General features: G+C 65.8%; 46 protein-coding genes, 2 tRNA genes and 4 pseudogenes. 21 read left to right on the top strand and 31 right to left on the bottom strand.

From position 1 onward, the window contains the following. Positions 1-37: 37 nt before the first annotated feature. The 5 genes from ACP7AB_RS07305 to ACP7AB_RS07285 form a co-directional block, all read right to left on the bottom strand. Entirely contained in the window at positions 38-973 is a 936-nt protein-coding gene (locus tag ACP7AB_RS07305; protein ID WP_425989695.1) for a glycosyltransferase family 2 protein, read from the bottom strand. After that, positions 973-1908, bottom strand: coding sequence for a glycosyltransferase family 2 protein (locus ACP7AB_RS07300; RefSeq protein WP_425989697.1), 936 nt, complete (start codon positions 1906-1908; stop codon positions 973-975). Before ACP7AB_RS07300 ends, ACP7AB_RS07305 begins: the two co-directional genes overlap by 1 nt. After that, positions 1905-3353 carry a polysaccharide biosynthesis C-terminal domain-containing protein gene (locus tag ACP7AB_RS07295; protein ID WP_425989698.1) on the bottom strand — a complete coding sequence of 483 codons (1449 nt, stop codon included), beginning with the start codon at positions 3351-3353 and terminating at the stop codon, positions 1905-1907. Before ACP7AB_RS07295 ends, ACP7AB_RS07300 begins: the two co-directional genes overlap by 4 nt. Then, entirely contained in the window at positions 3353-4927 is a 1575-nt protein-coding gene (locus ACP7AB_RS07290; protein ID WP_425989700.1) for an exopolysaccharide biosynthesis polyprenyl glycosylphosphotransferase, read from the bottom strand. The genes ACP7AB_RS07295 and ACP7AB_RS07290 overlap by 1 nt, the downstream gene beginning before the upstream one ends. A gap of 82 nt (positions 4928-5009) precedes the next feature. Beyond that, complete coding sequence (locus ACP7AB_RS07285; protein WP_425989702.1) at positions 5010-6128, bottom strand: CapA family protein; 1119 nt, start codon at positions 6126-6128, stop codon at positions 5010-5012. Between the two features lie 179 nt (positions 6129-6307). Between ACP7AB_RS07285 and ACP7AB_RS07280 the strand changes: the two genes are divergently transcribed. From ACP7AB_RS07280 to ACP7AB_RS07265, 4 genes are read left to right on the top strand one after another with little or no spacing between them, the layout of a single operon-like run. After that, a complete protein-coding gene (locus ACP7AB_RS07280) occupies positions 6308-9184 on the top strand; it encodes a TonB-dependent receptor (RefSeq protein ID WP_425989704.1) in 2877 nt (958 codons plus the stop codon). A 15-nt stretch (positions 9185-9199) separates the two neighbouring features. Next, entirely contained in the window at positions 9200-10783 is a 1584-nt protein-coding gene (locus tag ACP7AB_RS07275) for an AbgT family transporter (protein ID WP_425989706.1), read from the top strand. Beyond that, positions 10780-12639: a CocE/NonD family hydrolase gene (locus ACP7AB_RS07270; RefSeq protein WP_425989708.1), complete on the top strand. Its 1860-nt coding sequence runs from the start codon at positions 10780-10782 to the stop codon at positions 12637-12639. Before ACP7AB_RS07275 ends, ACP7AB_RS07270 begins: the two co-directional genes overlap by 4 nt. A gap of 9 nt (positions 12640-12648) precedes the next feature. Further along, a complete protein-coding gene (locus ACP7AB_RS07265; protein ID WP_425989709.1) occupies positions 12649-13572 on the top strand; it encodes a LysR substrate-binding domain-containing protein in 924 nt (307 codons plus the stop codon). 456 nt (positions 13573-14028) lie between these two features. On the opposite strand, the pseudogene ACP7AB_RS07260 reads toward ACP7AB_RS07265, so the two are convergent. The 7 genes and pseudogenes from ACP7AB_RS07260 to ACP7AB_RS07230 form a co-directional block, all read right to left on the bottom strand. Then, positions 14029-14158, bottom strand: a pseudogene (locus tag ACP7AB_RS07260) (FAD-dependent oxidoreductase); the annotation flags it as partial. Between the two features lie 10 nt (positions 14159-14168). Next, positions 14169-14798, bottom strand: a complete 630-nt coding sequence (maiA, locus tag ACP7AB_RS07255) for a maleylacetoacetate isomerase (RefSeq protein WP_425989711.1) — start codon at positions 14796-14798, stop codon at positions 14169-14171. A gap of 10 nt (positions 14799-14808) precedes the next feature. Next, positions 14809-15501 (bottom strand): fumarylacetoacetate hydrolase family protein, encoded by a 693-nt coding sequence (locus ACP7AB_RS07250; RefSeq protein WP_425989713.1) that lies wholly within the window; start codon positions 15499-15501, stop codon positions 14809-14811. Beyond that, a complete protein-coding gene (locus ACP7AB_RS07245; protein WP_425989715.1) occupies positions 15498-15833 on the bottom strand; it encodes a hypothetical protein in 336 nt (111 codons plus the stop codon). Before ACP7AB_RS07245 ends, ACP7AB_RS07250 begins: the two co-directional genes overlap by 4 nt. A gap of 120 nt (positions 15834-15953) precedes the next feature. After that, positions 15954-16553: a cupin domain-containing protein gene (locus ACP7AB_RS07240; RefSeq protein ID WP_425989716.1), complete on the bottom strand. Its 600-nt coding sequence runs from the start codon at positions 16551-16553 to the stop codon at positions 15954-15956. Positions 16554-16567: 14 nt separating this feature from the next. Further along, positions 16568-17725, bottom strand: a complete 1158-nt coding sequence (locus tag ACP7AB_RS07235) for an aromatic ring-hydroxylating dioxygenase subunit alpha (protein WP_425989718.1) — start codon at positions 17723-17725, stop codon at positions 16568-16570. Positions 17726-18047: 322 nt separating this feature from the next. Next, on the bottom strand, positions 18048-18881 hold the full coding sequence (locus ACP7AB_RS07230) for a flagellin (RefSeq protein ID WP_425989780.1): 834 nt from the start codon (positions 18879-18881) through the stop codon (positions 18048-18050). A gap of 364 nt (positions 18882-19245) precedes the next feature. Between ACP7AB_RS07230 and ACP7AB_RS07225 the strand changes: the two genes are divergently transcribed. Next, complete coding sequence (locus ACP7AB_RS07225) at positions 19246-20661, top strand: serine hydrolase domain-containing protein (RefSeq protein ID WP_425989720.1); 1416 nt, start codon at positions 19246-19248, stop codon at positions 20659-20661. 222 nt (positions 20662-20883) lie between these two features. Here ACP7AB_RS07225 and ACP7AB_RS07220 read toward each other — a convergent pair. After that, positions 20884-20975: transfer RNA gene (locus ACP7AB_RS07220), tRNA-Ser, on the bottom strand. A gap of 165 nt (positions 20976-21140) precedes the next feature. Here ACP7AB_RS07220 and ACP7AB_RS07215 point away from each other — a divergent pair. The 3 genes from ACP7AB_RS07215 (at position 21141) to egtB (ending at position 25024) form a co-directional block, all read left to right on the top strand. Next, a complete protein-coding gene (locus ACP7AB_RS07215; RefSeq protein WP_303694948.1) occupies positions 21141-21446 on the top strand; it encodes an SCP2 sterol-binding domain-containing protein in 306 nt (101 codons plus the stop codon). Positions 21447-21527: 81 nt separating this feature from the next. Then, positions 21528-22742 carry an acyl-CoA dehydrogenase family protein gene (locus tag ACP7AB_RS07210; RefSeq protein WP_425989722.1) on the top strand — a complete coding sequence of 405 codons (1215 nt, stop codon included), beginning with the start codon at positions 21528-21530 and terminating at the stop codon, positions 22740-22742. 125 nt (positions 22743-22867) lie between these two features. Further along, on the top strand, positions 22868-25024 hold the full coding sequence (gene egtB, locus ACP7AB_RS07205) for an ergothioneine biosynthesis protein EgtB (protein WP_425989724.1): 2157 nt from the start codon (positions 22868-22870) through the stop codon (positions 25022-25024). A gap of 337 nt (positions 25025-25361) precedes the next feature. Here the strand turns inward: egtB and ACP7AB_RS07200 are convergent, their stop codons facing one another. Both ACP7AB_RS07200 and ACP7AB_RS07195 read right to left on the bottom strand, forming a co-directional pair. After that, positions 25362-25598 (bottom strand): general stress protein, encoded by a 237-nt coding sequence (locus ACP7AB_RS07200; protein WP_425989726.1) that lies wholly within the window; start codon positions 25596-25598, stop codon positions 25362-25364. Positions 25599-25695: 97 nt separating this feature from the next. Further along, positions 25696-25842 (bottom strand): hypothetical protein, encoded by a 147-nt coding sequence (locus tag ACP7AB_RS07195; protein WP_425989728.1) that lies wholly within the window; start codon positions 25840-25842, stop codon positions 25696-25698. Positions 25843-25940: 98 nt separating this feature from the next. Here ACP7AB_RS07195 and ACP7AB_RS07190 point away from each other — a divergent pair, with 98 nt between their 5' ends. Continuing rightward, complete coding sequence (locus tag ACP7AB_RS07190) at positions 25941-26234, top strand: hypothetical protein (RefSeq protein ID WP_425989730.1); 294 nt, start codon at positions 25941-25943, stop codon at positions 26232-26234. A gap of 4 nt (positions 26235-26238) precedes the next feature. Here the strand turns inward: ACP7AB_RS07190 and ACP7AB_RS07185 are convergent, their stop codons facing one another. Next, a complete protein-coding gene (locus ACP7AB_RS07185) occupies positions 26239-26952 on the bottom strand; it encodes an MBL fold metallo-hydrolase (RefSeq protein WP_425989731.1) in 714 nt (237 codons plus the stop codon). Positions 26953-27131: 179 nt separating this feature from the next. On the opposite strand from ACP7AB_RS07185, the gene tig reads away from it, so the two are divergent. From tig to ACP7AB_RS07165, 4 genes are all read left to right on the top strand, one after another. Further along, positions 27132-28475 (top strand): trigger factor, encoded by a 1344-nt coding sequence (gene tig, locus ACP7AB_RS07180; protein ID WP_425989733.1) that lies wholly within the window; start codon positions 27132-27134, stop codon positions 28473-28475. Positions 28476-28537: 62 nt separating this feature from the next. After that, a complete protein-coding gene (locus tag ACP7AB_RS07175) occupies positions 28538-29464 on the top strand; it encodes a hypothetical protein (RefSeq protein WP_425989735.1) in 927 nt (308 codons plus the stop codon). Between the two features lie 149 nt (positions 29465-29613). Continuing rightward, positions 29614-30255 (top strand): ATP-dependent Clp protease proteolytic subunit, encoded by a 642-nt coding sequence (locus ACP7AB_RS07170; RefSeq protein ID WP_303694957.1) that lies wholly within the window; start codon positions 29614-29616, stop codon positions 30253-30255. A 74-nt stretch (positions 30256-30329) separates the two neighbouring features. Further along, a complete protein-coding gene (locus ACP7AB_RS07165) occupies positions 30330-30650 on the top strand; it encodes a hypothetical protein (RefSeq protein ID WP_303694958.1) in 321 nt (106 codons plus the stop codon). Here the strand turns inward: ACP7AB_RS07165 and ACP7AB_RS07160 are convergent. Next, the gene (locus ACP7AB_RS07160; RefSeq protein ID WP_425989737.1) at positions 30647-31303 is read right to left on the bottom strand and encodes an HAD-IB family hydrolase; all 657 of its coding nucleotides are present in this window, start codon (positions 31301-31303) and stop codon (positions 30647-30649) included. The two genes, ACP7AB_RS07165 and ACP7AB_RS07160, sit on opposite strands and share 4 nt — an antisense overlap. Before the next feature lie 186 nt (positions 31304-31489). Here ACP7AB_RS07160 and clpX point away from each other — a divergent pair, with 186 nt between their 5' ends. The 4 genes from clpX to ACP7AB_RS07140 all read left to right on the top strand — a co-directional run bounded on the left by clpX (position 31490) and on the right by ACP7AB_RS07140 (position 36098). Beyond that, a complete protein-coding gene (clpX, locus tag ACP7AB_RS07155) occupies positions 31490-32755 on the top strand; it encodes an ATP-dependent Clp protease ATP-binding subunit ClpX (RefSeq protein WP_425989739.1) in 1266 nt (421 codons plus the stop codon). Between the two features lie 141 nt (positions 32756-32896). After that, positions 32897-33235: a hypothetical protein gene (locus ACP7AB_RS07150; RefSeq protein WP_425989741.1), complete on the top strand. Its 339-nt coding sequence runs from the start codon at positions 32897-32899 to the stop codon at positions 33233-33235. A 288-nt stretch (positions 33236-33523) separates the two neighbouring features. After that, entirely contained in the window at positions 33524-35926 is a 2403-nt protein-coding gene (gene lon / locus ACP7AB_RS07145; RefSeq protein WP_425989743.1) for an endopeptidase La, read from the top strand. Positions 35927-36021: 95 nt separating this feature from the next. Then, a tRNA-Val gene (locus ACP7AB_RS07140) sits at positions 36022-36098 on the top strand. A gap of 808 nt (positions 36099-36906) precedes the next feature. On the opposite strand, the pseudogene ACP7AB_RS07135 reads toward ACP7AB_RS07140, so the two are convergent. From ACP7AB_RS07135 to ACP7AB_RS07115, 5 genes and pseudogenes are all read right to left on the bottom strand, one after another. Next, positions 36907-37110, bottom strand: a pseudogene (locus ACP7AB_RS07135) (IS6 family transposase); the annotation flags it as partial. 90 nt (positions 37111-37200) lie between these two features. Beyond that, positions 37201-37503, bottom strand: coding sequence for a HigA family addiction module antitoxin (locus tag ACP7AB_RS07130; protein ID WP_295525774.1), 303 nt, complete (start codon positions 37501-37503; stop codon positions 37201-37203). Continuing rightward, on the bottom strand, positions 37503-37787 hold the full coding sequence (locus tag ACP7AB_RS07125; RefSeq protein ID WP_425989745.1) for a type II toxin-antitoxin system RelE/ParE family toxin: 285 nt from the start codon (positions 37785-37787) through the stop codon (positions 37503-37505). The genes ACP7AB_RS07130 and ACP7AB_RS07125 overlap by 1 nt, the downstream gene beginning before the upstream one ends. 297 nt (positions 37788-38084) lie before the next feature. Continuing rightward, entirely contained in the window at positions 38085-39596 is a 1512-nt protein-coding gene (locus tag ACP7AB_RS07120) for a PH domain-containing protein (RefSeq protein ID WP_425989747.1), read from the bottom strand. Then, on the bottom strand, positions 39593-40075 hold the full coding sequence (locus ACP7AB_RS07115; protein ID WP_425989749.1) for a PH domain-containing protein: 483 nt from the start codon (positions 40073-40075) through the stop codon (positions 39593-39595). Before ACP7AB_RS07115 ends, ACP7AB_RS07120 begins: the two co-directional genes overlap by 4 nt. Before the next feature lie 340 nt (positions 40076-40415). Here ACP7AB_RS07115 and ACP7AB_RS07110 point away from each other — a divergent pair. The 4 genes and pseudogenes from ACP7AB_RS07110 to ACP7AB_RS07095 all read left to right on the top strand — a co-directional run bounded on the left by ACP7AB_RS07110 (position 40416) and on the right by ACP7AB_RS07095 (position 45230). Then, positions 40416-41361, top strand: a pseudogene (locus ACP7AB_RS07110) (IS630 family transposase). Between the two features lie 191 nt (positions 41362-41552). Beyond that, entirely contained in the window at positions 41553-42596 is a 1044-nt protein-coding gene (locus ACP7AB_RS07105; protein ID WP_425989751.1) for an extracellular solute-binding protein, read from the top strand. Between the two features lie 59 nt (positions 42597-42655). Then, entirely contained in the window at positions 42656-44218 is a 1563-nt protein-coding gene (locus tag ACP7AB_RS07100) for an ABC transporter permease (RefSeq protein ID WP_425989753.1), read from the top strand. Further along, the gene (locus ACP7AB_RS07095; RefSeq protein WP_425989755.1) at positions 44205-45230 is read left to right on the top strand and encodes an ABC transporter ATP-binding protein; all 1026 of its coding nucleotides are present in this window, start codon (positions 44205-44207) and stop codon (positions 45228-45230) included. The genes ACP7AB_RS07100 and ACP7AB_RS07095 overlap by 14 nt, the downstream gene beginning before the upstream one ends. A gap of 154 nt (positions 45231-45384) precedes the next feature. Here ACP7AB_RS07095 and ACP7AB_RS07090 read toward each other — a convergent pair whose 3' ends face one another. The 9 genes and pseudogenes from ACP7AB_RS07090 to ACP7AB_RS07050 form a co-directional block, all read right to left on the bottom strand. Beyond that, positions 45385-46632: a DUF3363 domain-containing protein gene (locus ACP7AB_RS07090; protein ID WP_425989756.1), complete on the bottom strand. Its 1248-nt coding sequence runs from the start codon at positions 46630-46632 to the stop codon at positions 45385-45387. 328 nt (positions 46633-46960) lie between these two features. Then, positions 46961-47908: a DUF2493 domain-containing protein gene (locus ACP7AB_RS07085; RefSeq protein ID WP_425989758.1), complete on the bottom strand. Its 948-nt coding sequence runs from the start codon at positions 47906-47908 to the stop codon at positions 46961-46963. Positions 47909-48318: 410 nt separating this feature from the next. Further along, the gene (locus ACP7AB_RS07080; protein ID WP_425989760.1) at positions 48319-48735 is read right to left on the bottom strand and encodes a single-stranded DNA-binding protein; all 417 of its coding nucleotides are present in this window, start codon (positions 48733-48735) and stop codon (positions 48319-48321) included. A gap of 37 nt (positions 48736-48772) precedes the next feature. Continuing rightward, complete coding sequence (locus tag ACP7AB_RS07075) at positions 48773-49138, bottom strand: single-stranded DNA-binding protein (protein ID WP_425989762.1); 366 nt, start codon at positions 49136-49138, stop codon at positions 48773-48775. 135 nt (positions 49139-49273) lie between these two features. Beyond that, positions 49274-50554, bottom strand: a pseudogene (locus tag ACP7AB_RS07070) (strawberry notch C-terminal domain-containing protein); the annotation flags it as partial. A 266-nt stretch (positions 50555-50820) separates the two neighbouring features. Further along, positions 50821-52542 carry a response regulator gene (locus ACP7AB_RS07065; RefSeq protein WP_425989782.1) on the bottom strand — a complete coding sequence of 574 codons (1722 nt, stop codon included), beginning with the start codon at positions 52540-52542 and terminating at the stop codon, positions 50821-50823. Positions 52543-52547: 5 nt separating this feature from the next. Beyond that, positions 52548-53123: a chemotaxis protein CheB gene (locus ACP7AB_RS07060; RefSeq protein WP_425989764.1), complete on the bottom strand. Its 576-nt coding sequence runs from the start codon at positions 53121-53123 to the stop codon at positions 52548-52550. Further along, positions 53120-53944, bottom strand: coding sequence for a CheR family methyltransferase (locus ACP7AB_RS07055; RefSeq protein WP_425989766.1), 825 nt, complete (start codon positions 53942-53944; stop codon positions 53120-53122). Before ACP7AB_RS07055 ends, ACP7AB_RS07060 begins: the two co-directional genes overlap by 4 nt. 5 nt (positions 53945-53949) lie before the next feature. Further along, positions 53950-57360 (bottom strand): response regulator, encoded by a 3411-nt coding sequence (locus ACP7AB_RS07050; RefSeq protein WP_425989767.1) that lies wholly within the window; start codon positions 57358-57360, stop codon positions 53950-53952. Positions 57361-57671 lie beyond the last annotated feature (311 nt).

Genomic DNA, 57671 nt, shown 5'->3' with positions numbered 1-57671 from the left:
AGGGCGCGAAGCGAACCCGAGGATGACGGAGGGTGGGCTAGGCGGTGTTGGTGGCGTTCAGGCGGGCCAGTTCGCGCGCGCCATAGAAGCGAGGCTCCAAGCCTTTCATCCAGAAGATCTTTCCGAGGCCGCGCGCGGCCTTGTCCATCATGCGGGCGCGTGAGGGATGGGCGATGACGGTCAGGGCGATGGCGGCGAGACCCCAGACGAGGGCCTGTGCGGCACCGACGACCATCCAGCGGACGACGCCGGGCCAGTTGTTTGCCTTGGCGGCAGTCTGGCTGGGGCCCTGGCCGTAGGCGAAGGCGCGCGCCAGGGCGTAACGCAGGGTGGCGCGGTGGGGCGGGGCGAACTCGTCGACCCAGGCGTCCGCGGCCCAGCCGAACGTGCCGCCGCGCGCCTGTAACGCCGCGAACAGGGCGTCGTCCTCGCCGCCGGACTGATCCGCCGCGACGTCGAAGGGGGCGGGCCCGGGCAGGGCCGTGGCCCGGATCATCAGGGAGTTGCCGCAGCCCCAGGGCTTGTCGATCCGTTGGGTCCGGGCGGGGCCTTCGCGGCCGAAGAAGGCCTCCAGATAAGGTCTGGCCCAGCCGGCAGCTTCGGGCACGCGACCGGCGATGGGGCCGAAGACGACGTCGGCCTTCGTCTGCTCCAGGGCGGCGAGGAGGGCGGCGAGCCAGGTCGGGGAGGCGGCCTCGTCGTCGTCGAGGAAGGCGATCCGGGGGGCGTCGGTCATCGACAGGCCGGCGTTGCGGGCCGTGGCGACGCCGGGGCGGGGCTCGTGGCGGTAGATCAGGGGGCAGGGGCTGACGGCGGCCAGGCGGGTGACTGTGGCCGCCGCCGTCCCGGAGGGGTCGTTGTCGACGACGACGATGGAGGTCATCGGCGCCGTCTGGGCGAACAGGGAGCGCAGCGCCCGCTCGAGGCTCTCCGGGCGGCGCATGGTCGGCACGATGACCGACACGGGCTGCATCACACGGCCTCGGCGTAGAGGGCGGCGCGATAGAGACGCAGCGAGAAGGCGCGGGCCTTTGTGGGCATCCAGGTGGTGGTGGCGGCGCGCTTGATCCAGGGACGAATGGCGCCGATGGCGGGGATCTTCTTCAGCAGGCGGGCGGCCTTGTAGCTGGGATAGGTTCCGACGATGTCGGGATGGCGGGCGACGACGCGGGCGAAATTGCTGGCGGACTGTTCGTATTTCCCGGCCAAGGCCTCGACCGTGTCCAGACCCATATGGGTGGCCGGATTGTCGACGTGGACGACGGTGAAGCGCCGCGAGACGCGCATGGCCCACTCGACATCCTCCCAGCCCCAGCCGGAGAACGCGGCGTCGAAGGTCTCGGCCTCGAAGACGTCGCGGCGGACCAGCAGGTTGGAGGTGAAGACGTATTTCTCCGGCGTGCGGGCGCGCTCCTGGTAGGGGACGCAGTCGCTCTTGGCGGCCATGGAGCGATGGACCTGGAAGCGGGAGTCGGTCGGGGCCTGCAGCAGGGAGAAGCCGCCGAAGGCCACGGCCGGGTCCTCGCGCGCGACCAGCTCGGCCCAGGTCCACAGGAAACGGCGATGGTCGGGGCGCATGTCGCTGTCGAGGAACAGGAGCGAGCCCGCGCGCGCCGCTGTGGCCAGACGGTTGCGGCCCTTGGAGCGGCCTTCGTTCTTCGTCAGCGTGATCAGGCGGGCGGGGAGGGCCATCGCCCTGATGCGAGTCTGCAGGCTGGCGGTCAGGTCCGGGTCGTTGGTGCCGTCGTCCATGACGATGATCTCGACGGCGCGGTCGACGGCGCCGGCCTCCTCGTCGAGCAGTTGGAGCAGTTCGGACGGGTCGTCGCGCAGGAAGGGGATCAGGACCGAGACGGCCGGCTTCGCACCCCGGCGTCGGGCATTGTCGGTGATGACGGGACGGCTCATGCGGTCGCTCTCCGGGACAGGCGGCCGCCGATCAGGCGGGAGGCGAGGTCGCGGACCCCGGCGGCGTTCAGGACCATGACGACGACGCCGTAGACGATCGCGCCGACCCCGGCCTTGAGGATCAGTTCAGCGACGCCGCCGAGGGCCGGCAGGGGCAGGACGGCGGCGGCCATGGCGGCGGAGGCGATGCCGCAGCGAACGAGGGTGTCCCAGGGGATGGGCATCTGGACGATGCTGCGACCCATGCCGATCGAGGCGAGGAGGCCGATGGCGAAGCTGGTCGTCGTGGCGATGGCGGCGCCCATAACGCCCATCACCGGCACCAGGATCAGGTTGAGGATCACGTTCGAGCCTGCCGGGATGCACAGGGTCAGCAGGAGCCTGTCGGTGCGGCGGCCCAGAACGAAGGACTGGCTGAGGTAGTAGGCCGTCGAGCCGGACAGCAGGGCCGACAGGGCGATCCACGGGGTGACCGAGGCGGCGACGGAGCGCAGGTCCTCGCCGATCATGAAGTCGGCGAGCGGGCGCGCGACGAGCGCCACGCCGACGGCGGCAGGCAGGCCGATCAGGATGAAGGTCGAGGCCTGTTCACGGGCGGCCTTCATGAAGGCGTCGCGGCTGCCGCGCTCCCACGCCATGATCAGGGCGGGCGTGCCGGCCGCGCCCAGCCAGATGAACAGGACGTCGAGGGTGCGGTTCGCGAGACTGTAGCCCGCGTGATAGGCGCCGACCGCCGCCGGACCCATGTAGATTTCGAGCAGGAACCGGTCAGTCGAGGCCATGATCAGCGACAGCCCCAGGCCGGCCGCGATCGGATAGCCGTAGCGGGCGTAGGAGCCGAGCCGGTCGCGGTAAAGGATTCCGCCCCGCGCCCGTTTCAGCTCGCCCGGCAGGACGAAGGGCAGGACCAGCAGGGGGCCGACGGCAAGGCCGATCAGGGGTGAGGCGGCGCCGACGCCGTGGAAGGCGCAGAAGGCCCCGATGGCGAAGCCTCCGAGGGTGACGGCGATGTCCATCCCGGCCGATCTGGTCACCTCGCCCGAGGCGCGGAACCGCTCCTGCGCGAGCTTGGCGAAACATCGGATGGGGATGCCGACGAGACCGGCGGCGATGGCCAGCTTCAGCCCCGGACCGATGGGGACGGCCCACAGGATCAGCCCCGCGACCGGCAGGGCGGCGAGTGTGACGACAGCGGCGGTGCGGTACAGCGTCAGGAAATGGTCGGCCAGGGACTGGCCTTCCTCGGCCGCCCAGAAGCGCGCCATGGCGGCTTCCAGCCAGCTGAAGGTCCCGACGTGAATCAGGGTCATGACCGAGAAGGCGATGGCGTAACGGCCGAAATCCTCGGCCGACAGCAGGCGGGTGAAGACGACGATGGCCCCGAACCCGACCAGGCCCTGGATGATGTTGGCGGGCAGATAGCCCCATACGCCGCGCCAGAACATCAGCGCACCGCCGCGCGATCGCCGAGCAGGACGGGGATGGTGACGAGCATGATCCAGAGGTCGAGCCACAGGGACTGGCGCTCGATGTATTCGATGTCGAACTGGACCCGGCGGCGGACGTCCTGGGCGGAGTGCAGGGGCCCACGCGAGCCCTTGATGGCGGCCCAGCCGGTCATGCCGGGCTTCATGCGGTGGCGATGGGCGTATTCGGCGACGAGGCGGGCGCTCTCGACTGCGCCGGTCTTCATGCCGATGGCGTGAGGACGGGGGCCGACCAGAGACATCTCGCCCTTCAGGACGTTGAAGATCTGGGGAAGCTCGTCAAGGCTGGTGGAGCGGATGAAGCGGCCGATGCGGGTGACGCGGTCGTCATCGGTGGTCACCTGACGGCTGGCGGTGGCGTCGGCGGCGTCCTGGCGCATAGAGCGGAATTTCCAGACCACGATCTCCTCGTGGATGAAGCCGTGGCGGCGCTGGCGGAAGAAGATCGGGCCGGGGCTGTCGAGGCGGATGGCCAAGGCGGTCAGGGCCATGACGGGGGCCAGCAGGATGAGGGCGACCGTGCCGATGATGATGTCCTGGATCCGCTTGTTGAAGGCGCGGCGGTCGTCGTCCACCCGGCCGTCGAGCGAGGCCAGGGGCGCGCTGGCCAGACGGTCGAGGGCGGCGCTGCGTTCGCCGGCGTCGGCCGGGTCGACCAGCAACCTGACCTCGTTGGGCAGGGCCGACAGGCGGGCGGTCAGTTCGCGGACGCGCTTCTCGGCCCTGGGGTCGATGGCGAGGACAATCTTGTCGACATAGGGCGTCATCCGGTGGGTCATCAGCGCCTCGGCGTCGCCCAGGACGGGCACGCCGACCACGGTGTCCGGCGAGCGGGCCAGACGGTCGTCGAACACGCCCAGCACATTGATGTCGCGGCGCTTGAGCGCCTCCTTGATCAGGGTCTCGGCGTGGCGGGTGGCGCCGACCAGGACGATGTTCGGCGTCAGGGCGCCCTTGGCCCGCCAGCCGGCGACGAGGTCGCTCCAGCCCATGTGCAGGACATAGAGGCTGACGGTGATCAGGGCGGTCCAGATGATGTAGACGGCCAGGGTCGCCCCGCCTGCGAGGATGGCGTCCAGCAGAATGGCGGCGAGGCCGCCGAGCAGCGCGAGGCCGGCGACGGCGGCCAGATGCAGGGGCGTCTTCTGCCCGCGCGCGAAACGGTAGAGGCCCAGCGACCGCATCAGGCCGAGGACGATGGTCGCGCCGACCGCCAGCGGCACGGCGGCGGACAGGGGCGCGGCGAGAAGGCCGGCCGGCGTCATGGCCCAGAGGATGGCGACGGTGATGATCGAGACCGCGGCCACGTCGGCGCTGCGGAACCAGTGGACGGCGAGGCGCGAGGCGTGCCGCTGGCGCGCGTTCAGCCAGACCTCGGGTCGGAAGGGGCCGCGTCGCGCGGCGCCGTCCGCCTGGCGGCCGGCCACGGACTGCGCCGCCAGGGCCTGCAATCCTGACGCGTCGAGCCGCGCGTCGGTCTCGCCGGCGTCGGCAAGCGCCGATGCACGGCCAATGTCGATGGCGCTGGTCATGGCCGCCATCCTGCACAGGGGCCGTGGATGTCGCGTTAACGCGGCGGCGCGCGACCTACCGGTCGTGAGGGAGTGATGTCCGTCAGGCCGTCCTGAGCGTCCCGCGCGTTCCGCGACGCTCCAGATGTCCGCCGATCGCCGCCGACTGCACCGCCAGCCGCGCCAGGATGTCGGCCGCTTCCCTATCGCCGGCCAGGGTGGGGAAACCCCGGGTGGCCTGATCCTCGGGGCCGCCCAGGCCGACTTCGTTGAGGACCAGGGGCGTCAGCTCCACGCGGACGGGCCGGTCGCCGTCGATCGTGATCGAGGCGATCACCCCCTGCCACGCCGGCGGCGGGTAGGCGCCCTGCGGCTTCTCGGTCTGGAAGATGAAGTTGCCGAGGCCGAACAGGAGAGGGCGGCCCCGCCAGGCGGCCATGCCCTGGAGAACGGGTGAGCCGTGGCCGACGAAGACGCTTGCGCCAGCATCGATGCAGCGTCTGGCGAAAGCCTGTTGCCAGGCCGGGACCTGGCTGTTGTCCGGCTCCCAGTCGTGGTTGTGGTGGCAGGCGATCACGGCGTCGGAGGCGGCGGCGGCCTGCCGGATGGCCGCCAAAATCCGCGCCTCGTCCTCGGCGAGCGGGGCGCCCGTCGCATCGCGCCGCAACTCGTTGACGCCCGGATGGTCAAGGGCGGCCGCGCCGCCGGGGCGGACCTTGCCGGTAGCGAAGCCGATCGCCGAGACCTTGCCGGCCGAGGTTTCGAGGGTGGCGGGAGCTGAGGCTCGCGCCAGGTCGGCGCCGCTCCCCGTCGTGCGCAGGCCCGCCGCTTCGATGGCGTCCAACGTGTCCAGAATGCCGCCGCTGCCCAGGTCGAAGGCATGGTTGTTGGCTGTCGTCAGCAGACCGACCCCGGCGCCTTTCAGGGTCTCCAGGATCTCTGGTCCCGAGGCATGCAGCGTCAGCAGTTCCCGCGTCGGCGCCCCGGCGCGCGGGCCACGAATGACCGTCTCCAGATTGGTGAAGACGGCGTCGGCTCCCCCGAGCGCGCGGACCACGCCGGCCCGTCCGGGCCATTCTGCGGGCGTCGGCGCATGTTCGATCAGGGCCTGACCCAGAAGGTCGATACGCAGGCCGCCGGCGCCGGGCGTCGCCGCGCCACACCCCGACAGCGTCGCCATCGCTCCTATGCCCCAGACGAGTTGCCGCCGATCCATCGCCATGTACGCCTCCGCACCGGATCATACGTTTCAAGGACTGCAGACCGATAGGTCATGCGCCGGGCGCATGACGTGATACGAAATCGCCATATTGTTGCAGACGTGGCGGGCCCGCTGCGACTGTTGCCCCCAGGGGGCCGATCCACGATCGAGGAACGGCAAGGACAACGGGAACCATGATTATGGCGACGACGACTTCCATCCGGACACTGTGCCTGACCGGCTCGGCGCTGGCGGCGCTGACACTCGGCCTGCTCGCATCACCGGCCGCGGCGCAGACGCCGGTCGCACCTCAGGACGACACGTCCTCGGTCGATGAGATCATCGTGACGGGCTCGCGCATCCAGCGACGCGACGCCGACTCGGTCGGGCCGCTGCTGACGCTGACCGCCGAGGACATCAAGAACTCCGGCGCCGTGTCGGTCGGCGACCTGCTGCAGCGTCTGCCGTCCGCGGGCGTCAGCCTGAACAGCAACGGGACGCAAGGGACCTCCTACGGAGCCTCCTCCATCAACCTGCGCTACCTAGGCGGGGCCGAGGGCAGCGGCAACCGGGTGCTGGTGCTGGTGGACGGTCATCGCTGGGTCGATGGCGTGGGCCAGCGCGGCTTCCGTGACTTCGTCGATCTGAACACCATTCCGCTGGGGATGATCGACGGCATCGAAGTGCTGAAGGACGGCGCCTCGGCCATCTACGGCGCCGACGCGATCGCCGGGGTGGTCAATATCCGCACCATCCGCGACTTCGACGGCCTTCGCCTGAACACCCGCGCGGGGATCACGTCAGAGGGTGATGGCGAGCAGTATTCGGCCGTCGCCAACTGGGGCCGCCGGTTCGAGAACAGTTCGGTGGTGCTCTCGGCCAGCTATGCGCGCGAGGACGAGATCCTGACGTCGGACCGCGACCTGACCACCCTCAGCCTGGTGCCGCTGATTGCCCCGGGCACCAGCCCGCGCGGCCTGTTCATCCTGCCGGGCCTGTCGAACAACGCCTATTTCGGAACCGCGACGGGATTCGCCACTTCGGGAACGCCCGCGACCCAGATCGCCCTCGGCAACTACGGCGCGGGCAGCCTGGCGGACAACAGTTTCCGGACCGCGACCCTGCCGGAGGACTTCTACAACACCCAGGCCCAGGGCATCTATTCGGCGGGACCCAGCGAGCGCTACGGCCTGTACGGTCGCTTCCGCGCCGACCTTTCGGACAATGTCTCGGCCCACATCGAGGGTCTCTACAACCGGCGTCAGTCGAACCAGATGTTCTCGCCGGTGCTGCTGGATATCGGCGGCACGTCCGGGACCATCCGGGGCTATTCCCTGGCCAACAACCATCCGTTCAACCCGTTCGGCACGGCCAACGGCGTGCCGACGGCCAATGCGCTGGCCTTCGCTGCGACCTCGGCCTGGCGGGTGCGCAAGGTGATGACCGACCTCGGCAATCGCGACAACATCCAGGACGTCGAGACCTGGCGCATCGGCGCCGGGGCCGAGGGTACGTTCAACGGCTTCGGTCGCGAATGGTCCTGGGACCTGAACGGCAGCTGGTCGCGAAACGAGATCCAGTCCTCGGCCCTGAACGGCGTCAACTACGAGCGGCTGTTCCGGGGGCTGGGCGATCCGGCCAACTGTCTGGCCTCGGCCGGGTGCGTGCCGATCAACCTGTTCGGCCCCATGACGGCCGATATGGCCAACTCCATCCGCTTCACCACGCGGGAGTCCAACTCGACCGAGCTGTTCGACGTGACCTACAATATCACGGGCGAACTGTTCCAGTTGCCGGCCGGGCCGCTGTCGGTGGCGGCGGGCTACGAATATCGCCAGAACAAGGCGACCGACACGCCGGACGCCTATGCCAACTCGACGCCCGTATTCCTGTCGAACATCTATACGACCACGACGGCCCAGACGCGCGTGCCGACGGTCGGCGAATACAGTCTGCACGAAGGCTATCTGGAGGTCGCCATTCCGCTGCTGGCCGACATGCCGATGGCGCACAGCCTCGATCTGAGCCTGGCGGCCCGTTATTCGAACTACGACACCGTGGGTGACGCCACGACGATCAAGGCGGGCGTGGGCTGGAGGCCGGTGGAGCCGTTGTTGATCCGCGGCACCTATTCCCAGGGCTTCCGGGCCCCGTCGATTCTTGAGCTGTTCCAGGGCGGGCGCGAAGTCAGCATCCAGGCGATCGACCCCTGCAACGGCGGCGCCGCGGCCCGTCCGACCCTGCCGGGCTGCGCCGGCATCCCGGCCAACTACAACCAGGCGAACTTCAACCTGAACGGCCTGATCCCGGGGACCACGTCCGGCAACCGCCAGCTGGAGCCGGAAACGGCTGACACCTTCAGCGCCGGCTTCGCCTTCCAGCCCGACGCCATCCCCGGCCTGACGCTGACCGCCGACTGGTATGACATCAAGATCAAGGACGCGATCGCCTCCCAGGCTGCGGCCCAGATCCTGGGCCTGTGTGCGGCGCGCGGGGGCGCCTTCTGCGATCTGGTGGCCCGTGACCCGGTGACCGGTGCGGTGACCCGACTGACCCAGGGGTCGCAGAACCTCTCCGAGATTCGCACCTCGGGCATCGATGCGACGATCCGCTACGAGTTCGACACCGGCATCGGCCGTTTCGCAGCGGTCCTCGACACCTCGTATCTGGATGAATTCACTACCGTCAGCCCCGACCCGACCGGCGGTCCCGACATCCTCGACGAACGCGCCGGGAAAGGCGACCGGGCGCGCTCGACCTATCCGCACTGGAAGGGACAGAGTTCGCTGCGCTGGAGCGACGGCGCCTGGAGCGCCCTCTGGCGTGGCCGCTACATCGGTGAGAGCACCGACATCGTGAACACGGTCAAGGACGCGACGACCGACGCCATCTTCTACAACGATCTGGAGGGCAGCTACGCCTTCAACATGTTCGATGCGACGGTCTCGGTCGGGGTGAACAACCTGTTCGACGAACAACCGCCCGCTTCCTATGCAAACGCGCCGATCAACTACGACATCTACACCTATGACGCCCGGGGTCGCAGCGCCTACATTCGTCTCGGGCTCCAGTTCTAGAACCCAGGTTCCGGCATGACCGACATGAATGGCCCATCCCCGACGGCGCGTCGGGGATGGCTGGACCGGGTCGAGCGGCTGGGCAACGCCTTGCCCGACCCGGTCTTCATCCTGGCGGGATGTATCGGGGTGCTGGTCATCGTGTCCGTCTTCGCGGCGGGTTCGGGCTGGAGCGCGGTCAATCCGGTGACCGGCGACCGGCTGGCCACCCAGAGCCTGCTGTCGTCGGAGAACGTCGCCAGACTCTTCGTCGACATGCCCGAGACGCTGACGCGGTTCCCGCCCCTGGGTCTGGTGCTGGTGGTCATGCTGGGTGCGGCAGTGGCCGAGCGGTCGGGCCTGTTCGCGGCGCTGCTGGGCGGAGGCGTGCGCCATCTGCCGACGCGCTTCCTGAGTCCGGCAGTCTTCATCATCGGCCTGTTCTCGCACCATGCGGCCGACGCGGCCTATGTGGTTCTGATCCCCCTGACGGCGCTGGTGTTCGCGCGGGCGGGACGGCATCCGCTGGCGGGCGTGGCGATCGCCTATGCCGGAATTTCAGGCGCTTTCGCCGGCAACATCATCCCCGGGCAGTTCGACCTGCTGATGCTCGGCATCACGGCGCCGGCCGCGCAGCTGATCGACCCGAGCTATGGCGTCAATCCGCTGGGGAACTGGTGGTTTACCCTGGCCATCGGCGTTCTGTTCACCCCCATCGCCTGGTTCGTGACGGACCGGATCATCGAGCCGCGCCTCGGCAAATGGTCGGGTCAGCTGCCGGAAGGCGTCGCCGAGGCCGATGACATGGGCGTGCTCGATGCGCGGCAGCGGAAGGGCCTGATGCTGGCCGGTCTGGTTGCCTTGGCGGTCGTGGGTCTGTTCGCCGCCCTGACCCTGTGGCCCGGAGCGCCGCTGATCGATGCCGAGGCGGTCGGACCCCGGCGACTGGCGCCCTTCTACGGAGCCCTGGTGGCGGCCTTCATGATGCTGTTCCTCGGCTGCGGCTGGGCCTATGGCGCGGCCGCGGGGACCATTGCCAGCCACCGCACCCTCGTCCGGATGATGGGGGAGGGGATGCGCGACATCGCCCCCTATATCGTGCTGGCCTTCTTCGCCGCCCACTTCGTCGCCATGTTCTCCTGGTCGAACCTGGGGCCGGTGCTGGCGGTCCGGGGGGCCGAGGCGCTGACCGCCCTGTCCATGCCCAAGCCGCTGCTGCTGGTGTCCTTGCTGGGCATGTCGTCCGGTCTGGATCTGGTGATCGGTTCGGCCTCGGCCAAGTGGAGCGCGATGGCGCCCGTCGTCGTGCCCATGATGATGCTGCTGGGCGTCTCGCCGGAGATGACCACGGCCGCTTACCGGATGGGCGACTCGATCTTCAACATCGTCACGCCGCTGGCCAGCAACTTCCCGCTGGTGCTGATCATCAGCCAGAGGTGGAAGCCCGATTTCGGCATCGGTTCGATGATCGCCCTGATGCTGCCCTACAGTATCGCCTTCGGCCTGGCCGGGATCGCGCTGGTGACCCTGTGGGTGTCCCTGTCGCTGCCGGTCGGTCCGGGCGCGCCCGCGACCTACAGGCTGCCGCCGCCCGCCATCGCCGCGCCGGCGATTCCATGAGCGCGGCGCCCCACCCCCGACCGGGTGAGGACATCGTTGTCCTGCGCGACGTCATGGCGTCGATGCGTGACGGCGTGCGTCTGGCCGCAGACATCTATCTGCCGGCCGGCGCGGGTCCGTTCAGCGTCATTCTGGAGCGGACGCCTTACGACAAGCGGGGAACGAACCACGCCGACCGGACGGCCGCCGATCCGACGCCGCGTTCCAAGCCCGAGGTCGCGGCCGACTTCGCGGGCGCCGGATACGCCTACGTGCTTCAGGACTGCCGGGGGCGTTCGGCCTCCGAGGGCGTCTTCTCCAAATACCTGAACGAGGCCGACGACGGCTACGACACCCTGAGCTGGATCGTGGACCAGCCTTGGTGCGACGGGCGGATCGGCATGACCGGCCTGTCCTATTCCGCTCACGTCCAGGCGGCCGTGGCGGCGCTGGGCCATCCGGCACTGGCCGCGATGTTCATGGATTCAGGCGGGTTCTCCAGCGGCTATCACAGCGGCATCCGCCAGGGCGGGGCCTTCGAGCTCAAGCAACTGACCTGGGCCTACAAACACGCGCTGCAGGCGCCGGCGACCGCCGCCGATCCGGCGCGCAGGGCTGCGCTGGAGGCTGAGGACATCGGCGTGTGGGTGCGGGTGAATCCCTGGCTGCCCGGCCATTCTCCCCTGACCGCCGCCCCGGAATACGAAGACTTCGTCGTGCAGATGTGGGCGCGCGAGACCTTCGGTCCGTTCTGGACGCAACCCGACCTTTGCGCCTCCGCCCACTACCAGCGGTTCACCGACGCGCCGATGGTGTTCATGAGCAGCTGGTACGATCCCTATGCGCTCGCGGCGACCGAGAATTTCGCCGCTCTCAGCCGCATGAAGGCGGGCCCGGTGCGGCTGGTGATGGGGCCGTGGACCCATGGGCAGCGGTCGGTGACCTTCGCAGGAGACGTCGATTTCGGGCCGGAGGCGACGCTGGACGGTCATCTGGCGGATGACTACCTGCGTCTGCGCCTCGACTGGTTCGACCGCCACCTGCGCCGGAACCCTGCGGTCGCGGACCCGCTGTCGTCGCCGGTCCGGCTGTTCGTCATGGGCGGCGGGACCGGCCGTCGCACGGCGGAGGATCGACTCGATCATGGCGGGCGCTGGCGCGACGAGGCGGACTGGCCGCCGCCCGCCGTCGAGGCCACGGCCTTCCACCTCTCGGGCGACGGAGGTCTGTCGCGCGCGATCCCCGAGGCGGGCGAGCGCTCCTGGCGGCACGATCCGGACAATCCCGTTCCCACCATCGGCGGCGCCATCGCCTCGGGCGCGCCCCTGATGGAGGCGGGGGGCTTCGACCAGCGGGAGACCTTCGACCTGTACGGGGCCTCCATGCCGGGCAGGGCGCTCGCGGACCGCGACGACGTCGTCACCTTCCAGACCGAGGTTCTGACCCAGGCGGTGGAGGTCACCGGGCCGGTGTCCGCCCGGCTGTGGATTTCCGCGAGCGCCCTGGACTGCGACGTCATGATCAAACTGGTCGATGTCTATCCGCCCAATGCCGACTATCCCGAGGGATACGCCCTGAACTTGACCCATGGCGTGCTGCGCCTACGCTTCCGCGACGGGTTCGAGGCCGCGCATCCGATGCGGCCGGGGGAAGTGTATGGCGTCGACATCAAGGCCTTCCCGACGTCCAACCTGTTCGCGGCCGGTCATCGGATCCGGCTGGACGTTTCGGCCAGCAACTTCCCTCATTTCGACGTCAACCCGGGCACGGGTGTCCCGGCCGGCGAGGCCAGCGACCCTGTCGCTGCGACCTGCGCCGTGCATTTCGGGCCTGACACCCCGTCGCATATCGTGCTTCCGATCCGGCCGATCGCCTAGGGTCATGCCATGACGCCGGACGCCGACGGCCGTCAGACGATCCGGCTGAGAGCGCTCCGGATCTTCAACGCGATCGTCCGGCTGGGCTCGGTGACCGGCGCGGCGCGCGCCCAGGGGCTGAGCCAGCCCGCCGCGAGCCGGTTGCTGGCCCAGCTCGAACGCGACGTGGGGTTCGAACTGTTCCATCGCGATCGCGGACGGCTGATGCTGACCGCCGACGGACTGCTGTTGCATCAGGAGGTGGAACGCGCGCTCGACAACGTCGATCGCGTGCAGTCGCTGGCCCGCGACATCTCGGACTTTCGCGTCGGCCACCTGCGCCTCGTCGCCCCGCCCAGTTTCCTCGAAGCGATCCTGCCCGACATGATCGAGCGCTTTCTGGAGCAGTACCCCCAGGTGCATGTGTCGATCGATTCCCATGGCGTCGAGGTCGCCAAGGCGATGATCGCGTCGCGGACGGTGAACGCCGGCTTCGTCAAACTGCCGCACAATCGCGCCGACCTGCGGACCGAGACGGTGCTGGTCAGCGAGAGCGCCTGCGTCCTGCCGGTCGGCCACCCGCTGGCGGCACAGGAGACGGTCGCGGCGGCGGATATGCGCGGCGTGCCGCTGATCCTGCTGGGCCAGGGCCAGCGTTTCCGCGCCCAGGTCGAGGCCGCCTTTGCCGACGCCGGCGTGGTGCCGAGGGTCAAGGTCGAGACCCATACGATCGCCTCGGCCTGTGCGCTCGCGTCTCGCGGCGTCGGCGTCGCCATCGTCAACGAGAGGCTGGCGAAGGCCTATGTCCGGGAGGGCACGGTCCTGCGGCGGTTCACGCCCGGCATCCGCCATGAATACGGCTTCGCGACCTCGGCCAACTCCGGCCCTGATCGCCTCGCAGAGGCGTTCCTCGGCGTCGTCCGGGCCAATCTGCGTAGTGAGCCCGAAATCTAGTACCGCCCGGCCTTGAGCCGTCGCAAGGCGGCCGTCCCATGCTCTGTGCGGACGGCGCCGTCAGGCGAAACAGCGATCGGTAGAACCTCCGACAGTCAACGCCATCTGGTCAGCAGACCGACCCTCCGGCTTTTCCGGGGCGGTGCGGCGAACGCCTGGGCCGCAGTGGTTGGCTGAATGGCGCTGTCGGAGCCTTGAGCTCGATATCCTGATTGGGATCTGGTCCAGCGGACTCCATCAGGCCCTGTCAGCCTCCCGTGCAGCCAGTTCTTGATCAATTATCATACGTCTGTGCAACTGGACGCCGATCCGTTTTGGAAAGGGCGACATCATGGCGGCCGAAGCGGGGGAAACGACGCGGCCGACCGGTCCTGTCTTCACCGTCCATATCGACCTGGCCACTCCGATCGTCATCGGCCCGGTGGAGGGTGGCTTTCGACGTGTCATTCCGATCCGGGGTGGGCGCTGATAGGGGGGCGACCGGCTCATCGCCGATCAGGACGATCTCGCCCTCGAAGCCAGAGGCCTTCAACAGGGACGCGACGGACCCACCAGCGTGTCCGGCTCCGACGACGACGACCTTCATGGTGGCGACCCTATTCCGCGTCCGGTTGCAGGTCGGGATGGGTCTCGGCGAAGGCGGGAAGGGCCAGGCAGGCGGCCTCGATCGCCGCGAGGCGGGGCCAGCGTAACTCGACGCCGAAGCGGCGGGCGTTCGCCATCTGGGGCACCAGGCAGATGTCGGCGAGGGTGGGCGTATCGCCGAACGCATAGGGCCGCACCTGCCCGGCCACGAGCGTCTCCAGCGCATCGAAGCCGCCGCCGATGACGTCCCGGGCCCAGCCGTTGGTGTCGTCCGGTGTCTGGCCGCGCGCCTGAAGGGCCTTCAGCACCCGCAGGTTCTGTACCGGGTGAATGTCGCAGGCGATGACCTGGGCGAAGGCGCGAACCCTGGCGCGCATGACCGGGTCGGAGGGCAGCACGGCCGGATCGGGATACTGCTCGTCCAGATACTCGCAGATGGCCAGGGACTGGGTCAGGACCGCGCCGTCGTCCAGGATCAGACTCGGCAGCAGCCCCTGGGGATTGACCGCCAGATACTCGGGCGACAGCTGTTCGCCCTTGCGCAGGTGCTGATAGCGATGCTCGACGGTCAGACCCTTGAGATGCAGCGTGATACGGACCCGCCAGGCGGCCGATGAACGGAAATAGCCGTGCAGGATCATCGTCAGGGTCTCAGTGGCGGGCCGGGCCGACGGTGACCGTAAGCGTGCCAAGCCCGTCGATCGCGCCGACCAAGGTATCGCCCTGAACCACGGGCCCGACCCCCGCCGGTGTCCCCGTATAGATCAGGTCGCCGGGCTCGAGGCGATAGAATCTGGACAGGTGGGCGATCACCTCGGGCACTGACCAGATCAGGTCGGCCAGGTCGCCGGTCTGTCTGGTCACGCCATTGACGGTCAGGGTGATGGCGCCCTTCGATGCATCGAACCCGGCAGCCGTATGGATCGGTCCCAGCGGCTTGGACTCCTCGACGTTCTTGCTGGCGTCCCAGGGGCGGCCGGTGTCTCGGGCCGCGAACTGCAGGTCGCGGCGGGTCATGTCGGGGCCGATGGCGTAACCATAGACCAGGTCCAGGGCGTCTGCCTCGTAGACCTCGCGGCCCGACTTGCCGATGGCGATGACCAGCTCGATCTCGTGCTGATAATCCGAGGTCGCCTGCGGATAGGCGATAATGCTGCCGTCCGGGACGACGGTCTCGGCCCAGCTGGTGAAGAAGAAGGGCGGTTCGCGGTCGGGATCCTTGCCCATTTCGCGGGCGTGGGCGGCATAGTTGCGGCCGATGCAGAACAGGCGACGGACAGGGAAGCTCTCGCCGTTAGTGGTCGGCGCCAGAACGGTGGGGGCCGGCTCGAAGGTCAAGGTCACGCGTTTTCTTCCCTGAAGAGGTTCAGTTTTTCCTGGCAGGCCCGGTCGGAGTAGCCGAACAGGACCAGGGTGTCTTCGGCCTGGAACCTTAGCGCCGTCCAGGACGGCACGACCAATACGTCGCGACGGACGAGGGGCATGGGCTTGTCGTCCAGCCAGGCCGTCCCGGATCCCTCGACGACGACATAGATGCTGGCGTCGGTGGATCGTCGGGTCTTCGTCTCGAACCCGGCAGGCAGCAGGCGGACGTGGGCCGAGATGGTCGGCATGATCGACCCGCCGTCGGCCGGGTTGGTGAACTCCAGCGCATGGCCCAGATGCGGATCTGGCACCGCCGAACTGGCGAGGCGGTCCAGGGCCGGTCGCCATTCGGCATAGGGGTAGTGGAACAGGGGCTGATGCTGTGGGCGCCGATCCGCCGCGCTCCCGCGCAGAGGCCGCAGATTGTGGCCTTAACGGCTGGAGGTGTCGCCGGGCGGGACGGTCTCGGGGTGTGCGTCGGCGCCGAGCTTTTCGGAAAAGCTGGCGTCGAAATGGCTGACGGTCGGGATGTCCAGGCCATCCAGCCAGATCATCGGGCTGTCGGTCGGATTGCCGTGATCGTGCCACTGCCCACCCGGCGTCAGAACCAGATCAAAGGGGCGCATGATCGCCTTTTCGCCATCGACGGCGGTAAAGGCCCCTTCACCTTCCATCACGAAGCGAAGCGCGCACTGGGTGTGGCGGTGGCAGGGCGCGACCTCGCCCGGGAGGATCAACTGCAGGCCCGCGTACAGGCTGGTGGTGATGCGCGACGCTCCGGGCAGGCCGGGGTTTTCAAGGATCAGAACGCGGCGCTCGGCCTGGGCAGCGCTGATCAGGTCGCCGGCGCGCATCAGATAGTCGCGCGCGGCGTCATAGGACCATTTGTGCGCCACCACAGGCGAGGTCGGCTGTGGCGTCACAAGCGAGGCCAGCACCTCCCAAAGCGGCGTCAGACTGGCCGGGCGCATCTCGTCGTACAGCGCCTGAAGCTGGCTGGACTGTTCGTTGCTGAGGACGGCATGCGACATGATTTGACCCTTCGTCAGATGGTGATGACGACGCTGTCATCAACCGCCTTGGCCCCCGGAATGCCCATGGCGTCGCAATAGGCGTTCCACACCGCGGGTGGCTGTCCGGCCTGGAACATGAAACGTTCCAGGTGACGGCCCAGGATCGGGTGCGACCTCATCTCCTCCAGCGAAATCCCGTCGATCAGGACGTCGCGTTCGGCGATCGGCAGGGTGACGAAGGCCGCGACCTCAGGATCGCGGATGACGCTCTTTGGATCCAGGCCGGCTTCGACCGCGTCCATGTCGGCCATCAACTGCTTGCGCAGCATCTGGATGCCCCGATCCGAAAGCCCCAGCTTTTCCTTGCTGCGGTCGGCGATCGTGCCCTGTCCCACCCAGGCGATGAAATCCTGATTCATGACGTGGGTGCTGATCCAGCGGCCGGTCTCGGCATCCTTGATGGGGCCGTGCCAGGTGGGGATGACGTCCTGGCGATAGGGTTCGGCGTCGGTCGGGACGCGCGTGAAAACCCAGGAGATGCTGAGTGTGTTCTCATCGTCGATCGGCACGCGCCATTCGAAATGGTCGCCGAGGAAGAAGCAGTTGGGCAGCAAGCAGACCCGGCCCACGGTCCACATGGTGTGGTCCTCGGGCAGGTCCTCGCGCTGGCGGCGGTAGATCAGGCCGTAGTCGAATTCGTCGAAGGCGACCTGCAGATGTTTGGGTCCCAACTCGGCCATGGCGTCGGTCTGGCGGCGCGACCAGTTGGTATGCAGCCACTCGAAATTCACCGGGTCGATGGAGTTCTCCTGGCACTGCAACCAGTTGCACGGGATCTCGGAAATGATGATCTGGGTGAAACCATTGGTCCAGGTGAACGGCTCCCAGTTCGGCAATTCCGGCGCGGGAAGGGGCCCCATATAGGTCCACAGCATTCCGGCGTGTTCTTTCACCGGATAGGCCGTGATGCGGACCTTGTCCTTGTCCTTGTCCTTGGCGGCGACGGTATCCTCGTAGGGCATCTCAACGCATTGACCGGCCTCGTTGTAGGCCCAGCCGTGATAGTTGCAGCGCAGGCCGCATTTCTCGACGAAGCCGTAGGACAGGTGTGGATCGGCGTCGAAATCGGACCCCATCGACAGGCAGCCTGGGCGGTTGAATTCGCTATATAAAAACACGTTGGCGCGCATACTGACTGGCGTCTCTCGGGACCCGGTCTCGCCCCAAGATATTAAGCTCATTCAATATGATATTTCATACCGGGTGGGGTCCCGCCTTGCGCTCCGATCAACACGCCGTGTGCAAGGCGAATGGTAATGGAGAAGACGGGCCGCCGCCTCAGCCCGACATCGAGCGTGGCTGTTTGCCCCAAACCTGCATTCCGGATGCAGCGCTCAGGATCAGTCTGCAAATCGGCTGTTTTGGGCCGAGACCGCCGAAGGTGTCGACGATCTGGGCGGCGAGTACGAGGCGCGGTTGGCGGCAGGACCGAAGCCCCGCCGCCGTGGCCGTCTATTTGAACAGGCCGAGCAGGATCGAGGTCGAGGAGTTGGCGATCGACAGAGCCTGCACACCCAGCTGTTGCTTGGTTTGCAGCGACTGCAGTCGCGCGCTTTCCTTGGCCAGATCCGCATCGACCAGGTTGCCCACGCCGTTCTCCAGAGCGTCGGAGAGCTTGCCGACGAAGGTGCGGTGCGTGTCCAGCGACTTGGCGCCGGTGCCCAGGCGAGCCAGGGCGGACGAGACGTTGTCGATCGAAGCGTTGATTGCCGTCAGAGCGGTTGTCGCCAGGGTCGAGGTGCCGATGGTCGCGGTCGCGGCCAAGGTCACATTGGCGCCGCCCAGCGACAGATTTTCGGGCGCCACCTTGATGGTGGAGCCGGCCGTGTTCGACAGAGCCTTGAAGCCGTTGGTGCCGGTCGAGTTGTCCAGCATGTTCACGCCGTTGAACTTAGCATTGGAGACCACCGTGGCGATCTGGTCGCGGATGGACTTGAAGTCTTCGTTCAAGGCCTTGCGCGAGGCCGTGGACAGCGACTTGTCAGTCGCCGACAGGGCCTTTTCCTTCAGCTGGACCAGCAGGTCGGAGACGGATTCACCGGCAGCAATGGAAACGTCGGCGACGGACGAACCGCGATCCAGGCTGTCCTTGACGGCGCCCAGGGCACTGATCTCACCGCGCTGGCCCTGGGCGATAGCCCAGATAGCGCCGTTGTCCTTGGCCGTATTGACCTTCTTCCCCGTATTGATCCGGTTTTGCACCGTATCAAGCTGAGCCCTGGTGGTTTGCAGGTTCTGCAATGCCACTAACGCCCCAGAGTTCGTGTTCACGCTGTTCAGCGCCATAACGATGTTTCCCATTCCAAGGTTTCGGAGCCTTTTTGGCGTCCGAGAGCATTTTGCTCACCTCGCAAGGTAGGTAGATTTACCTAAGATATGCCAAACGCCGTTCGGTAAGATTCCGGATGCTGTTTGGGTTGGATTGTTAGCCGGCTCGCGGCACTATTTCCGGAACTGGCGCTTAGGCGAAAAGCGGGCAGGGCGGCAATGACCGGGTCTGACTCGCAGCGTCGGCGCGGAATATCCGCTCTTCAACATCGCTTCAAAGTCCAACCTTCCGCCCGGGCCAAACCACGACGCCGTCAGAACTCGTCGCATTGACCGTCGCTGCAAGGCGGCGTTCCTTCCCCCGCACAGGCAGGGGAAACACATGCTGAACCGACGTGGACTGATGGGAGCGGCGCTTGTGGGGATGGGCCTCGCAGGCTGTGGCGAGGAGGCGGCGTCGGAACCGCAGTTGGGGCCGGCGGGCGACGGATCCCCGCCGCCCTTGCCCGAAAGCCTGGCCGCGACGCTCGGCGCGCTTGTGGACGGCTCCGGAAGCGTCGGCGGGGTGGTCGTGGCTGCCCGCCACGGTGAGCCCGCCGGGGTCTTTGCCTGGGGCGACGCCCGACGCTCCCCGCGCCGACCTGTTACGCCAGAAACCCTGTTCCACATCGGCTCGAACGGCAAATTCATCACGGGCGTAGCGGTGCTTCAACTTGTGCAGGCGGGCAGGATCGCCCTGGGCGATCGGCTTGGCGCCCATGTGACGGGTCTGCCCTCCGTGTTGGCCCAGACGCCGATCGCGAACCTGCTGCACCAGACCACGGGCCTGCCCGACTATCTGGATCAAGTGGAGGACTGGTCCGAACCGGTCAGCCGCCGGATGATCTTCGATGCGGTGTCAGAGGGCCGCGACTTCGAGCCCGGCGAGGCCTGGGCCTATTCCAACACCAACTATTTCGTACTCGGCTGGCTGATCGAGGCGGTCAGTGGAATGACCTATGCCGACTATGTGCGCGAACGCGTCTTCGCCCCCGCCGGCCTTCGCTTTGCGCGCCCGGACGCGACCGCGACCGACATCGCCGCCCGCGCTCAGGGTTTCACCCTGAATGGCGCAACACTGTCCAAGGCGGACCAGATGGAGGACGAGATGAGCCGCGCGGCCGACGGCGGCGTCCTGTTCAGCGCTCTGGACTGGGCCCCCTGGTGTCGGGCCCTCGCTGCCTCGACCCTGATGTCACCTCAGACCACAGCCCTGGCCTGGCAGCCCGGGAGCCTCCGCACCGGCCGCGCCGCGCCTTACGGAGCCGGGGTCTTTCTGGAGCGGTGTCGCGGCCAGGCGCTCCACCACCACACCGGGTCGGTGCCCGGGTTCGTCTCCCAGACGATGGCGTTCGGCGGATCGGGCATCCAGGTTCTGGCTGTCTGCAACACCGACGAGGACGGGGAGCCGCCGCTGGAGGACCTGGCACTCGCCATAGCCGAGGGGCTCGCCCCCGGCTCGACCTATCTGACCCAGCCCCTGATGGCCGAGGACGCCCGGACCGCCCTCTTGCGCCGCGCCTTTGGCCGCGCTGACGCCGATCTGCCTGACAGCCTGCTGGCGTCCGAGATCATCGCCTCGGGCGGCGAGACAGCCCCGTCATGGGGCGTACGGCCCGGACACGTCTTCGCACCGGTCGAGCGCTGGTCAGTCACCGGAGGCGAGATGGTCCGGTATCGGTGGGTCGGCGACATCGGGGAAAGAGGCCACGTCGTTGTCGGCTGGACCGAGGACGACGAGGTCTTCTGGATCTATTGATCCGCAGGGTGCGAATAAGATTCGAATAGCCAGTACTATTTTCGCTGTAGGCCGCGGAAATGTGGGCACTAAATTAACGCGAATAAGAACTAGAGATTTCCCTGAAGTAAAATGCCGAAATTTCGCTGCTCTAAGGACATTAGAGACTGAGATTTTCTGATGATCGTCACCATCAATAACTTCACAGTACCTAATGGGACCGTGAAGTTATTGATAAGTTGCTGGCGGAGACGGAGGGATTCGAACCCTCGATACCCCTTACAGGGTATGACGATTTAGCAAACCGTTGCCTTCAGCCACTCGGCCACGTCTCCGGCAGGCAGGCTCGATAGCGGAGCCCGCGCCGGGGCGCAATCCGCCGTTTCGGAATGTTGTGATCCTGATCGTCCAGCCGGGGGCCGCAGTTTCCCCGACGTGATCTTGTGAGGCGGCCTATGGAGGGATAGGGCTTCGGCTCCACATTCTCAGGGAGACCCTCCATGGCCGATCTGGCTCAAGTGACCGAACACATCCGCGGCGCCGTCGGCGACAACTCCGGTCTGGGCAAGACCGTGAAGATCGACCTGGGCGACGTGGGCAGGATCTTCATCGACGGCGCCTCGGTCCCGAACACCGTCACCAACGAGGACAAGCCCGCCGACGCCACCGTCTCCATGACCTGGGACGACTTCATGGCCCTGTCGGACGGCAAGCTGGACCCGATGATGGCCTTCATGCAGGGCAAGCTGAAGATCGCCGGCGACATGATGATCGCCCAGAAGCTGGCCCCGCTGCTGAAGCGCTAGTGGTCGGCTAACAAAAGCTATACGCCAGAACGGCGCGGTCCTGCGGATCGCGCCGTTCGCATATCGGGAAGGACGACATCCATGGATTTCAAGCACTCGGACCGGGCCCTGCACTGGCAGGAGCGGGTCACGCGGTTCCTCGACGACAAGGTGGCGCCGCGCGCCGCCGACTACTGGGCCGACGTTCATAGCGACCACACCGTCCAGTCACCGACCATGGAGGCCTTGAAGGCCGAGGCGCGTGAGGCGGGCCTGTGGAACATGTTCCTTCCGGGGGACCACGGTGCGGGCCTGACCAACCTGGAATATGCCCCCCTGGCCGAGGCCATGGGCCGCGCGGGCCTGTGGACGCCCGAGGTGTTCAACTGCAACGCCCCGGACACCGGCAATATGGAGGTGCTCCATATGTACGGGAACGCGGCCCAGCAGGATCGCTGGCTCAAGCCCCTGATGGCCGGCGAGATCCGCTCCGCCTTCCTGATGACCGAGCCGGCCGTGGCCTCCTCGGACGCGACCAACATCCAGACCTCGATCGTCCGCGACGGCGATGAGTATGTGATCAACGGCCGCAAATGGTGGTCGACCAACATGGGTCACCCGAACGTCGCCATCTCCATCGTGATGGGCAAGACCGACACGGGCGCCGCAACCCACCAGCAGCAGTCCCAGATTCTGGTGCCGACCAATACCCCCGGCTTCCGCATCGAGCGGATGCTGACCGTGTTCGGCTATGACGAGCGTCCGATCGGCCATGCCGAGGTCGTGCTCGACAACGTCCGGGTGCCGGTCGAAAACCTGATCGCCGGCGAGGGCAGGGGCTTCGAGATCGCCCAGGGCCGCCTCGGGCCGGGCCGTATCCACCACTGCATGCGCGTCATCGGCGCGGCGGAAAAGGCGCTGGAGCTGATGTGCGAGCGGCTGCTGAACCGCACCGCCTTCAAAAAGCAGCTGGCCGAGCATTCGGTGTGGGAGCAACGGGTCGGCGAGGCGCGCACCAATATCGAAATGTGCCGCCTGATGGTCCTGAAGGCCGCCTGGATGATGGACAACGGCGGAGCCAAGAACGCCAAGTCCGAGATCGCCCAGATCAAGGTCGCGGCGCCCAAGATGGCGCTGCAGATCATCGACGACGCCATCCAGGCCTTCGGCGGCGCAGGCGTCTCGGGCGACACGCCCCTGGCCGAGATGTACGCTGGCGTCCGCACCCTGCGCCTCGCCGATGGCCCGGACGAGGTGCACAATCGCACCATCGCGCGGCTGGAATACGCCAAGCATGGCGGCAAGCCGGTCCGCTGAGCATGTGAAGGTGACGGTGCGGGGCGCGCACCGTCATTTTCCTCGGCAACGAAACCAGAACGGCCGTGTTTACGTAGGTTGGGATGAACCGGCGGTTTGTCCAGCGCCGCGCGGAGCAACGTCCGATGAATTCTTTACCCCGGATCGTCCCTGTTGAGGCTGACTTTCTGCTTCGCTTTCGGGAGGTGCGCGCTGCGATGCCCGCTCTGGCCGAGGGTCTGTCTGCCGAGGATCTGGCCGCGCAGTCGATGCCGGACGCCAGTCCCGGCAAATGGCACCTGGCCCACACGAGCTGGTTCTTCGAGGCGATGATCCTGGCGGCCAAGCCGGGCTATGAGCCGGTTGATCGGCAGCTGCAGCAACTGTTCAACTCCTACTACGAGAGCCTGGGGCGGCGGGTCGAACGCCACGAGCGCGGCCTGATGACCCGGCCGTCGCTGGACGAGGTCCTGGCCTATCGCGCCGAGATCGACCGGCGCATCGCCGACCGGATCGGGCGCGGCTTCGAGGGTCTGGAAGAGTATCTGTTCGTTCTGGGCCTGCATCACGATCAGCAGCATCAGGAGCTGTTCCTGATGGACCTGCTGAACCTGATGTCGCGTTCGCCGCTCGATCCGGCAGCCTACGACGTCGAACCACGGCCTGGCGGGCCGCTGCAGCCGGGGCGGGGCGGTCAGACCCGGTTCGAGGGCGGGCTCGTCGACATAGGGCATGATGGGTCGGGCTTCGCGTTCGACAACGAAGGACCGCGTCACCGGGCATGGCTGGAGCCCTTCCTGCTGGATCATGACCTGGTCACAAATGGCCAGTGGCTGGCATTCATGGCCGATGGCGGCTACCGGCGGCCCGAACTGTGGCTGGCCGACGGCTGGGCGGTGGTGAAGACCGAGGGCTGGGACGCGCCGCTCTACTGGCGTCAGGACGCCGGCGAATGGACCGTCCTGGGTCTCGCCGGGCGCGCGCCGGTCGATCCCGAGGTTCCGGTGCGGCACATCAGCGCCTATGAGGCCGACGCCTTCGCCCACTGGACCGGCAAACGTCTGCCGACCGAGGCGGAGTGGGAAAGCGCGGTGGCGACCGCGCCGGACGTCTTCTCCAACCTGTTCGGCGAGGTGTGGCAGCACACCTCCAGCGCCTATTCACCCTATCCCGGCTTCAGGCCCACCGAGGGCACGGCGTCGGAGTACAACGGCAAGTTCATGGCCAACCAGCGGGTCCTGCGGGGCGGCGCGTTCGCCACGCCGCCGGGGCACACGCGGGCCACATACCGCAACTTCTTCTATCCGCGTCAAAGGTGGGCCTTCATGGGTTTGAGACTGGCGTCCGACGCCCCGGCGGGCGAACGCGCGCGCATCGAAGACCTGGAGACCGCACGGTTCCGGGCCGAACTGGTCGCTGGCCTCTCGCGGCCGGAAAAGTCGGTGTCGCCCAAATGGTTCTACGATGCCACCGGGTCGGAACTGTTCGAGGACATCACCCGGCTGCCGGAATACTATCCGACGCGTCAGGAGGCGGCCCTGCTGCGCGAGATGGCGCCGGGCCTGACCGGGCATTTCGGCGACAACGCCGTCCTCGTCGAGTTCGGCTCCGGGGCCAGCGAGAAGACCCGCATCCTGCTGGATTCCGCGCCGACGCTGCAGGCCTATGTCCCTATCGACATCAGCCCTGACGCCCTGAACGCCGCCGCCGCCAGTATTGCCGAGGCCTACCCGCACATGGAGGTGGCGCCGATGGTCGGCGATTTCCTCAACCTCGCGCCCCTGCCGGAACTGGGCCGCGGTCGTCGCGTCGGCTTCTTCCCGGGGTCGACGATCGGCAATCTGGAGGAGGACCAGGCTGTGGCCTTCCTGGCCAATGCGCGCGATCGCCTCGGCCCGTCATCGCTGTTCATCCTCGGCGTCGATCTGGTCAAGGATCCGGCTGTGCTGGTCGCCGCCTATGACGACGCCCAGGGCGTGACGGCGGCCTTCAACATGAATCTGCTGGTCCGCGCCAATCGCGAACTGGGCGCCGACTTCGATCTGGACGGGTTCGAGCACGTCGCGGTCTGGAACCTCGAACGGTCCCGGATGGAGATGCACCTGCGCGCTGAGCGGGACATCGAGGCCCATATCGGCGGGGCCATGATCCCGTTCGTCGCCGGCGAGACCATCCATACCGAGAGCTCACGAAAGTTCACCGAGGCCTCCGTGACGGCGATGGCCGAGGCTGCGGGCTGGCGGGTTGTGTCCTTCCAGCAGAGCCCTGATCCGTCCGTGGCCCTGGTTCTGCTCGCGGCCTGATACGCCACCAGGGGTCGGCGCGCTGGCAATACGCCCGGACGACGTCGAACAAATTTTTCTGTTCGACGTCGAAATTCCGATCTGGGCAGTCGCAGCGGGCCTCCACCAGCCGCGAGCGCGCCCTGGTCCGGCGCGGGTGTAATGTTCGGGATCGCGGTTCGCGGAGAGGGTGAGCGCGGATTTCGTCCGGGTCGGCCGTTTCGTCAGGGTGTTTTTTCGTCCAGACGGACCGACAAAACCCCGAAACGCATCGGCCGAGACTGCGGAATGGGCCCGGCAAACAAAAAGGGCGGCCGGTTCGCACCGGCCGCCCTCTCTGCTTCACCTTCGGCCCGACCTAGTCGGCCTGGCCTTCAGCCTCGTCGAGATCGCCGGGACGACGCGAGCCGTGGGAGGCCTCGCCCCCCTTGCGGCCGGCCTGTGCGGCCAGGCTGCGGTCCTGAGAGAAGCTGCGCTTCTCGCTGGGGACGCTGGCTCCGCCCTTGCGGGCGATCTCGCGCTGCCGCTCGGGGTCCATCGAGGCAAAGCCTCGTTTGGAGACACCGGAGGGACGGGTGGGCTGTCCTTGGGCCATGTGAGGCTCCCTTTCGACTGTCATGCTTTCGCTCGCAGATGAGAACCCCGAAGCTCGGCGCCGGTTCCGAAGGCTCGGCATTTCAACAGTCTCCGAATCAGTCTGCGCCTGGTCTTTCGACCTCTCCGTCGTTGTCGCCGGGCTGTGGCGGCACCTCGTCTGGCGTACCCGCCGGATCGATTTCCGGTTGCGGCGACGGCGTCATCGGCGGGGTGATCTCGGGCTGGGGGGTGGGGTCGGTCATGGTGTGATCTCGCGGCCCGGATTGGGCTTCACAAGACGGAACCGCCGACCGTCGCCCGGGTTCAATCGACCTGATCACAAGCCCGGCAGGAGTTCGCCATGACCGACATCAATCTGACCAATCTCAGCGCCGAAGACATCCTCGACGACGCCGATGATCAACGCGTTCGCCTCGATCGCGCAGGCGATCGCTGGATGGCCGATGCCGAGGCGCGCACCTTCGCCCGTGAGCAGGGCCTGCGCGAGGCGGTTCGCTCGGATATCGAGGCCGGCCGCAACTGGGCCCGCGAACGGACCGTCGTCGCCCGCACCAGGATCGAGGAAAAGCCGTTGAAGGCGACGGTCTACGCCCTCGGCGTCGGCGTGCTGATCGGCCTGTTGCTGCGCCGCTGAGGCGTCAGGCCGGACCGACCGGCTCCCGGACCAGCGGCGTCCGGGCGACCGCCGCATCGGACACGAACGGATTGGTCCGGCGCTCCTCCCCGAAGGTCGAGATCGCGCCGTGGCCGGGCACGAAGGTGACGTCATCGCCCAGCGGCCACAGCTTCGTCACCACCGACCGGATCAGGGCGTTCGGGTCGCTGCGCGGAAAGTCGGTGCGGCCGACCGAGCCCTTGAACAGGACGTCGCCGACCTGGGCGAATCGCGCCGCCCGATTGAAGAAGATCACATGCCCCGGCGTGTGGCCCGGGCAATGGGCGACCTCCCAGGTCGTCTCGCCCAGCGTCACAGTGTCGGCGTCGCCCAGCCAGCGGGTCGGGGTGAAGGTCCGCGCATCAGGAATGCCCCAGCGCTGACCCTGCTCGGGCAGGTCGGCGATCCAGAACTGATCCTCGGGATGCGGCCCGATAATCGGGGCGCCGGACTTCTCGGCCATCTCCGCCGCGCCCGCCGCGTGGTCGAGGTGGCCGTGGGTGATCCAGATCTGCTCCAGCGCCAGGCCGCGTCGGGCCACCTCGGCCATCACCGTATCGACCGAGCCGCCCGGATCGATCACCGCGGCCCGCATCGTCGCCGTGCACCAGACGGTGGTGCAGTTCTGCTGCAGCGGCGTGACTGGGGTCACGAACACGCCGATGGGGGAGGGGGACAGAGAAGCGGAGTGGGTCATTCCACCGACATAGCGAGCCTGTGTGTCTGGTGAAACCGCCTCCGCGTTGACCTTTTGGGTCCATCTCGACATAAGGGCGGGCTGCGAGGCGCCGCTCCGGATGGGGCGGCCCTTTCTGCTTTTCCCCATCTTTGCGCGCGCCGATGCTCGGCGCCGCTCCAGAGCGTCAGATTCGTCCCATGCAAGTCGTCCAGAACACCACCGAAGGCCTGAGCCGCATCATCACCGTGACCGTGCCGGTCGCCGAACTGAACGCCAAGCTGGACGCCAAACTGGCCGAGATGGCCCCGAAGATGAAGCTGAAGGGCTTCCGTCCCGGCAAGGTGCCCGCGTCGCACGTCAAGAAGACGTTCGGTCGCGACATGATGGGCGAGATCGTCAACGACGCCATCAACGCGTCGAGCCAGGCCGCCCTTGAAGAGATCAAGGTGCGCCCGGCCGCTCCCGCCGACATGAAACTGACCTCGGACATGGAAAAGGTCCTGGCCGGTTCCGACGACCTGGCCTTCGAAATGGCCCTGGAAGTCATGCCCGACTTCACTCCGATCGATCCCAAGACCCTGAAGCTGGACCGTCCCGTCTACGAGGCCTCCGACGAGGATCTGGACGAGGCGCTGAAGGAACTGGCCGGCCAGGCCAAGTCCTACGAGGACAAGAAGGGCAAGACCGTGAAGGCCGCCGACGGCGACCAGGTCACCATTGACTACCTCGGCAAGCTGGACGGCGTGGCTTTCGACGGCGGGACCGCCGAAGACGCCGACCTGGTGATCGGTTCGAACCGCTTCATCCCCGGCTTCGAAGAGCAACTGAAGGGCGCCAAGGTCGGCGACGAGAAAACGATCGAAGTCACCTTCCCGGCCGACTATCAGGCGGCCAATCTGGCCGGCAAACTGGCCACCTTCGACATCAAGGTGAAGGCCATCAAGGCTGAGGTCGAAGCCACGGTCGATGAAGAGTTCGCCAAGCGCATCGGCCTGGAGTCGCTGGACAAGCTGAAGGATCTGCTGCGCCAGAACCTGAACCAGCAATACGCCGGCGCCGCCCGCTACAAGCTCAAGCGCGCCCTACTGGACCAGCTGGACACCGCCCATAGCTTCGAGCTGCCGCCCAAGATGGTCGAGGCCGAGTTCGAAGGCATCTGGCAGCAGGTCGAGGCCGACAAGGCCGCCGGAAACCTGCCGGAAGAGGACGCCAAGAAATCCGACAAGAAGCTCAGGGAAGAGTACCGCAAGATCGCCGAACGCCGCGTGCGTCTGGGTCTGGTGCTTGCCGAGATCGGCAGGGCCAACAATATCGGCGTCACCGATCAGGAACTGAACAACGCCATCATGGCCGAGGCCCGCAACTACCGTGGCCAGGAGCGCCAGGTCCTGGACTTCTATCGCCAGAACCCGAACGCTGCCGCCCAGATGCGCGCCCCGATCTATGAGGAAAAGGTCGTCGACCTGATCTTCGGCCAGGCCAAGGTGACAGACACCCCGATCACCAAGGACGAGCTGCTCAAGGACGAAGACGAAGGCTGAGGCTTGCCACTCGCCTGACGGGCGGTTAGCCTTGTCTTTTCGCGTTTGGGTAGTGGGTTGACATGCTGGTTTCGGTTCTTTCGATCGCGCTTATGCTCGCCGGGGCGCAGGCTGCTTCTCCGGCCTCAGGCGTCCAGGCCGCGCCTCAGGACGAATCGACCACTCTGTCGACCATCGAAGTCGAGGGCCAACGCCGCACCGCCTACGACGCGGCCCGCGCCTTCACCAACGAGATTCTGGTCACGCCGCCCCGGCGCGGCATCGCCCGCTGGCGCACGACGGACCCGATCTGCCCCGGCGTCGTGAACATGCAGCAGGATGTGGCGCAGGCCCTGGCCGACCGTATCGCCGACCGGGTGATCGAATTGGGGCTTCAAGCGGGGGAGCCGGGCTGCAAGGCCAATATGATCATCGTCGGGGCCGACGACGGCGCCGCCATGGCCAGCAGCCTCATCGAGGCCCGCCCGAAAGCCTATATCACCGGCATCGCCGGAACCTCGCTGACCTATCGCGCCCTGAACGTCTTCCGTACCTCCGACGCCCCGGTTCGCTGGTGGATGCTGACCGTGCCGCTCGACGCACGGACCGGAGAAGTCACCGTTCGAACGCCAGATTCGGAAGACGCGCCGATCCGCCGCATCGACGGCGCGGGTCGCCTGCGCAGTCAGGACATCAACGCCATATTCCAGGTCATGGTCGTCGTCGATGTGAACCGCATCGGCACGGTCGATGTCGGACAGCTCGGCGACTACATCGCCATGGTCGCCTTGGCCCAGGTCGACGCCCAGGCCGATGTGGCTGGGTTCGAGACCGTGCTGAACCTGTTCCAGGACCCGGCCGGCGTCTCCGGTCTGACGGACTGGGACCTGACCTATCTGCGCCAGCTCTACGCCGCCGATCTCAGTGTCCTGAGCGCCTCCGCACAGGTCGGCAGGATCGCGGGCGCCATGGCGCGGGCCGAGGAAGCGGACGATGCGACCGGCGACTGACGGGGCGACGATGACCCGACCAGCCTGATCGTCGCGTCCGGGTGACCGTTTCGGTTCCCCCCCGGCTTGTATCGCTTGCACCGGACCGCAATATGAGGACGGAACCGCGACCGACGTGAGTCGCGGGCCCCAGCATTCAGCGAGACCTCATGCGCGACCCGATCGACTACATCTCCTCGAACCTCGTCCCCATGGTGGTGGAGCAGTCCAGTAGAGGCGAGCGCGCCTTCGACATCTTCTCCCGCCTGCTGCGCGAACGGATCATCTTCCTGACCGGCCCGTTCGAGGACAGCATGGCCAGCCTGATCTGCGCCCAGCTGCTGTTCCTGGAATCGGAGAACCCGAAGAAGGAAATCAGCATGTACATCAACAGTCCCGGTGGTCAGGTGACCTCGGCGCTCGCGATCTACGACACCATGCAATACATCAAGTCGCCGGTCTCGACGGTGGTCATGGGGATGGCGGCCTCGGCCGGCTCCCTGATCCTGACGGCCGGCGAGGCGGGCCAGCGTATCGCCCTGCCGAACGCCCGCGTCATGGTCCACCAGCCCTCGGGCGGCTTCCGCGGCACGGCCTCGGACATCGAGCGCCACGCCGAGGACATCATCGCCACCAAGCGCCGCCTGAACGAAATCTACGTCCACCACACGGGCCGGACCTATGAGGAGGTCGAGCGCACCCTGGACCGCGACCACTTCATGACCGCCGAGGAGTCGAAGGCCTGGGGCATCGTCGACCACGTCTACGACAAGCGCAGCGAGGCCGAGGCGGACGGCATCAAGACCGTCTGATCCATTCGGACGAATGAACAGAGAAGGGCGCGCCGGGATCGGCGCGCCCTTTTCGTTTGTGCTATCAGCGCCCGATGCAGCACACGCGCGATCTCAAAGGCGTCGTCCAGGTCGACGGCGAAGACTACGAATGGGAAGTCCGGCGCCAGCCGCAGCGGACCACCGGCAACAACTGGGACGGCGTCGGCATCGCCCTTAAGCTCGTTGACGCCCAGCGCGAGGCCATCGTCATGTTTCCGATGGTGATGCGCGCCAACGGCACCCCGAACTTCGAGCGCCAGCGCATCAATCTGGAGAGCGTCAAGAACGCCATCGCCTCGGCGATCGCCGCCGGCTGGGACCCCACCTCGCGCGGCAAGGTCGTCGTCTTCGACGTCGATGCAGACGGCAACTAACGGCGCGCCGGTCGTCCGGTAAACACGCGGAAGCCCGGCTGTTCTGCGATCGCCAGCATCTCGGTGTCGCCCGAGGTATCGCCATAGGCGGCCGTCAGCTTCAGATCCGGCCCGAACGCCTCCTGCAGACGACGCACCTTTTCCTCGCCGCGGCAGTTGGGGCTCGAGAAGGCGCCGGTGACCCGGTCCTGGTCGTCGAAGGTCAGGTGAGTGCCCAGCAGGCCCTCCGCCCCCAGTCGCCGGGCGAACGGAGCCACGGTGATCTCCGGCGAGGCGGTCACGATCACGCGATGGGCGCCTTGGCGACCCCAGTCTTCCCAGACCCTCAGCGCGTCCGGTCGCATGAATTGGTCCCAGGCGTGATCAGCGAAGAGGGCGGCATCTGCTTCCAGCTCGGTGCGGGTGACGCCCTTGAGAAAGACCTTCACCGAGGCGGCCTTGATGGCGCCCCGGTCGCGATCCCGTGCATAGGCCGCTGTGGCCCGGGCCATCCTGACCAGTCCCAGGGCCCAGCCGCGCGACCCGGCCCGCCAGCGCAGGAACTGGGTGAAGCTGTCGCGAACCGTCAGCGTGCCGTCGAAATCGAACGCGACGATGGGTCGCGAGCGATCCTCGGACTGGCGAAAGCCGCCCGTGGCGCCCATGTCACCCATTCGCCGTGATCTCCATCCAGCCTGAACAGTCCACGTCAGTCGCGCTTCGCCGGTCTTCGGCGGGGTTGTGGCGAGCGTGCGGATGGTTGATTGTCATTTTTTGAATATCTTCGCGTCCATAGTGGTGGAATCAACGCGAGGAAAGCGCGTCCGTCTCCCAGAGCGGCGCGAGAGTGAGAAGGGTCTATGACCAAAGCAGCCGGCACCGACGCCAAAAGTACGCTCTACTGCTCGTTCTGCGGCAAGAGCCAGCATGAGGTGCGCAAGCTCATCGCCGGACCCACCGTGTTCATCTGCGATGAATGCGTCGAGCTGTGCATGGATATCATCCGTGAAGAGCACAAAATTGGTTTCGTCAAATCCAAGGATGGCGTGCCCACGCCCAAGGAAATCCGCGAAGTCCTCGACGACTATGTGATCGGCCAGAGCCACGCCAAGAAGGTGCTGAGCGTCGCGGTCCACAACCACTACAAGCGCCTGAACCACGCGACGAAGAACAACGACGTCGAGCTGGCCAAGTCGAACATCATGCTGATCGGCCCCACGGGCTCCGGCAAGACGCTGCTGGCCCAAACCCTGGCCCGCATCATCGACGTGCCCTTCACCATGGCCGACGCCACGACCCTGACCGAGGCCGGTTATGTGGGTGAGGACGTCGAAAACATCATCCTCAAGCTGCTCCAGGCCTCCGACTACAATGTCGAGCGGGCTCAGCGCGGCATCGTCTACATCGACGAAATCGACAAGATTTCGCGCAAGTCTGACAACCCCTCGATCACCCGCGACGTCTCGGGCGAGGGCGTGCAGCAGGCCCTGCTGAAGATCATGGAAGGCACCGTCGCCTCCGTGCCTCCGCAAGGCGGCCGCAAACATCCGCAGCAGGAGTTCCTGCAGGTCGACACCGCCAACATCCTGTTCATCGTCGGCGGCGCCTTCGCCGGCCTGGAAAAGGTGATCTCTGCCCGCGGGGCAGGGGCCTCGATCGGCTTCGGCGCCAAGGTGTCGAACGTCGATGAACGCCGCACGGGCGACATCCTCAAGGGTGTCGAGCCGGATGATCTGATGCGTTTCGGCCTGATCCCGGAGTTCATCGGCCGTCTGCCCGTCCTGGCGACGCTGGAGGACCTCGACGAGGAAGCCCTCGTCACCATCCTGACCGAGCCGAAGAACGCCTTGGTCAAACAGTACAAGCGCCTGTTCGAGATGGAGAACGTGGCCCTGACCTTCACCGACGACGCGCTGAATGCGATCGCCAAGAAGGCCATCACCCGCAAGACCGGCGCCCGTGGCCTGCGTTCCATCCTGGAAGGCATCCTGCTGGAGACGATGTTCGAACTTCCGACCTTCGAAGGCGTCGAGGAAGTCGTCGTCAATGCCGAGGTCATCGAGGGCAAGGCCCAGCCTCTGCTGATCTACGCCGAGAAGAAAAAGGCCGCCGACGGCGCCGCATAAGGCGGGTTGCAGGCAAGAGAACAGGGGCGGGGCCTTCGCGGCTCCGCCCCTTTTTCATGTCCGGTCGGTCAGTTCGTCGGCGGCCTGGGATGGAGATTCGTTTCTTCCGCCGCCGTCTGGGCATTGGCGCGGGTCTCATCGGTGACCGGACCGACATCGGCTCCGGTCGGGCTGGCCATGCTGGACTCTGCGGGCGCCATTGTTTCCGATGCGGCGTTGATGCTGGTCGTCGTGCTGGAAGAGCCGGCTGGCGCGCCTGTCGATGCGTCCGACCCCGCGCTGTCGGCGGACATCGCGTCGGCGCTCGCGGCCGCGGCATCGGCGGCCGGCACGGTCTCGGTGTCGCGGTTGCAAGCGGCCAGCGCCAGCAGGGATGCGGCCGCAGCCAGAGTGATGATCCTGTTCAAGAAGGTCTCCCAATCTCGGTTAATGTTGCGTCCGCAACGGCTCCGGTTGGGTTCGGTTGCTGATCGTGAATGAGGCTGCGGCGCACAGGCCACAGGGGCCTGTGTGGTCTCATTGCCGCCGAACGCGCCTGTGGAGGTCGTCCGACCCCGGACGGCTCCGTGTCTGCACGGTTCGTGCAGCTTGACTGGAGTTGCACGCGACTGTGCATCGTCCAGTGGCGACGCTTGAACCCCGGGGCCAAGGGGCCACATACTCACATGAACGCCGTCGGAATCGACGGGCCTCTCCAGGGTGTCGCTGCATATCGCGGGGCGTCAGGGGCGGGCGGACCGGAGATGATCGAAGGTCCTGGAGCGCATTATGTCCGAGAGTAAAATTCTGCCCGTCCTGCCTCTGCGGGACATCGTCGTCTTCCCCCATATGGTCGTGCCGCTCTTCGTAGGGCGCGAAAAATCCGTGCGGGCGCTCGACGAGATCATGAAGGGTGAAAAGCAGATCCTGCTGGCCACCCAGAAGAACAGCGTCGATGACGATCCGTCGCCGGACGCCATCTATCCGGTCGGCGTGCTCGCCACCGTGCTGCAACTGCTGAAGCTGCCGGACGGCACCGTGAAGGTCCTCGTCGAGGGCAAGGGCCGCGCCCGCCTGACCCGTTTCACCGACCGCGAGGAGTATTTCGAGGCCGAGGCCGTCGAGATCGAGGACGACCTGGGTGAACCCGCTCAGGCCGAGGCCCTGTTGCGCGCCGTGGTCGAACAGTTCGAATCCTATGTGAAGCTGAACAAGAAGGTGCCGCCCGAGGCCCTCAGCTCCATCCCCCAGATCACCGATCCGTCCAAGCTGGCCGACAGCGTCGCCGCGCACCTGTCGGTCAAGATCGCCGACAAGCAGAGCCTGCTGGAAACCATCGCCGTGCCCGCCCGTCTGGAGAAGGTCTATGGCCTGATGGAGGGCGAGATATCCGTCCTGCAGGTCGAGAAGAAGATCCGCTCGCGCGTGAAGCGCCAGATGGAGAAGACCCAGCGCGAATATTATCTGAACGAGCAGATGAAGGCGATCCAGCGCGAGCTGGGTGAGACCGACGATGCGCGCGACGAAATCATGGAGCTGGAGAAGCGCATCCGTAAGACGCGCCTGTCCAAGGAAGCCCGCACCAAGGCCGAGGCCGAGGTCAAGAAGCTGCGCAACATGAGCCCGATGTCGGCCGAGTCGACCGTGGTCCGGAACTACCTCGACTGGCTGCTCGCGATTCCGTGGGGCAAGACCAAGCAGAAGGCCATCGACCTGAACAAGGCCGAGGCCATCCTCGAGGAGGACCACTACGGCCTCGAGAAGGTCAAGGAACGGATCATCGAATATCTGGCGGTGCAGGCGCGCACCAATAGCCTCAAGGGTCCGATCCTCTGCCTTGTCGGCCCTCCGGGTGTCGGCAAGACCTCGCTGGCCAAGTCGATCGCCAAGGCGACCGGTCGTGAATACGTCCGCATGTCCCTGGGCGGCATGCGCGACGAGGCCGAAATTCGCGGTCACCGCCGGACCTATATCGGTTCGATGCCGGGCAAGATCATCCAGTCGATGAAGAAGGTGAAGACGACCAACGCCTTCATCCTGCTGGACGAGATCGACAAGCTGGGCGCTGACTGGAGGGGTGATCCGTCCTCGGCCCTGCTCGAGGTGCTGGATCCGGCGCAGAACAATGCGTTCGGCGACCACTATCTGGAGGTCGACTACGACCTGTCGAACATCATGTTCGTCACCACGGCCAACAGCCTGAACATGCCTCAGCCCCTGATCGACCGGATGGAGATCATCCGTGTCAGCGGCTACACCGAGGATGAGAAGGTCGAGATCGCCAAGCGTCACGTCCTGCCCAAGGTCACGTCCGACAACGGCCTGACGCCGGCTGAGTTCGTGGTGCCTGACGAACAGATCCGCGACCTGATCCGCTACTACACCCGGGAAGCCGGCGTGCGGTCGCTGGAGCGCGCTCTGGGCGGCCTGGCCCGCAAGGCCGTGCGCGAGATGTCCAAGGAAGGCACGACCACGATCACGGTCGACGCCGAGAAGCTGGCCAAATACGCGGGTGTTCAGAAGTTCCGCTATGGCGAGACGGACGAGGAGGATCAGGTCGGCATTGTCACGGGCCTGGCCTGGACCGAGTTCGGCGGCGAAATCCTGACCATCGAGGCGATCAAGATGCCGGGCCGCGGTCGCATGACCGTCACCGGCAACCTGAAGGAGGTGATGAAGGAATCGATCTCCGCCGCCGCCTCCTACGTCCGGGCGCGCTCGCTCAGCTTCGGCGTCAAGCCGCCGGTGTTCGAGAAGACCGACATCCACGTCCACGTGCCGGACGGCGCCACGCCCAAGGACGGCCCGTCCGCCGGTGTCGCCATGACCGTGGCCATGGTCTCGGTTCTGACGGGCGTGCCGATCCGCAAGGATATCGCCATGACGGGCGAGATCACCCTGCGGGGTCGCGTCACTGCCATCGGCGGCCTGAAGGAGAAGCTGCTCGCGGCCCTGCGCTCCGGCGTCAAGACCGTGCTGATCCCGCAGGAGAACGAGAAGGACCTCGCTGACGTGCCCGACAACGTGAAGGGCGCGCTGGAGATCATCCCGATCTCGACGGCCGACGAGGCGCTGAAGTGGGCCCTGACCGGCTCCCTGACCGCCGTCGAGTGGGACGAGGTGGCCGAGCCGCTGAACCCCGGTCCGACCCCGCCCCCGGCGGTCGACGGATCGACCGTCGTCAGCCACTGACCTGAACAGCCTCCCCGCCGTCCGGCGGGGAGGTTTTTCTTTGTTCCGATGCGACTTGAACCCGCCGCGTTCGCCGGGCACTTAGACCTCGTGGAGGGCGGCTAGCTCAGCTGGTCAGAGCATCTCGTTTACACCGAGAGGGTCGGCGGTTCGAACCCGTCGCCGCCTACCAACTTTCCCCTGCAAAATCAGAAATTTATGATGATTTTGCAGGGGAAGTTTGTTCCGGGTTCGGAGTATTACGTGCCAAGGGGGGCGGTAGGGGGGCAGTTTGTGCGGATTTCGCTGAACTGTCTTGGAACGACGTGAGCCCGCTGACGACCTGCTTGGGACCTGGCCCGATTAAGCCACTTGTTCATTTTTTGCCGTATCGGGAGCGCGTTCGCGGCCTTCGCGAACGGTGTGTCTCGGACCCGAATCTGGTCGGATGACGAACTTTGGGCGCGTTGCGCCGCCCCCGGCGAACGCACCGCGTTACTTGATCAAGAATCGTCATAGGGCCGTAGAACGAGCGGATGACCGACCCGGAACGCGTTGAAGCTCTATTGGACCTTGTCGATCCGGCACGCGCTGGCAATCCTCGTCGAGGGTCCGAGCTGGTCGTGTTGGGCTTGGCCGAGGTCGGGGGTAAGATCGGTCATCGTCCCACGAATGCAGGATGGGTCCTGATTGGCAACCGCAGAAGAGCCTTTCAGCTACGCTAGCGGCCGATAAATCATCCCTGACATTAGCATCCGGGCCACAATTTCGGGCCTATAGATCATACATATGGTCGATATATGCATCATGCATTGTGGATCGGCGTCGAAATCGGACCCCATTGAGAGGCGGCCCAGGTAGTTAAATTCACTATATAACAACACGTTGGCGCGCATGCTGACTGGCGTCTGTCGGGACCCCGTCTCACCCCGAGATATTAAGCTCATTCAATATGTTATTTCATATCGAGTGGGGTCCCGCCTTGCGCGCCGATCAACACACCGCCGCTTCTTCAGCCGCCGGGCGATCAGCGGTCCAAACTTGATCGTCCAGCCCTGGATCGTCTCGTAGCTGACGTCCACAACGCGGGCCGCCATCAGTTCCCCGACGTCACGAAAACTGAGGCTAAAACGAAAGTACAGCCAGACGGCATGACGGATCATATTTGCCGGAAACCGGTGGCGCTTGAACGAAATCGGCTTCACGAAACATTATCCCCGACAGCAGCTTACGCCGATTTTGCTGGGGACAAGTTAGCGTTGGTCTGACGGCACCGTCGAAGCAGCCTGAGCTCCTCAGGCGGCGACGAGAACCTTATCGACGACGATGTCGTCGGCACGGGCTCGAGCCTGCGCCATGTCATAGGTCGTCTGCATACGCATCAGCGTATCGGCCTTGACGCCAAAAGCCTTCTCGAACCGGATCGCCATATCGGCCGAAAGAGCAGTGTGGCCATTGAATAGGTTGCTGAGCGTCTGGCGGGTCACATGGAAGGCGGCTGCAAGGCGGTTGATACTCACGCCATGGGGCTCGACGACTTCGCTCTTCAGCCAGTCACCGGGATGAACCGCCAGCGAGGGGTGCATGGTCATAGCCATCAGTGATAATCCTCGAGGTCCAGGTCGGCGATTGTCGTTTCATCGATCTTGACGAAGCTCAGGCGCCAGTTCTTCGTCACTGTCATTGACCAGCGCCCGGCCTTGTCGCCAACCAACTCGTGCAGCCCGTAATTCGGCGGCACGGCCAGTTCGTCGAAACTGCCTGCGGCATCAATAAACGCCAGCATATTGCGGATACGAGTAGCGTCACCCACCAAGCCCTTTGCGTGGCCGGTCTCGAAAAACCGTCGCAGCCCTTTGTGGGTGATGCGTTCGATATCCATGACGCCTTATGTCAAACACAGCTTTACATGTCAACTGGTGTTTGACGTGGGTGACTGAGCGCCTCCTTCATTCGGTGTGGATCGGCGTCAAAATTAGACCCCATCGAGAGGCGACTTAGGTGATTGAATTTGCTGCATAACAGTATGTTGGTGCCCATGCTGACTGGTATCTGTCGGGACCCCGTCTCGCCCAGAGATTTTAAGCTCATTCAATATGTTATTTCATATCGGGTGGGGTCCCGCCTTGAACGCCGGTCAACAGTCCGACCGGGTTGGACGCCCGTCCGTCTACCTGACCTACCGCGCGTCTCCGCGAGTTTTACCGCCTAGATTGTTTGCGCGTTCGAGGAGGTCGCGGACGAAGGCTGAGGCCTGGTCCACATCGATGTCTTGGATATGTGGAGTGTGGATGCCGCGTCCACCGGCGGTGTCGATCCGCACCGTGGCGATCCCAAGCAGTCGCTGGATCGGTCCGCGCCGCACCGTGACAGCTTGGACATTGCCGTAGGGAATGGTCCAGTCGCGCTGTTTGAGGACTCCGCGCGATACCTGCACGCTGGTCTCGGCGAGCGCGTACCGGTGATGGCGGGGCCGCAGCAGCGCGACCGCTAGCGGGGCGGGCATCGTGATCAGAAACAGGGCGGCAAGCGGGAAGACGGTGGTAGAGCTCAGGATGATCACGGTCGGCAACAAGACGAAAGCGACAAGGGCACGCACGCCGTGCAAGGGCGAGACCGACCGCAGCCGTGACCGCTCGAAGGGCGGAAGTCCGGCCAGGGCGATGATGGGAGCCAGTTCCGCGGGCCGCGCAAAAGGAGCGAGTTCCTGGCGGCCAGAGAGGTGGTCGCTCCCACCCAGTGTCTGGACCTTGAGCGCCGACCAGCCCAGCCGACCGCTCACGGCACCGCGCTCGACCAGGCTGAGCTGGATCTGGCGCTTGGCCACCACCACTTCGGTGCGTGTCAACAGGCCCCGGCTGTAGCGAAACCGGCCCTCAGCATAGGCGAGTTTGAAGCGGAAGTTCTGCAACGTCGTCCGGATGACCCCGGCCAGCACCCCGACTGACAAAGCCAGGCCAGCCCCAGCCAAGACGACCGGTCCATTGATGTTCGATTTCAGCGTCTGCTCGGAAACGCCGAGCAGGTCCAGCCATTGGTCCCAGCCATAGCCGAGCGCCTGGTTCAGATACTGGCCGACGCCGAATATGGCTGCGACCCAGACGAGCGAGAAGCTGAACAGTCCGGAGTAGAGCAGGCGGGGCAGCCCTAATCTGAACAATATGGCTTCGGCCTCGTCGTCGGGTTCCCGGCCGGCTGCCTCTGCGGGGGCGCCTTTCGTTCGAAGGCCCCGGAGCACCTCTCGAAGCCGATACGCCTCCGAGAGGCTGACGCTGTCGAGCTGACCCTCGTCGGCCTCCCCGCCACCGGTCTCGATGCGGACCTGTGCAAGACCGAGCAATCGAGACATGGGACCCTGTTTGATCGAGACATCCTGGATCCGTTCGGCCGGGATCGACCGGCGGGTCCTATTGATCAGGCCGCGTGCGATGACGAGCTGCCCTGGCAGGATCTGGTAGGTGAAGGTCCGCCAGCGAAGCCAGCTGGAGACCAGAATGAGGCCCCCCAGCAGCGACATCCCTGCGACCAGCAGCCCGATCACAGCGCTTTCGCCGCGCGAGGCGACTAGGATCGCCGGCAGGGCGAGGAGGATGGAGGGCGAGCTCTGCAGGACCTGGATGAGGATGGTGCGCGGGTCGAGCCGGCGCGGCATCAGTGTCTCGGCCACGCTCGACGGATCGGGTTCGCTCACCAGGGCGCGTCGCTGATCCGGCCGCGGATCGCATCGCGGATTTCCTCGGCACGCTGGCGGCTTATACCGGGGAGCACCACAAGGCTGTTCTCGGTGCCGGCGGTGTGCAGGCTGAGGGTTGCGACACCCGCGCTGCGCTCGATGAGACCTTGGCTCACATCGATGTGCTGGACGCGAGAGAGCGGCACGATCGTGTGTGCGCGCGTCAGCCAACCGGACGCGACGTGCAGTTCTCTGTCGGTAAAGGCATAGCCCCACCTACGCCAGCGCCCCGGAACGAGGACGACGATCGACAGGAGGGCCAGTGCAACGACGGGTCCGGCGACAACCCCTGGGGGGAAGCCGCTACGCCATTGCAGATAGCCGTCAGCCATCGCCGCCATCGCCGCGAGGATCAGCCATCCAAGGGCTGACCGAACGCGTAGGACCGTGAGGAAGCCGCGCTCCAGCGATTGCAGCTTTACGAGTTCGACCGCCATCCCTCCCTTATGAGCCATCGGGTACCAGCGGCTCAAGCGCTGTCCAATCTGGCGGGATGCGTCACAAAAGCTGTGCCAACTCCCAAGCCCGCGACGCCTAAAGTGATCCTCCCCCGCAAAAGTGGACGGGGTTAGGCCGCTCTGCGTTCGGCCTCGGCTGGGCTGATGTAGCCCAGTGCAGAGTGCAGGCGACGGGGACGGACCGCGACGCATTTGAACGCGCCGTGCCGCTTCGTGGAATGACGCTTAGAGCGGCATCATATTGATCTGAATCGAATGGGGATTCCGTCGTTGGGCGAATTCTGATTCTCTGTGTCTGCCGGATGGGAGGCCGGCAGACATGACCCGACCCCTGTCGATGGATATCCGTGAACGGGCGATGGCCCGGCTTGAGGCCGGTGAGAGTACGCGCGCCGCAGCCGATGCGCTTCAGGTCGCGGTGTCGACGGTGGTGAAGTGGTCGCAGCGCAAGCGGACGACGGGCAGCGTGGCCCCGGCGAAGATCGGCGGGAACCGAAAGCCGGTGCTTGAGGACGTGGATCGGGCCTATGTTCGCGCCCGTTTGGCGGCCGAAGCCCATGTCACGCTGCGCGGGCTCCAGGCGGAGCTGGCCGAGCGGGGGACCCGGGCGAGCTACGGCGCGATCTGGAATTTCGTCCACGCCGAGGGACTGAGCTTCAAAAAAAACATCCGTCGCCGATGAACGGTCGCGCCCGGACGTGGCGCGGCGGCGCAAGCGGTGGAAGAGGCTTCAGCCCGGTCTCGATCCCGAGCGACTGGTGTTCATTGACGAGACCTGGGTGAAGACCAACATGGCTCCGTTGCGGGGCTGGAGCCGTCGCGGTCAGCGTCTGCCCGGCTACGCGCCGCATGGCCACTGGAAGACCTCCACCTTCCTGGCTGCCCTCAGACAGGACGGCGTCACCGCGCCCTTCGTCTTCGCCGGCCCGATCAACGGCGAGATATTCCGCCTCTATGTCGAGCAGGTGCTCGTGCCCACTCTCAGGCCCGGCGACATCGTGGTTCTGGACAATCTTGGCAGCCACAAAAGACGCGCTGTACGAGCCATGATCCGCGCCGCCGGCGCCCGACTATAATTCCTGCCGCCCTACAGCCCTGACCTCAACCCCATCGAGCAGGTCTTCTCAAAGCTCAAACACCTGCTGCGAAAAGCCCAGGAGCGATCAAGGGAGCGAACATGGAACCGCATCGGTCAGCTGCTCACCCTCTTCCCGCCCGACGAATGCCAGAACTACATCCGAAACGCTGGATACGCTTCCGTCTAAAATGATCCCGCTCTAGGCGCAAAGCAGGGGGGGAGGGGGATGTCCGATCCTGACTTAAAAGAGCGGTTGGGAGTGTCTGCTTCCAGGCTTTGACCTAAGCCGATGCCAGTTTGGGGCTCGGGCAGGACTTATGTTGCAGCGCGTTTGCGCTTGACCTGTCGATCGATCGAACCGAAACGGTCGATATGCACATGCGAACCAACCTCATTATCTGCGTTGCAGTTGCTGCACTGCTCGCCGCCTGTGGCCAAGATGGTGCCCGCCCCACCGCGGGGACCGATGCGGGTGTGGTCAATCTCTACACAGCCCGCCACTACGACACCGACGACGCCCTTTACGAGCGTTTTACCGAAGAGACCGGCATCCGCGTCAACGTCATTGAGGGCAATGCCGATCAGCTGATCGCCCGGATGACCAGCGAGGGTTCGGCCAGCCCCGCCGACCTGTTCGTCGCCGCCGACGCCGGTGCCCTGTGGCGGGCCCAGAGCGCCGACCTGCTGCAGGCTACGACGTCCGAGGCGCTGAACGCCGCAATCCCCGCCAATCTGCGCGACCCGGAGGGACGCTGGTTCGGCCTGAACCGCCGCGCCCGCATCGTCGCCTACGACTCCAACAAGGTTCAGCCGGCCGACGTCGACACCTATGAGGAGATCGCATCGCCCCGGTTCCGGGGGCAGCTGTGCGTGCGCTCGGCCGACAGCGTCTACAACCTGTCGCTGGTCGGAGCGCTGATCGAGGCCTGGGGCCCCGAGAAGACCGGCGAATGGGCCCGTGGCGTCGTCGCCAACATGGCCCGCCGGCCCGAAGGCGGCGATCGCGACCAGATCCGCGCCGTCAACGCCGGGGTCTGCGAAATCGCCCTGACCAACAGTTACTATTATATCCGCCTGGCCCACGGCGAGAATGCCTCCGATCGTGCGGTGACCGAGAAGGTCAAGCTGGCCTTCCCGTCGCTGGACGGCCAAGGGGCGCACGTCAACATCTCGGGCGGAGGCGTCGCCGCCAATGCGCCGAACCGGGACAACGCCGTCCGGCTGCTGGAATTCCTCGCTTCGCCCGAGGCCCAGACGATGGTCTCGGCGGGCAACAACGAGTATCCGGCCAGCCCGGACGTTCCCGCCCCCGCCCCGGCCGATGCATATGCCGACTTCACGGCCCATCCGATGTCGGTCGCGACATATGGTCCGCATCAGGCCGAGGCGCAGAGCCTGATGAGCGCGGCGGGCTGGCGATAGACTCCGAGGCGCTTTCCACGCTCCCTGACCGGCGCGCTCCTCGCGTTGGCGGGCTCACGATGCTTAGGCTGCTGGCCTGGCTGGCCGCTGGCGTCGCCGTCGCCCCGTTGATCGGGGTGATCGCTGCGGCGTTCGGGGATGGCGGTGCCGACATCGCCGCCTCCGACTTGGTTCGCTATGCAATGACCTCGGTGGCCCTGGCCGTCATGGTCGCCGTGGCCACCGCCGTGATGGGGTCGGTCTCGGCCTGGCTGGTCGTCATGCACCGGTTCCCCGGCCGGATGGTGTTCGCCTGGGCTCTGGCCCTGCCGTTGGCAGCCCCCGCCTTTGCCGTCGCCTATGCCTATGCCGATCTGTTCGATGTGGCGGGAGACCTGCGGACCTGGATGCGGGCCGTGCCCGGCATCGACTGGGGCCCCCAGATGCGCAGCCTGCCGGGCGCGGCCTTCGTGCTGTCGCTGGCCTTCTATCCTTACGTCTATCTGACCGTACGCGCCGCCTTGGTGAACCAGTCCAGCCAGGCGATGGAGGCGGCGCGCAGTCTCGGCTGTACCCCGATCCAGGCGCTGTTCCGCGTCGGCTTTCCACTGCTGCGCCCGGCCCTGGCCGCCGGCGTCGCCCTGGCGGTGATGGAGACCTTGGCCGATTTCGGCGCGGTCCAGTTCCTCAGCGTCCAGACCCTGACCACCGGCGTGGTGCGGTCTTGGTTCGTCTATGGCTCGCTGGAGGCTGCGGCCCGGCTGGCCCTGCCGCTGCTGGCGGCCGCCGCCGTCCTGCTGTGGATCGAGCGCCTCAGTCGCCGGGGCCGCGTCGATGAAGCTGGGCGCGCCCGCTGGCGTGCAATCGAGCCCACGCCGCTAAGCACCGGGCGCGGCGTGCTGGCCTTCGTTTTTTGCGCCGGCCTGTTGACGCTGGGGCTGTTCCTGCCCGTCGGATGGCTGGCCTTCAACGCCATCGACATCGACCCGGACTGGAGCCGTCTGACCCTCGCCGCCGGCCACAGCCTCGGTCTGGGCCTCGGCGGAGCCATCGCCACGGTCGCGCTGGCGACCTGCCTGGCCCTCAGCGCTGAGCGGATGCCGGTCACCGCCCGGATCAGCAGCCTGGGCTACGCGACGCCCGGGGCAGTCATGGCCATCGGCCTGCTCGCCCCGGCCTCCATCCTCTGGCAGAACGTTCCCGGCGCGGTGTCGGGTTTGGGTGCCGGGCTGATGTTGCTGATCTACGCCTATGCCGCGCGGCTGATGGCGGCGGCGCTGGAACCGGTCGAGGCCGGTCTGACCCGTGTCACTCCCTCGATGGTCGCCGCCGCCCGCACTCTGGGCAGGGGCGAGACCGGAGCCGCCCTGTCCGTTCGCCTCCCGATCGCGGCTGGTGCCCTGCTGACCGCCACCCTGGTCGTCTTCATCGATGTGGTGAAGGAACTGCCCGCGACCCTGATCCTGAGACCCTTCAACGTCGACACCCTGGCCGTCATCGCCGACAATTACGCGCGCGACGAACGCCTGCCCAACGCGGGTTGGCCCAGTCTGATGATCGTCGGCCTGACCCTGCCCGCCGTGATCTGGCTCACACGCAAGATCACGGCCTCGCGCCCCGGAGATCCGCATGGCCACGCCTGAGGCCATCGTCTCGGTCACGGGTGTCAGCCGCGCCTATGGCCGCAAGATCGCGGTCGACCATGCCGACTTGACCCTGTCGCGCGGCTGCATCCTGGGCCTGCTGGGCGCATCGGGCTCGGGCAAGAGCACGCTTCTGAGAAGCATCGCCGGCCTTGAGTCCGTCGATGCCGGCACGATCGCGATCGACGGGCAGATCGTCTCGAAACCCGGTCGCATGACCCCACCGGAGGCCCGCCGCGTCGGCATGGTGTTCCAGGACTTCGCCCTGTTCCCGCACCTGACTGTGGCCCAGAACGTCAGCTTCGGGCTGAAGGGTCGCCCCGACCGCGACGCCGTCGTCGCCGGCCTGCTGGAGCGCCTGCGTCTGGCCGACCGGCACAAGGCCTTCCCCCACGCCCTGTCCGGTGGCGAACAGCAGCGCGTCGCCCTGGCCCGTGCCCTGGCCCGCGATCCCGCCGTCATCCTGCTGGACGAGCCTTTCTCCAGCCTGGACGGATTCCTGCGGGCCGAGGTGCGCGAAGACCTGGTCCAGGCTCTGCGCGACAGCCGCACGTCAGCCATCGTCGTCACCCACGACGCCGAGGACGCCATGATGATGGCCGACGACCTCGCCCTGATGGACGCGGGTCGCATCATCCAGACCGGAACGCCGCAACACCTTTACGCTCACCCAACCTCGGTCGCAGCGGCCCGGCTGCTTGGTCCGCTCAATCTGGTCGTCGCTCGGGTGAGTGAGGGCGTCGCAACGTCCGTTCTGGGCCGGAAGGAATTCAGCGCGCCCGATGGGTCGGCATGGATGGCAATCCGACCGACAGATCTCAAACTGACCGGACAACAGGATGGGCTGGGAGCCCGCGTGGTTTCGGTCAGCTTTGCCGGGGGATTCAACGTCGTCAGGGCAAGGGCCGGCTTCGAAACGCTGTTGCTACATCTCACAGGCCAAGCGCCTCCAGTAGGGGCTACGGTCGGTGTGGTGGTGGATGCCGAACGGCTCATGATGCTGCCCGTTTGATGCGAAAACGTCGGGCGAACGATCGGTCCGGGGTGCTCGGGACGTTTCGAGCAGATTTGGTGATTGTTTGTCGCCTTTCGGGGTCGGTCGGCAAAGTCCGGACCTGGCGCGTTTGCGACTTTGTGAATTGCCGGTTGGCTCTTTAACAATCGCTTCATCGCTCCAATGTCGGCTGACCGCGACCTAGCTTGCCTAGCCTTGCCACCCCGCGATCGGTGCCAAGAATCTCGACGGTCTTGCCGACTGCGGGTGTGGTCGTCCCCGGGGCCAACCTCGCGTAGTGTTCCATGCCCGCGCGATCCTTCACCACCACGAACGGTGACGTCCCGACCTCGTCGTGCCGGCCGGCCTGAACGACCTGACCGTGCGCAGTCTCCGCTCCCAGTTGGCGTACTGACTTCGCACCCGCCATCCGCCTTTGGCTCAGCGTGCGGATCACGTCTCGCCGGATCTGCAAGGTGCGCAGCTTCGTCTCCGTCTGCGCATCAAGCCGGTAGCGGCTCCCTGTCCGTTCGGCCAAACCCAGCCGCTCCAAATGCCTCAACCGTCCCCTCGAGAGTGCCGCCCAGGCGTCGGTCCCGCCAACGCCATCGTCAACCAGCCCTTCCGCATCGGCGGCCTGCAGCAACCGCCGATCAAACCCTGTAAACCGATCGGCCTCGGTCTCCTTCCAGATGCGCCGCTCGGCGTCGGCACGCGACAAATCTCCCAGACGCTCCTGCGCCACCTCCTGCGCTCGGGCCCGAAACCCGTAGCCGATGTAGTCGCGCGGGATCACCAGATCGCGCCCGTCCGTGCGCTTTCCCCGCACCACCAGATGCGCATGAGGCTGGTCCGTGTCGAAGTGGCAAGTCCCGATCCACTGCAAACCGGGCTCGCCGAGGTCCGCCGACACCCGCCCCATCACCTCGCGTGTGTAGCCCTTCAAATCGGCGATCCGGTCCCCATGTTCCGGCGAGACGATGAACCGGAAATGATGCCGATCCGACCCCCAGTCCCGGGTCGCCTCGGCCGCGTTGCCAGCGTCATCGGCCCGGTCGAAGAACTCGGCTTGCGCCCCTTCCGCACCGGCGCCCGCCCGTCCCAGATAGCTGACGTGCGCGGCCAACGCCGCCGCCCGCGCCGAGCCCTTGCCCGCGTGCCGAGACACCAGCGCCTTGACGATCACCTTCTGCCGAACGTCCAGCCGGAAGGCACGCCCCGAACGCTTCTGCGCCGTCCTGAGCACGCCTGAACGGTCGCCGTAGGCGAAGAGCCGCGAAGAGGCGAGCCGCTGGAACATGGCCGTCCGCACATTGATCCGGTCGCACTTCAGGCTGGTCGGCAAGCTCACCCGACCGGCTTTGCTCCCTCGGTCGCCCGCCTCTTCGAGCCTCGCCTGGATGCCGCTTCTGACAGTCATGACATCGTCTCCGAAGACCCGACGACCCCAAAATCCGCCCTAACTCACCGCAAGTCATGAAAGCGTTTGAAGGTCGTCGTAAGATGCTGACAGCCTACAACAAAACAGACACCCTCTCATCTTCTTTTATCTTGCCCTGAGACCTAAACTACGACCACCCGTCTATGCTTATCATATACGCTCAACACCGATCAACAGTAGTGCCGCATTTTCTGTTGCGATGGTCTAACGCGATTCGCTTGCCGTCGGCGGATGCCTCCACCGCGGCCAAACGCAGAAAACCCGCCCGGCCGAAGCCGAGCGGGTCTCTAATTTCGGTTTCGTTCTGTCAGGCGGCTCGTGCCTTGATGGGGACGTGCCGCAGCCCGGACTCCATCGCCTTTTGCCCAAGGTTGAGCGCCGGTCCGAATGGCCGCTGATCTCCCGAGCGCGTCCGATCCACCGAATGCACCAAGGTGAGGCAGCAGGTGGGTTCAAGCGCGATCAGCTCGTCATTCGCTCTGAACGGAGCTGCCTTGCCGTGGGTGTCGAAATCCGCTCGAGCGAGGATCAGCTTCACCCCCTTCTGCTGGGCCCATTTGATCGCTAGCTTCTCAGCCCCCTTCGCCCCGGTGGTGGCAAGGGCCATGTCGGGCCACTCCTGCTTTGCCCAGTTCAGGGCGTCGAAGATCCGGCCCGCGTCGTCCGAGGTGTCAGCCGTCGGCGCGCCCCGGAAGGCGATCACCGGACCGCCCGGGTCGGCCTCTCCAGATTTCCGATTGCGGATCGCCCGGATCGCCTGTTTGGCTTCCAGCTGGGCCGCGGTCAGGTGCGTGCCTCGTCTCGTACCCCGCCAGGCCGTCCAGACCTCCCCGGTCGCGATAGTCCAGGTTTCCGACGCCGCGTCCCGGATCATCTCGCAGGCCTGCGTCGCCGTATCGCCTGCTCGGGCTTTTGCTGTGGCTTCCTGAAGCTCGGTATCGGCCGCTTCCGATCCGTCGAAGTCTCGATCGAGCGATCGCATCGTATCGCGTGACCGGTCAGCGTCTCGTTCGATCCGCCCGGCCGCCGAATGGAAGGCGCCGATCAGAGCCTCTCCCAGGATCGTCTGGTAGTCCTCCAGCGCCGTATCCGAGATCACGTCCAACAGCTCGGTCATGAGGGCTCGCCCAAGCTGAACCAGGGCGTCCTCTGTTGGATGCGGACGCTGATCGCCGAGCGAACCCGTCAGGTCGTCGAAGGCGGAGTTGGACTTCTGGGAGGCGGAGGCGATGAAGGGATTGCTGTAGAAGGTCATTGAAACATTCCTTGAGAATGTCGAGCGCCCCATGCGCAACGACCCCGATTTTCGGCACATTGGGCCCCGGAAAGTCACCGGAGCGGGCCGCCCTTCGCGGGCTGTGGAGGGGATAAGGCGAAGCCGTTGACTTTCAGGGTAATGTGACAAAATCGGAGGGCGTTGTGTGGGGGCAAGTCGTCGTCGCCCTTCGCGACGACGACACCGTTCGGCGCCGTCGCGCCGATACGAACAGATGGACAACGATCTTCTCGTCCGTCGGCGGCGGCGAGCCGCTGTCGTGGCATGGACGGTGATCCAAACAGCCAGTGACGGGGAGGGGCCTCGGCCTGTCGGTCGCCAGCAGTTAAAACAAAAAACGGCCCGACGCTTACGCGCCGAGCCGCAGATCGTTGATATGAGTTGGTAGATCAGAACGGGATGTCGTCGTTCAAGTCATAGCCGCCGGCGGGCACCTGCACTTGGTTGTCGCCAGCGGCGGTCTTTTCCGGCTGGATCCGCCGGTTCTTTAGCCGGATGTCGCCCACGATGAGGCGCAGGTCGTAGTGCTCAACGCCGTCCTTGCCGGTCCAGGTGTCGTTCTCGACATGGCCCTGGATCACGACGCGGCTGCCCTTCCTGGCGAACGGCTCGATGTATTTCTCGGTCGTCGCCTCGTTGAAGCACAGGCAGTTGAAGCCGGTGGTGCGCTCGCCGGGCGTGCCGTCGGCACGTCGGAACCGGGTCGTTTCCAGGACGCGGAAGCTGGCCCGCTTACGGCCGGAGCCCTGGGCGGACAGGATGGAGGGATCGGCGGCCAGATAGCCTTCCAGAGTAAGGGTCTGCATGGTCAGTCTCCTGATGATAAAAGTCGATTGATGGGGGTCAGGCGGCGAGGCGGTCGGAGCCGTCATCGTGGTCGGCGTCGATCTCCCGGTCTTCGGCCCAGTCGAGGACGGTCAGCCGGTTGATCACCAACTCCTTGGCCGTGCGCTCCTGTCCCTCGCGGGTGGCGTAGGCGGTGTCGATGAAGGCGCCGATCACGACGACCTCGCATCCCTTGGCCAGGCCGCGGGCGATGACCTTCTCGTTCAGGCCCTTGGACCAGCTGACGCAGTTTACGCCGACGATCCGGTCCTTGCCGGCGTTGTCGACGCCGCGCTTCTCGAGCAGCCGGAACGCCGCCTTGGCGAAGTCATCGCTGATCTGGGGGTCGGCCGCCAGTCGGCCGGTGAACACCATGGTCTGCATCTCAGTCTCCATTTGATCGAAGCGCCAAGTGAGCTGATCTCCCTCATCCCGCTTCACCCGAGACCTCCCTTCCTCCGGACCTCCTCCTGACCGGACGGGGCCTTCGCGCCTTCCGGTCAATTTGCCCGGTCCCGCTCATGCCGCCACGCCGTCGAGGACGGTCTGCACCGGATGTCGACGCAACACCGCCTCCACCACTTCAGGCCGGTCAACGGGCACGAACACCCGGGGCGTGAAGGCGATGATCTCGACGAAACATCCGAGCGCGACCAGGGCGTCCCGGTCAGTGCGACCCCCGACCACCTCGATCCGCCACCGATCCATGACCCGCGAGCGCTTCAGCCACAGCCCGCCGCTCAGCGAGAGCTGTACGTTCCGGTCCAGGATCGTGGCTGCGGTCTTTCCGCCGTCAGCCCAGGCCTCTGAGACATCGGTCAGGCCCAGGTTCGCTTTCAGGCTCCGGACCTGGACTTCGTCCAGCACCCGGCCCAACCAACGCCGCCCATCGGGCGCGCGCACCCGGCGAACGGAACATCCGCGCGCCGGCAGCCGACCCCAGATGGGAAGCAGGAGACCCGTGGCGAGGGTGAGCTGGCGCGTGCGCCAGGGATCGGTCTTGACGACCTCCTCATCCCAGACCCGCCGCCAATCGACGACGGTGGTCGGCTTCCAGGCGGATTCCTCAAATGCCTTCTCCGGCAGGGTCTGGCGTCCATCCGGGCGGACGAGCCGCACGGCGGCGACCAGCCGATCCTCATCCGTGGTCGTGGTCAGCCCCAGCTCTGCGACTGCAGCCCGTCCGGACTTTTCATTGACGACGAACTGGTGGGCGAGATCGTCGACCTGGGCCACCGCGTCGTCGGAGGTCAGGATCTCTCGGCGAACCCTGAGCGAGAAGGTAACCAGGGCGGTCTCCGCGCCCGTGGAGACGTCCGTCCGGATCGTCTCCTGATCCACCACCTCTAACGCCTCAGCCTCGATGTCCTCAAGGCCGCGGTCCAGATCGCCGGAGGCTGCGGCGCGTTCGAGGATGCCGGCCAGGATGCGGTCGAAGTCTACGAACACGGCGTTCTGGTCGGCGATCCGCAAGGCCAGCAGTCGGTTCAGGAAGGTGTGGATCGGCGGCAGATCGTCCGAGGGTTTGAGGCCACCGTCCGCATCGAGCAGCTTCAGGCCGGTCTTGGCCATGAAGGTCTCCAGGGTCATCGAGGCGAGTTCGCCGAAGGCGAGGGCGCCATAGAAAACCAGAAGGGCGCGCCGCGCCAAGGGGCTCTCCAGATTGTCCTCGGCCCGGAACAGACCGGCTCCGGCGGTGCGACGCTCCCCGCGCTTCAGCGCCCCCAAGGTATCCAGCCGCCGCGCGATGGTCGAGGTGAACCGCTTCTCGCCCTGGATGTCTGTAGAACGCCGTCGAAATCGGAAGCTATCGAGGCCGGCTAGGTGTTTAAATTCGCTATATAAAAATACGTTGGCGCACATGTTGACTAGCGTCTGCCGGGACCCCGTCCCGTGCCGAGATATTGAGCTCATTCAATCTGTTATTTCATATCGGGTGGGGTCCCGCCTTGAACGCCCATCAACAGCTCCAGATTCCAGACACTCGCTCGGCAGCCTGCGCTCACTCGCCGAACGTCGGCTTTCCGGTCATATGCTACCGGGGAGATTCGAACCTGAGCGGAAGTTCAGCCCGGTCGATTGACCCCGCCGCCGTCAAGCACCAGCCGCACCTTGATGGCGAGATCGTCGATGGTGAAGGGCTTGGAGATGAGGGCCACGCCGCGATCCAGGACCCCGTTGTGGACCACGGCGTTCTTCGTGAAGCCGCTCGTGTAGAGCACCTTCAGGTCCGGACGTGACTCGCGCGCCTTGTCGGCGAGTTGGCGACCATTCACGTCGGGCATGACGATGTCGGTGAACAGCAGGTCGACGCGTGACTGCACGGCGAGCACTGCTAGGGCTTGGGAGGCGTCGCCGGCCTGCACAACGGTGTAGCCGAAATCACGCAGGGCCTCGACCGACAAGAACCGGATCTTTTCGTCATCCTCGACCACGAGAATAACCTCGCCATCCTTGGCCCGGGCGGATTCTGCGCTGAGCGCGGGTGTCTCGCCGTCGAGGCCGGTTTCGGCACCGACGTAGCGGGGAAGATATAGCTTCACCGTCGTGCCGAGACCGGGCTCGGAGTAGACTTTCACGCTCCCGCCCGATTGCTTGACGAAGCCATGGACCTGGGAGAGCCCGAGCCCCGTTCCCTTACCGACGCCCTTGGTGGTGAAGAACGGGTCGAACACCCGTGCGATCACGTCAGCGGGAATCCCCGTTCCGGAGTCGGTGACCGAAATCAGGACGTACTGGCCGGCGACAGCCTCCGCATTGGCGACCGCATAGGCGTCATTGAGGTGCGCGTTCGAGGTCTCCACCGTCAGACGGCCGCCATTCGGCAGGGCGTCGCGCGCATTAATCACCAAGTTCAAGATCGCGTTCTCGAGTTGGCCCGGATCGACGAAGGCGCGCCAGAGGCCGCTCGCCAGCACGGTTTCCACCCGCAGGTGTTCGCCAATAGTGTGGCGAAGCATATCCGACATGCCGTCCACCAGCTTGTTGACGTCCAACGCGCGCGGCGCGAGCGGCTGCTGGCGGGAGAAGGCGAGTAGGCGCGCGGTGAGGGTGGCGGCGCGGTGGGCGCCGTCCAGGGCGTTGTCGATACAGACAAGGGCTCTGGCCCGGTCGGTGTCGAGGCGGCGCTTGGCGATGTCGAGCGAGCCGATCACGATCGACAGCATGTTGTTGAAATCGTGTGCGATGCCGCCGGTCAGCTGACCGATGCTTTCCATTTTCTGCATCTGCCGGACCTGGGCCTCAGCCGCTTCGCGGGTCTCCAGCTCCCCTTTCAAAGCAGCGTTCGCGGCGTTGAGCTCCGCCGTTCGCTCCCGGACCTGTTCTTCAAGGTGGTTCGCAGCGTCAGCGAGGGCCTTCGTACTGGCCTCGAGAGCGTCCCGCTGGACCTGGATTTGACGGCGCTGTTGGTGGAGGTCGAAGAAGACGTCGGCCTTGCCGCGAAGGATATCCACCTCGATCGGCTTATGAATGAAATCGACCGCCCCGGCCTCGTAGCCGCGGAAGCGGCGCTTGGTATCCGCGGTCCCGGCCGTGAGGAAAATGATCGGGATGTGCCGCGCGCGTTCGTTTCCGCGCATGAACTCCGCCAACTGGAATCCGTCAATCCCGGGCATCTGCACGTCGAGCAGGGCCAAGGCCACGTCATGCTTCAACAGGATTTCCAGGGCTTCCTCGCCGGAGCGCGCCTTGAGGAAGGCAAGGCCGTCGCGATGGAGCAGAGCTTCCAGCGACACAAGGTTCTCCTCGAGGTCATCGACGATCAGGAAGTTTATCGGTTCATCCATGCTGCTCACGAGGTCCCCAAGCCAACAAGGTATGCGGCTATTGCGTCTAACGACATGGGCCGCGCCTCCGCGCAGATTTCGAGCGCGGCGGTCGGCATCGGCGGCGCGAAGGCGGTCGCGGGGTCCTCCACCACGGTGACGCCCCCCACGGCGGCGACTGCCCGCAGACCTGCGGCGCCGTCCTCGTTCGCGCCCGTCAGGATCACGCCGACCAGGCCGGCGCCAAAGGCGTCCGCAGCACTCTCGAACAGCACATCGATCGAGGGACGCGAGTAGTGCACCGGCTCGTCCGCCGAAAGCGATACGATGCGGTCTGCCTCCACCAGCAGGTGATAGTCGGAGGGTCCGAAGTAGACGAAACCCGGAAGGATCGGCTCCTTGTCCTCAGCCTCTTTGACCACCACCCGGCACTTGGCCTGGAACAACGGCGCAAGCAGGTCTGAGCCATCGGCCGGGATGTGGACCACGACCAGCACGGGGATGGGATAGTCGGCCGGCAAGGCCGGCAGAATGCAGGACAGGGCCTGGATGGCCCCTGCCGACGCGCCGACGACAACGGCGTTCGCCCGATCTCCGCTCATAGGTCCCGCCGCCGGTAAATCTTCTCCTCACGGACGAACTCGGTGAAGGCGTCGGCGTGGTCGGAGAAGCGCAGGCTCTCCTTCGAGCCCAAGCCCAGGAAGCCCTTGCGGGCGAGGGAGTCGCGGAAAAGGCCCAACGCCCGGCCCTGTAAAAATCGGTCGAAATAGATCAGCACGTTGCGACAAGAGATAAGCTGAACCTCGGCGAAGACCGCGTCGGTGACCAGACTGTGATCGGAGAAGACCACGCGGCTGCGCAAGGTTTTGTCGAACACCGCGCGACCGTAGGCGGTGGTGTAGTAGTTGGAGAGGGACGACTTGCCACCTGACTTCTGATGGTTCTCGGTGAACACCTTGATGCGGTCCAGAGCATAGACGCCACTGGCGGCGGCCTCGAGCGCGCCCGGGTTGATATCGGTGGCGTAGAAGAGCGTGCGATCCAGAAGTCCCTCTTCGTGGAACAGGATCGCGAACGAATGCAGTTCTTCGCCGCTGCTGCACCCTGCGATCCACACCTTGAGAGACGGATAGGTTCGAAGATGTGGCACGACCTGCTCGCGGATCGCGCGGAAGTAACTAGGATCACGGAACATCTCGCTGACCTGAACGGTCAGGTAGTCAAGCAGGCGGGGGACCATGGCTGGATCGTGCAGCACCGCGTCCTGCAGGGCTGAGAAGCTGTGGAAGCCGAGTTGCGGGCAGGCCTGCTTCAGCCGCCGTTTGATGGACGCCCGCGCGTAGTTTCGGAAGTCGTAGTGGTAGCGTCGGAAAAGCGCCTCCAGAAGGAGGTGAATCTCGATGTCCTCGACGCCGTCACCCACCTTTGTCACCAGCGCGGCATCCACACGCGCACGAGGGAGAGCAGCTTGTCCACGTCGAGGGGCTTAGCCATGTAGTCGTTAGCGCCGGCCGCGAGGCAACGCTCCTGGTCGTCCGGCATGGCCTTGGCGGTCAGCATGATGATCGGCAGCTTGGCCCAGCGTGGGTCGAGGCGGACCCGACGGGTGGCGTCCATCCCGTCCATGACCGGCATCATCACGTCCATGAGGACAAGGTCGACGGGCCTGGAATCTTTCGCCCGCTGCGCGAGGGTGTCCAGGGCTTCCTGGCCGTTGCGGGCGATTTCCACGATCGCGCCCCGCGGTTCCAGAATGTTGGTCAAGGAATAGACGTTGCGGACGTCGTCCTCGACGATGAGGATCCGCCGGCCCTCCAGTACCGCGTCGCGATTGCGGGCCTGGTGGATCATCTTCTGCTGTTCGGCGGGCAGTTCGGAAACCACTTGGTGCAGGAAGAGAGAGACCTCGTCCAGCAGGCGCTCGGGCGACTTGGCGCTCTTGATGATGATGGAGCTCGAGTAGCGGCGGAGATTCTGCTCGTCCTTGGCTGTGAGGTCGCGGCCGGTGTAGACGATGACCGGCGGGTACGCGTAGTCGCCCTCCTTGCTCAGGGCCTCCAGCAGGGAAAAACCCGATGCGTCCGGCAGGGAGAGGTCGAGGACCATGCAGTCGAAGGTCTGCTTCTTCAGCAGGCGCAGGCATTCGGCGGCCGTGCCGGCGCTCACGGTCTCCACGTCGCCGGAACTCAAGAGCTTGCCCACCGCGTCGCGCTGCACCGGGTCGTCCTCCACGATCAGAACCCGGCGCACGGTGCGGGTGAGCTGAGCCTCCAGGGTTTGGAGGACCTCAGCCAGGTCCTCGCGACTGACCGGCTTGACCAGGTAACCGACGGCGCCGAGGGACAGAGCGGTCTGGGTGTGGTCGGTGGCGGAGACCACGTGGATAGGGATGTGGCGGGTCTCGTCGTCGCACTTCAGGCGGTCGAGCACCGCAAGGCCCGACTGATCCGGCAGGCCGACATCCAGCACGATGGCGCTGGGCTTGTAGCGCTTGGCCAGATCCAGGGCCTCTTCAGCAGTCCCTGCCAACAGGCACTGGAATCCCGTCTCGCGAGCGAGGTCGCGGACGATGCCGGCGAAGGCCTGATCGTCCTCCACCACCAGCAGGATGCGGCGAGTGCTTTCCAGATGCTCGCGGTCATCGTCCGCGGTGAACGCCGGGGCGGCGGGCCGGGAGGGCGGCGCGGGCTGGCCGGCCGCACCGGACGGGGGCACGGGCTCCGGCCGAAGGGCGACGTTGGACGGATCGTAAGCCAGTGGGATGGTGACGGTGAAGGTCGAGCCCTTGCCCGGCTTACTCTTGAGCGCGATGGAGCCGCCGAGCAGGCGCGCCAATTCCCGGGAGATCGACAGACCCAGCCCCGTACCGCCGTATTTGCGGTTGATGGTGCCATCGGCCTGGCGGAAGGCCTCGAAGATGGCCTGGTGCTGCACGGAGGAGACGCCAATGCCGGTATCGGCCACGGCGAGGGAGAGGCGGTCGCCTGCCCGGGCGATACGCAGAGTTACGCCTCCTTTTTTGGTGAACTTGAAGGCATTGGAGAGTAGGTTCTTGAGGATCTGCTCCAGCCGCTGGCGGTCGGTGGTGATAGCGGGCGGGCCGCCATCAGCGATGTCGATCGCGAAGTTCAGGCCGCGCTCGCCCGCCACTGGATCAAAGGTCTGTCGCAGGTCCGCAGCAAGCCGCGTCAAAGATACGGTCTCGAGCCGAACCTCAATGTGCCCGGCCTCGATCTTCGACAGATCGAGGATGTCGTTGATGAGATTGAGCAGATCGTTGCCCGACGACTGGATGGTGCGGGCGAACTGGACCTGTTCGTCCGAGAGATTGCGCTGAGGATTGTCGCCGAGCAGCTTGGACAGGATCAACAGCGAGTTGAGCGGCGTGCGCAACTCATGGGACATGTTGGCCAGGAAGTCCGACTTGTAGCGGCTGGCTTGCTCCAACTCCCGCGCCTTCAGCTCCACGGTCGCGCCGGTGCGGACCAGGTCGTCGCGCTGGACCTCGAGCTGCTGGGCCTGTTCCTCGAGCTGGGTGTTGGTCTGTTCGAGCTCGACCTGCTGCTGTTCCAATCGGACCTGATGTTCCTTCAGGGCGCGGCCCTGCTCCTCCAGCTCCTCGTTGGAGACGCGCAGCTCCTCGCTCTGGACCTGTAGCTCCTCGGCCTGGCGCTGGGCCTCCTCGAGGAGGTTCTGCAACTCGGTCCGGTAGCGCGCCGAGCGAAGAGCTACACCCACCGGCGCAGCGACCTGTTCCAGGAACACCTCGATGCGCTCGTCTACGGGGTGCAGGAAGCCGAGCTCGATGACTGCGTTGACCACCCCATCGGCGTTAAACGGAGCGATGACCAGATGGCGCGGCTTATCCCGTCCGAATGCCGAGCCCACGGTCAGGTAGCCTTCGGGGACGTCGTGCAGGATGAGAGGCCGGCCGTCGGCGGCGACGCGCCCAAGGAGCCCTTCCCGCGTTGCAAAGCTCTTGGGAATGTCGGCGTCCCCCGGGACGCCCAGTTGGGCGGCCCGCTCGAAATTGTCGCCTTCGCCCTTAAAGAGCACGCCCGCCTGGGCGCCGAGGTACGGGGTGAGGAAGTCCAGGACGCTCTCGCCAAGATGCTGAACGGTTTTGTCCCCGAGCATGGCCGTGCTCAGGCCCACTTGTCCGGCCTGCAACCACGCCTGCCGCTGACGAGCACTGGCCGCCCTGTGGATCAGAACCCCCAACACCAGCGCCAGCATCATGCCTAGCAGCGCTGCAAACACGCCGCTGGCAATCGCCGTGCGGGCCGCGACCTGCATTTCCGCTAGGCTCGCCACGCGCAGCCGTACTTCCTCCTGCCTCATGATGCCGAGCTGCGCCCGGATGGCATCCATCTCTACCTTGCCGCGATCGGTGTTCACCTCAGCCAGGGCGGCCGCGGCGCCCTCCGTGCGACGCAGATCCAGAGTTCGCTTCAGCACGGCGAGCCTGGCTTCGACATGGGCTTTGAGCTTGCCCAGCTCAGTCTGCTGGAGGGTCAGCCCGGCAATAGCGCTGAGCGCCAAATCGACCTCCGAGACCGCATCATCGTACGGCTGAAGGTATTCCTCGTTGCCGGTAAGAAGGAAACCACGCTGCCCCGTCTCTGCGTCCAGCATCGTGGAGAGGAGTGTGTCGAGAGCGACGATGACGTCATGCGTATGCGCGATCTTCGCGCTATCGCTCTTCATGATCTGGACGTTGGAAAAGGAGACAACGCCGCTGATCAGAAAAAACAACAGGGCCGCAATCACGCCAAGTGCGGTCCAGAGCCCCGTCCTGGATGCAGTGGTCGAGACGCTGAGGAATTTGTCTTGCGGCATTTTTCTCTCAAAGTATGGGAACGAAGAGTGTTGACGCCGTCTTCAGGTCCAGCTGATCAAGTTTGGCTACTTACTATTGTCGTCGATCGGGGCGGAACAGTTGTTCGAGTTATTCAGCCAACGCTACGAGCATGGCTCCAACGTACGGAGCAGCAGAGAAAAAGCGGAGGGCGCGCCTACGCTCGATGCTTTAGAGCCTGAACGAAAAAGAAGTTGGGTGATTTCAGTTCGTTGTGATTCTGTCGGAGTTGCGAAGCTTCGATGGAGACCACGATGGCCTGGACCGAAACCACCCGCCACCAGTATCGGCG

The organism is Brevundimonas sp. TWP3-1-2b1 (assembly GCF_049896165.1).
GTDB classification, from domain to species: Bacteria; Pseudomonadota; Alphaproteobacteria; order Caulobacterales; family Caulobacteraceae; genus Brevundimonas; species Brevundimonas subvibrioides_B.
The sequence above is the reverse complement of the archived record's forward strand: the minus strand, read 5'-3'. Positions and strand labels throughout refer to the sequence as shown.

Excerpts from the sequence above, each read along its gene's own strand:
- ACP7AB_RS07290 (WP_425989700.1), bottom strand. The coding sequence starts at position 4,927 with ATGACCAGCGCCATCGACATTGGCCGTGCATCGGCGCTTGCCGACGCC.
- ACP7AB_RS07305 (WP_425989695.1), bottom strand. The coding sequence starts at position 973 with ATGCAGCCCGTGTCGGTCATCGTGCCGACCATGCGCCGCCCGGAGAGC.
- ACP7AB_RS07295 (WP_425989698.1), bottom strand. The coding sequence starts at position 3,353 with ATGTTCTGGCGCGGCGTATGGGGCTATCTGCCCGCCAACATCATCCAG.
- maiA (WP_425989711.1), bottom strand. The coding sequence starts at position 14,798 with ATGATCCTGCACGGCTATTTCCGTTCATCGGCCGCCTGGCGGGTCCGT.
- ACP7AB_RS07165 (WP_303694958.1), top strand. The coding sequence starts at position 30,330 with ATGCAGCACACGCGCGATCTCAAAGGCGTCGTCCAGGTCGACGGCGAA.
- ACP7AB_RS07215 (WP_303694948.1), top strand. The coding sequence starts at position 21,141 with ATGGCCGATCTGGCTCAAGTGACCGAACACATCCGCGGCGCCGTCGGC.
- ACP7AB_RS07265 (WP_425989709.1), top strand. The coding sequence starts at position 12,649 with ATGACGCCGGACGCCGACGGCCGTCAGACGATCCGGCTGAGAGCGCTC.
- ACP7AB_RS07065 (WP_425989782.1), bottom strand. The coding sequence starts at position 52,542 with ATGGATGAACCGATAAACTTCCTGATCGTCGATGACCTCGAGGAGAAC.
- lon (WP_425989743.1), top strand. The coding sequence starts at position 33,524 with ATGTCCGAGAGTAAAATTCTGCCCGTCCTGCCTCTGCGGGACATCGTC.
- egtB (WP_425989724.1), top strand. The coding sequence starts at position 22,868 with ATGAATTCTTTACCCCGGATCGTCCCTGTTGAGGCTGACTTTCTGCTT.
- ACP7AB_RS07280 (WP_425989704.1), top strand. The coding sequence starts at position 6,308 with ATGGCGACGACGACTTCCATCCGGACACTGTGCCTGACCGGCTCGGCG.
- ACP7AB_RS07100 (WP_425989753.1), top strand. The coding sequence starts at position 42,656 with ATGCTTAGGCTGCTGGCCTGGCTGGCCGCTGGCGTCGCCGTCGCCCCG.
- ACP7AB_RS07240 (WP_425989716.1), bottom strand. The coding sequence starts at position 16,553 with ATGTCGCATGCCGTCCTCAGCAACGAACAGTCCAGCCAGCTTCAGGCG.
- ACP7AB_RS07225 (WP_425989720.1), top strand. The coding sequence starts at position 19,246 with ATGCTGAACCGACGTGGACTGATGGGAGCGGCGCTTGTGGGGATGGGC.
- ACP7AB_RS07125 (WP_425989745.1), bottom strand. The coding sequence starts at position 37,787 with ATGGATATCGAACGCATCACCCACAAAGGGCTGCGACGGTTTTTCGAG.
- ACP7AB_RS07160 (WP_425989737.1), bottom strand. The coding sequence starts at position 31,303 with ATGGGTGACATGGGCGCCACGGGCGGCTTTCGCCAGTCCGAGGATCGC.
- ACP7AB_RS07060 (WP_425989764.1), bottom strand. The coding sequence starts at position 53,123 with ATGAGCGGAGATCGGGCGAACGCCGTTGTCGTCGGCGCGTCGGCAGGG.
- tig (WP_425989733.1), top strand. The coding sequence starts at position 27,132 with ATGCAAGTCGTCCAGAACACCACCGAAGGCCTGAGCCGCATCATCACC.
- ACP7AB_RS07230 (WP_425989780.1), bottom strand. The coding sequence starts at position 18,881 with ATGGCGCTGAACAGCGTGAACACGAACTCTGGGGCGTTAGTGGCATTG.
- ACP7AB_RS07275 (WP_425989706.1), top strand. The coding sequence starts at position 9,200 with ATGACCGACATGAATGGCCCATCCCCGACGGCGCGTCGGGGATGGCTG.
- ACP7AB_RS07095 (WP_425989755.1), top strand. The coding sequence starts at position 44,205 with ATGGCCACGCCTGAGGCCATCGTCTCGGTCACGGGTGTCAGCCGCGCC.
- ACP7AB_RS07085 (WP_425989758.1), bottom strand. The coding sequence starts at position 47,908 with ATGACCTTCTACAGCAATCCCTTCATCGCCTCCGCCTCCCAGAAGTCC.
- ACP7AB_RS07130 (WP_295525774.1), bottom strand. The coding sequence starts at position 37,503 with ATGGCTATGACCATGCACCCCTCGCTGGCGGTTCATCCCGGTGACTGG.
- ACP7AB_RS07300 (WP_425989697.1), bottom strand. The coding sequence starts at position 1,908 with ATGAGCCGTCCCGTCATCACCGACAATGCCCGACGCCGGGGTGCGAAG.
- ACP7AB_RS07090 (WP_425989756.1), bottom strand. The coding sequence starts at position 46,632 with ATGACTGTCAGAAGCGGCATCCAGGCGAGGCTCGAAGAGGCGGGCGAC.
- ACP7AB_RS07170 (WP_303694957.1), top strand. The coding sequence starts at position 29,614 with ATGCGCGACCCGATCGACTACATCTCCTCGAACCTCGTCCCCATGGTG.
- ACP7AB_RS07200 (WP_425989726.1), bottom strand. The coding sequence starts at position 25,598 with ATGGCCCAAGGACAGCCCACCCGTCCCTCCGGTGTCTCCAAACGAGGC.
- ACP7AB_RS07105 (WP_425989751.1), top strand. The coding sequence starts at position 41,553 with ATGCGAACCAACCTCATTATCTGCGTTGCAGTTGCTGCACTGCTCGCC.
- ACP7AB_RS07270 (WP_425989708.1), top strand. The coding sequence starts at position 10,780 with ATGAGCGCGGCGCCCCACCCCCGACCGGGTGAGGACATCGTTGTCCTG.
- ACP7AB_RS07190 (WP_425989730.1), top strand. The coding sequence starts at position 25,941 with ATGACCGACATCAATCTGACCAATCTCAGCGCCGAAGACATCCTCGAC.
- ACP7AB_RS07115 (WP_425989749.1), bottom strand. The coding sequence starts at position 40,075 with ATGGCGGTCGAACTCGTAAAGCTGCAATCGCTGGAGCGCGGCTTCCTC.
- clpX (WP_425989739.1), top strand. The coding sequence starts at position 31,490 with ATGACCAAAGCAGCCGGCACCGACGCCAAAAGTACGCTCTACTGCTCG.
- ACP7AB_RS07210 (WP_425989722.1), top strand. The coding sequence starts at position 21,528 with ATGGATTTCAAGCACTCGGACCGGGCCCTGCACTGGCAGGAGCGGGTC.
- ACP7AB_RS07080 (WP_425989760.1), bottom strand. The coding sequence starts at position 48,735 with ATGCAGACCCTTACTCTGGAAGGCTATCTGGCCGCCGATCCCTCCATC.
- ACP7AB_RS07050 (WP_425989767.1), bottom strand. The coding sequence starts at position 57,360 with ATGCCGCAAGACAAATTCCTCAGCGTCTCGACCACTGCATCCAGGACG.
- ACP7AB_RS07185 (WP_425989731.1), bottom strand. The coding sequence starts at position 26,952 with ATGACCCACTCCGCTTCTCTGTCCCCCTCCCCCATCGGCGTGTTCGTG.
- ACP7AB_RS07285 (WP_425989702.1), bottom strand. The coding sequence starts at position 6,128 with ATGGCGATGGATCGGCGGCAACTCGTCTGGGGCATAGGAGCGATGGCG.
- ACP7AB_RS07075 (WP_425989762.1), bottom strand. The coding sequence starts at position 49,138 with ATGCAGACCATGGTGTTCACCGGCCGACTGGCGGCCGACCCCCAGATC.
- ACP7AB_RS07235 (WP_425989718.1), bottom strand. The coding sequence starts at position 17,725 with ATGCGCGCCAACGTGTTTTTATATAGCGAATTCAACCGCCCAGGCTGC.
- ACP7AB_RS07195 (WP_425989728.1), bottom strand. The coding sequence starts at position 25,842 with ATGACCGACCCCACCCCCCAGCCCGAGATCACCCCGCCGATGACGCCG.
- ACP7AB_RS07175 (WP_425989735.1), top strand. The coding sequence starts at position 28,538 with ATGCTGGTTTCGGTTCTTTCGATCGCGCTTATGCTCGCCGGGGCGCAG.